A 57,321-nucleotide genomic window follows, 5' to 3' on the forward strand; every position below is an offset into this window, starting at 1 on the left:
GCGCAGGCCGGCGGCCAACCCGCCGGCGCAGGCCGGCGACCAACCCGCCGGCGCAGGCCGGCGACCAACCCGCCGGCGCAGGCCGGCGACCAGGCCGGCAACGCCGGCGGGACCGCACCGGCGCAGGCCGGCCGACCGAAAGGCGGCGTACACAACACACCCGACCGAGGCGTTCGGCGGGCCCCCGGCGCCGCTGGCCCGGTGGGTCACGCGCAGCGCCACCCTCATCACAAGACGAGGTCGCCGATGCGCCATTTCCAGCAGTTGCCCGATTCGCAGGCAGCGATGCTGTTCCATCGGATCCCCGCTGAGTTCACCCGGAACAGTCCGCCGGACCAGCTCGCCGTCGCGCTGGGCGCCACCCTGTACGCGCCCGCCATCCGGCCGAACCTCGCCGACGATCTCGCCCGCTGCCACCGGGACGGCCTGATGAGCCTGGTGTGCTGCCTCGAGGACGCGATCCGTGACGACGAGGTCGACGCGGCCGAGGTGAACCTCGCCTACCAGCTGCGTAGGTTCGCCGATGCTGGCAGCAGCCGATTTGTCGCCGAGGGAGGCGACGAGCCCGACGGCCCGCTGCTCTTCATCCGGGTACGACACCACGACCAGATCTACCGCATGGCCGAACGCCTCGGCGACGCGATGCGCGTCGTCAGCGGGTTCGTCCTGCCCAAGTTCCGGCCCGACGAGTCGGGGCGGGCAGGGGTGCAGGCGGTGCACGACATCGCGGCGGCCACGGCCCTGCCCGTCTACGCGATGCCGGTACTGGAGACGCCGGAGATCGCACATGCCGAGTCGCGACTGGAGACGTTGATCCAGATCCGTCAGCTGCTCGACCGGTTCCGGGACCGGGTGCTCGCCACGCGGGTCGGCGTCACCGATCTCTGTGGCTGGTACGGCCTGCGCCGGCCGGCCGAGCTCACGGCCTGGGACCTCGGCCTGATCTCGACCACGCTCACCGACATCATCAACGTGATGGCCCGCCGCGACCGCACCGGCGACGGCTACGTGATCTCGGGCCCGGTGTGGGAGTACTTCACCGGTGGCGAGCGCGTGCTCAAGCCGTTGCTGCGCGAGAGCCCGTTCACCGAGCACGACCCGAACGGCCGCGTCCTGCGTCGCAAGCTGGTGCGCGACGCGCTCGACGGGCTGATCCGGGAGATCCTGCTGGACCGTGCGAACGGGCTCACCGGCAAGACGATCATCCATCCGAGCCACGCCTCCGCCGTCCACGCGCTGAGCGTGGTGAGCCACGAGGAGTACAGCGACGCGGTGGTGATCGCGGCCGACGCCAACGGCGCCGGCGGCGTGCTGCGCAGCGCCTACGCGAACAAGATGAACGAGGTCCGGCCGCACTACGCGTGGGCGCAGCTCACGCTGCTCCGGGCGCGGATGTTCGGGGTCGCCGCCGAGGGCGTCAGCTTCGTCGACTTCCTCGACGCATCCGTCGATCGGGAACTGGTGGCATGAGCGCCGTAGCGAAGCGGAGGCGTTCATGCCGCGCGCATTTCCGTTGTTCATCTCCGGGAAGCAGAGCATGACAGAACATTTGACGCGGTGGGTCGGCGAGCACCTCGACGTCACGCTCGTCGACCCGCCCGGTGCCGACGGCATCAGGCTCGGTGATCTCGCCGGCCTCGCCGTGCGACGCAATCCCAAGCGGGCCCACCTCGTGGTCTCGAAGGTGCTCGGCAAGCACATCCCCACCGACCCGCGCCTGGTCTACGCGTCGGCCCGCCTGCTCGGCGACAGGGCCGCCGAGGCTCTCGGTGGTCACCCCGGGCGCGCGGCGTGGGGGCCGTTCGTGGCGGCACTGCGGGGTGACCGGGAGGAGCTGGCGAAGTGCGTCGGGCCGGCCGATCCGGGGACGCCGGTGCCGGTGCCGCCGCTGGTGTTCGGGTTCGCGGAGACGGCCACCGCGCTCGGCCACGCCGTCTCCGACTCCTTCGCCGGTGCCCGCTACCTGCACTCCACCCGGCGGGCGGTGCCCGGGTTCACGCCCGCCGGCACGTTCGACGAGTCGCACAGCCACGCCACCGAGCACCTGCTGCTGCCGGCCGACCCGGGCTGGCTCAGCGACCCGGCGCCGGTGGTGCTGGTCGACGACGAGCTGACCACGGGCCGCACGGCCGCCGCGACGATCCGGGCCCTGCACCGCCTCCGGCCGCGCGACCGGTACGTGGTGGCCGCGCTGCTCGACCTGCGCACCGAGGCCGACCGCCCGGTCCTCGCCGACCTGGCGGCGGAACTGGGCACCAGGATCGACGTGGTGTCCCTGGCGAACGGCGAGGTTGACCTGCCGGCCGACGTCCTCGAACGCGGCACCGCCCTGGTTTCCCGGCTCGCTCCGGCGCACCCCACGGCGTCGGCTCCGAACGGGACCGCACCGAAAAGGATCGACGCGGACTGGCCGGCCGGCCTGCCCGAGGGCGGGCGGCACGGGTTCGCGGCCGAGCACCGCACCGGGCTCGGCGCCGCCGTCGACACCCTCGCCGCCGAGGTCGCGGGCGGGCTGCCCGACGGGAGGATCCTCGTCCTCGGCTCCGAGGAACTGATGTACACGCCGTTGCGGCTCGCGCTGGCGTTGACCGGGTACCGCGAACACGTGCGGTACACGTCGACCACCCGGTCGCCGGTGCTGCCCGTCGACGACCCGGGCTACGCGGTGCGCACCAGCCTGCGGTTCGCCTCGCCGGAGCCCGACCCCGACGGCAAGCCCCGCTTCGTCAACAACGTCGAGGGCGCCGGGTTCGACGGCATCGTGCTGGTGCTGGACCGGGCCGCCGACACGCCTTCGCTGTGGGGGGCCGGTGGCCTCGTCGAGGCGCTGCGGCCGGTCACCGGATCCCTGAACGTGGTGGTGTTGTGAAGCCGCTGCACGGGCCGGAGTTCGGGAGCTACCCGGCCGACGACGTCACCTGGCTGCTCAAGGACCTGTCCGACGTGTCGCTGGAGGCGCCGGTCGAGGAGCGGGAGGCGGCCGTGCAGGCCGGCACCGCCCACTACGCCGAGTCGCTGCCGATCGAGTACCAGCCGTCGGCCGAGTACCAGGCGCTGTTCCAGGCCGCGCTGGCCGACTCCGCCGAGCGGGTCGCGCACGCCGTCGGCACGGTCACCGAGCTGGTGCTGGCCGGCAAGCCGACGCCGGTGCTCGCGTCGCTGGCCCGGGCCGGCACGCCGGTCGGCGTCCTGATGCGCCGCTGGGCGCGCTTCGCCCACGACCTCGACGTGCCGCACTACACGCTGTCGATCGTGCGCGGGCGGGGCATCGACCGGGTGGCCCTGCGTCACCTCGCGACCCGACACGACCCGGCCGACGTGGCGTTCGTCGACGGCTGGACCGGCAAGGGCGCGATCACCCGGGAGCTCGCGGCCGCGCTCGCGGAGGTCGAGGCGGAGGACGGCGTGCGCTTCGACCCGGCGCTGGCCGTGCTCGCCGACCCGGGCGGGTGCGTCCCGCTGTTCGGCACCCGCGACGACTTCCTCATCCCGTCGGCCTGCCTCAACTCGACCGTGTCCGGGCTGGTGTCGCGCACCGTGCTGAACGACGCGTACATCGGGCCGGGCGACTTCCACGGGGCGAAGTACTACCGCGAGCTCACCGCGTCCGATGTCTCCATGCATTTCATCGACGCGATCACCGCGCGCTTCCCCGCGGTGGCCGACCGGGTCGCGGCCGACTGGCCGCGGCTGGCCGAGAGCGACCGCAGCCCGGACTGGCGCGGCTGGCGGACCACCGACGAGGTCGCCGCCCGGTACGGCATCACCAACGTCAACCTCGTCAAGCCCGGCGTGGGCGAGACGACGCGGGTGCTGCTTCGCCGGGTGCCCTGGCGGGTGCTGGTCCGCCCGAACGCCGAGGGTGACCTCCGGCATGTGCTCCTGCTCGCCGAACAGCGCGGCGTGCCGGTGGAAGAGGTGCCGGGCCTGCCCTACTCCTGTGTCGGCCTGATCCGGCCCGGCTTCACCACGACAACCACGCACGAAGAGGAAGCCTTGGCGATTCAGTGATTCCCGTCCTCGCGGCGACCGACCTCGACGGCACCGTTCTCTTCTCCGAACGGGCGATGGGCTCGGCGCGGCCCTCTCAAGATCGCCTTACCCCGATCGACGTGGTCGACGACCACGTCTACGCCTACATGACCGACGCGGTGATCGACGGCTGGACCCGGCTCGCCGCCGACGGCGTGGTGCTGCCGGCGACGACGCGGTCGGTGCCGCAGTACACCCGGCTGCGGTTGCCCGGACGGGCACCGAAATACGCCGTCGTGTGCAACGGCGCCCGCATCCTGGTCGACGGCTCGTCGGACCCCGACTGGGAGCGTCGGGTGCGCGCCGCGCTCGTCGAGGCGGCGCCGTTCGCCGAGGTCGAGCGGCAGGCCGTCGGTTGGCGCGGCGAGCACGACGTCGCGGCGTTGCGGTCCGTGGAGGACTTCTTCCTCTACTTCACCGTTACCGTGCGTGAGGACTGGTTCGCTCTGTTCGCCGGCGAGGTGGCCGACTGGTGCCGGCAGCGGGGCTGGCGGGCGTCGCTGCAGGGCCGCAAGCTCTACCTCCTCCCCGAGGTGCTCGACAAGGCCGCGGCGGTGGCCGAGGTGGCCGAACGGCTCGGCGCACAGCGCGTCGTCGCAGGTGGAGACTCCCTTCTCGACCAGCAGATGTTGAGCACCGCCGATGCCTCGATCCGGCCGGCGCACGGCGAACTCCACCTCACCGGATACTCGGCGCCGAACTGCCGGACAACCACCGGACACGGCGCGGCGGCCGGAGACGAGATCATGGAGTGGTACGTCGCCGAAGTCGGTACACACAGGGTTGCGCGTATCGCCTAGGCTGCACATCCGCATCGGTAGGTGGGGGCGTTAGGGTTTGGCGCACCGACCCGTCCGATGACTCGAGGGGGACACATTGAGCACGGCGCTGGTCAAGGGCCAGAACATGTCGCTGGCGGTGCGGCAACTCAGGGTGACGGTTCAGGTCGCCCATGCCGCCGACCTCTCCGCGCTGCTCGTCACCACGAGCGGCAAGGTCCGTTCCGATGCCGACTTCATCTTCTTCAACCAGCCGAACGGGCCGGGGGTGACGTGCCAGCAGCCGGCCGGTGGCCAGCCGTGGCGCGTCGACCTCGACCTTGACCGCGTCCCCGCCGACATCGACAAGGTGCGCGTCGTCTCCAGCCTCGACGGCAACAACGTCCGGTTCGGTCAGTTCGCCCCGCCGATCGTGCAGGTCACCGACCTCAGCGGCACCCCGATCGCCAGCTACACGATGACCGGGCTCGACCGGGAGAGCATCGTGGTCGCGGTCGAGGCCTACCGCCGCCAGGGCCAGTGGAAGCTGCGGGCGGTCGGGCAGGGCTACGCCGGCGGGCTCGCCGACCTGGTCACCGACCACGGCGTCAGCGTCGACGACGCGGGGTCGCAGCAGGCGGCAGCCCCGCCCCAGCGTCCCGCGCCGCACCAGCCGGCCCCGGCGCCCCAGCAGCCGGCACCCCAGCAACCGGCCTACCAGGCACCGGCCGCCTACCAGGCACCGCCGACGCCACCGACGCCACCCGGCTACCAGCAGCCGTACCAACAGCCGCACCAGCAGCAGCCACCGGCCTACCAGCAGCCGGCGTACCAGGCACCGCCGGCCCCACCCACCGGCCCGATGCCGACCGTTCCCCCGCAGTACCCGAACCAGCCGCCCGCCTACCAGGCGCCGCCGACCGGCCAGTTCCCGCCGCAGGTGCCGCCCACCGGCCAGTTCCCGTCGCAGCCGCCCACGGGCCAGTTCCCGCCGACCGGGCAATACCCGCCGCAGCCGCCCACCGGGCAGTTCCCCCAGCCGCCCGCCCAGGCACCGGGCGGGGAGGCCGTTGCCCAGCCCGGGCGGCCGGTCAGCCTGCAGAAGGGCCAGCGGATCTCGCTGCAGAAGCAGGACGGCTCGCAGCTCACCCTGGTGCGCATGGGCCTCGGCTGGGACCCGATCAAGAAGCGGGGCCTGTTCGGGAGCCGCGAGATCGAGATCGACCTCGACGCGTCGGCGGTGCTGTTCGCCGACCACCAGCCGGTCGACATCGCCTTCTACAACCACCTGCGCAGCAACGACGGCTCGGTCATGCACACCGGCGACAACCGCACGGGTGCCGGCGACGGTGACGACGAGTCGATCATGGTGGAGTTGACCCGGGTGCCGGCCCACGTCAACGTCATCTTCTTCGTGGTCACCTCGTACGAGGGCCACTCGTTCCAGCAGATCGAGAACGCGTTCTGCCGCCTCGTCGACGAGACCAGCCGCGGTGAACTCGCCCGCTACACGCTGTCGGGCGGAGTGCCCTACACGGCGATGATCATGGCCAAGGTCTACCGCGACGGCACGGCGTGGAAGATGCAGGCCATCGGGGAAGGCGCTCAGGGCAAAACCCCGCTCGACCTGGTACCCCATCTCACCCGCCTGACGTACTAGCGATCAGGCGTCCATCAACAAGGCCGTTCGTTCAAGAACAGAAGGAGTACGTACGGATGTCTGTTTCGCTGCAAAAGGGTCAGGGCGTCTCGCTGCAGAAGCGCGACGGCGGGCAGCTGACCCTGGTCCGCATGGGCCTGGGGTGGGACCCGATCAAGAAGCGCGGCCTCTTCGGCAGCCGCGAGCTGGAGGTCGACCTCGACGCGTCGGCAGTGATGTTCGCCGACCAGCAGCCGGTCGACGTGGCGTTCTTCAACCACCTGCGCAGCAACGACGGCTCGGTGACCCACACCGGTGACAACCGCACGGGTCACGGCGACGGCGACGACGAGTCGATCATGGTCGACCTGCCCCGGGTGCCGGCGCACGTCAACACGATCTTCCTGACCGTCACCTCGTACGAGGGCCACACGTTCGAGCAGGTCGAGAACGCGTTCTGCCGCCTGGTCGACGAGACCAACGGCCAGGAACTGGCCCGCTACACGCTCAGCGGTGGCTACCCGGCGCAGGCCATGGTCATGGCCAAGCTGGTGCGCCACGGCAACGGCTGGGGCATGCAGGCGATCGGCGAGGCGGCGGCCGGCCGTACCGCGCTCGACCTGGTCCCCACCCTGCAGCGCCTGGTCTGACCCTCTCCCACCCCTCCACCGAAAGGACCCCTCCGATGGTGGCGCTGGTCAAGGGGCAGAACGCCCCGCTGGCCGCCGAACGGATCCGGATCACGATCGAGGTCGACGCTCCGGCCGAAGTCTCCGCACTGCTGGTCACGCCGGCCGGCCGGGTCCGCGGCGACGGCGATTTCGCGTACCACGGTCGTCCCCGTACCGACGGGGTGGCCTGGGTACAGGCGGGGCCGCGGCAGGAACTCGCCATCGACCTGACGGCGGTTCCGGCCGACGTGGAGCGGGTGCTCACCGTGGTCAGTCTCGACGACCGGGCGTTCGGTGCCGTTCCGGCACCGTCCGCCCGCGTCTTCGACCCCAACGGCGACGAGGTCGGTTCGTTCCTGATCGACGGGCTCCGGGACGAGCGTGCGCTGGTCGCGTTCGAGGTGTACCGCCGCGGCGGCGTATGGAAGTTCCGCGCGGTCGGCCAGGGCTACTCGGGCGGCCTGGCCCAGCTCGTCACGGCGCACGGCGTCGTCTCGGCGCCGGCACCGCGCTTCGCCGCATCGGCCGCGCAACCGGCTCCGGCGCAACGCGTCCAGCCGCCGGCGCAGGCCGCACCGGCCGCACCCGCGCCCGGCCAGGCGTGGCCGTCGTCGGTGCCGCCGGCGACGATCACGCCGATGACGATCCGGCCGCCGTCGGTCCCGATCGAGGAGACGCCCGTCGGCCCGGCCGGCGGCTTCGGCATGAGCGCCGAGGAGCGCATGTACGACGTCCTCTGGAAGATCTTCGAGGACGCGGCGCGCGCGACCGCCTCGCTCCGCTCGGCCACCGAGTACGCCGAGAAGCGCCGCGACACCGAGATGTCGGCGCTGCTCGACGACCCCCGGATGCGCAACTCGCCGCACACCGACCAGGCCCGGGCCGAGGCCCAGCGCAAGCACGACCAGCTGGTCGCCCAGGCGACGGCCGACTACAAGCGCGACGTCGGCTCGCTGGTCACCGAGCTGAACCAGCTCGCCCACCAGCTTCCGGCGCCGATGGCCGGCTGGGACAGCCCGTCCTGGAACTCGTGGGCGCCGCCCGCCGAGGAGCCGGCGGTGGCGATCCGCATCGGTGAGCTCACGGTGGCCGAGGCGCCCGAGCTCAAGGTGCCGATGGTGTTCCGGCTGCCGATGCGCACCCCGCTGTGGATCGACTCGTCGGAGGGCCGGCGCACCGAGGCCGCCGCGCTCGCCCGCACGCTCGTCGTGCGGCTGCTCGCGGCGCACCCGCCCGGCCAGCTCAAGGTCCACGTGGCCGACCTCGTCGGCGGCGGTGCCGCCGCGCAGGCGCTGCAGCCGCTGAACCCGGGCGTGCTGTTCCCGGCGGCCACCACGCCGCAGCAGCTGTCGGAGACGCTCAACAAGCTCACCGAGCGGGTCGACCTCATCCAGATGGCCGCGCAGGCAGACGCGCTGGAGACGCTGGAGGGCAGCGTCGACAGCGCCCGGCAGCTGCTGGTGCTGCACGACTTCCCGTACGGCTTCGACGACCGGGCGGTCGCCCAACTGCGGTACCTGATCGAGGAGGGGCCGGCGTACGGCGTCAACATCCTCTTCGTCGCCGACCCCGGCGACGCCTCGACGCTGGGCCCGCTGGTGTCGTCGCTGTGGCGCTCGATGCTGCGGCTCTCGGCCGTGCCCGACGACCACATCGGCGACCCGTGGGTCGGCATCAACTGGACCTACACCCCCGACGGCGCGAGCTCACTCCCCGCGGTCAACTCCGTACTGGCGAGGCTCGCGTCCCGCATCTGAGGTAGTTGCCTGATCATGGACTTCACTCTCCGGTGGAGTCCATGATTTCTTTTTGGCATGTCTGGTTTGGGGAACCTTAGGCGCCCCTGAAGGTTGGCGGTGTCGGCTCGCACCGATGTGCCCGAGTCCGGTACGAACGGTATTGGTGACAGGATATGGACGGGACACGACGCCGCGACGCGGGCCGTACGTTCCCACACAGGAGCAGCGGTCTGGTTGGGGAGCCGAGTCCCCCGACCATCGACCGCGGCATGGTCAAACTGACGACGAGTCGGTGAATCCGGGCTATCCGGGCTACCCACCGCGAGCCGGCGACGACCCGGGGCAGCGCCCCGGACGCGGCCGGCGCCGGGCGCCGGAGGTGCCCCAGCAGCGGCCGGCGCTGGAATCGGGCTACGGCGGCGGTGCCGCCGGGTACGGCCAGCAACCGGACTACGGCGGCCGGGGACAGTATCCGGACCGGCCCCGCCAGAGCGAGGCCGGCGGCTACGAGCGCGGCTACCCGCGGCCCGACCAGACCGGCGGCTTCCCCCGCCCCGACACGACGGGCGGCTTCCCGCGCCCGGACACGGCGGGGGGCTTCCCGCGCCCGGACACGGCGGGGGGTTATGTCCGGCCCGACCAGGCGGCCGGCTACCCGCGTCCGGATCAGACCGGCGGGTTCCCCCGCCCGGACGTGACCGGCGGCTTCCCGCGTCCGGACACGACCGGTGGGTTCCCGCGGCCCGGCGCCGGCTCCACCGGCCAGTTCCGCCGCCCCGACCCGGGCGACCACCGGGCCACCGGCGAGTTCCGCCGGCCCGACCAGACCGGCCAGTTCACCCGGCCGGACGCGGGCTACCCGGCGGCCGGCGGCTACCCCGCCACTCCCGGCTATCCGACGTCCGGCGGCAACGCCGGCTACCCGACGTCAGGCGGCAACGCCGGCTACCCCACCTCCGGTGGCAGTGCCGGTTACCCCGCCGCCGGCGGCGGTGCCGGCTATCCCACCTCCGGCGGGAATGCCGGCTACCCGACCTCCGGCCATCCCGCCTCCGGCGGTGGTGCCGGATACCCGCGGCCCGACCAGACCGGCGGCTTCCCCCGCCCCGACACGACCGGCGGCTTCCCGCGGCCCGGCGCCGGCTCCACCGGCCAGTTCCGCCGCCCCGACCCGGGCGACCATCGGGCCACCGGCGAGTTCCGCCGCCCCGACCAGACCGGCCAGTTCACCCGGCCGGACGCGGGTTACCCCCGGCCCGACCAGACCGGCGAGTTCCGCCGGCCCGGCGGCCGGTCGCCGGACGGCCTGCCGACCGCGCCCGTCTACCAGGACCCGGCCGGCTACCAGGGCCAGACCGGCTACGGCACGCCACCGGTGTCACCCGCGCCCGCGGGCGGTCGCGGCGGCCGGCGACGCGCCGACACCCGCACCGGCTGGGGTCGGGACACCACGGGTCAGCAGATCCCCGTGTCACCGGCGCCGGCGGGCGAGAGCGCTCCGGCGTGGGCACCCACCGGAGCCGGCGCGCCGGCCTGGGCGGGATCCGCCCGTCCCACCGGTTCCGCCTCGGTGACCGACACCAACGGCGGCCAGCGCTGGACGGGTAGCGGCACGACCACCGTCCCCGCCGCCCGCACCGCCACGCGGACCGAGGCCCGGCCCGACTCCCGGACGGACAGCCGCACCGAGGGCCGCCCGGTACCGGCGAGCGAGCCGCCGCCGTCGCAGGCCGCACGCAACACCGCGCGCCGGGTGATCCTGACGCTCTGGTTCGCCGGCCTGTCGTTCCCGGCCCTGCTCTGGTGGCAGCACACCACCGCCCTCGACGGCACCGGGGCGATCCTCGTCGCCGCCGGCCGGCTGACCGGCCTGGTGGCCGGCTACACGCTGCTCACCCAGATCGCGCTCATGGCCCGCCTCCCCGGGCTGCAGCGGGCCGCCGGCGCGGAACGGATGCTGAAGTGGCACCGCGACATCGGTGCCCTGGTCGTGGTCGCCACGATCGCCCACGCTCTGCTCCTCATCGAGGGATACGCGATCTTCAGCGGCGACGGCCCCGTCAAGGAGGGCCTGCGGCTGTTCAACGACCAGGCCGACATGGTCGGCGCGTTCTCCGCGGCCGCCATCCTGACCGGGCTCGCGCTGCTGAGCATCCGGCAGCTGCGCAAGATGATGCCGTACGAGGCGTGGATCTGGATCCACCGCAGCGCCTACGTGGTGCTGTACCTCGGCTACGCCCACCAGTTCAGCGCCGGTGAGGACATCGGACAGGGCGCCGGCAAGATCTACTGGATCGGCCTGCACGTCCTGGTGATCGGCACCGTGGTCTGGGGACGCATCGGCGTGCCGCTGCTGATCAACATGTACCACCGCGTGCGGGTCGCCGAAGTGGTCGACGAGGGCGGCGACACCGTCTCGATCTACCTCAGCGGCAACCGGCTCGACCAGCTCGGCGCCCGCTCCGGCCAGTACCTTCGGTGGCGGTTCCTGCAGGCCGGGTTCATCTCCCAGTCGCACCCGTTCTCGCTGTCGGCGCCGCCGAACTCGCACTGGCTGCGGATCACCGCGAAGGCGGTCGGCCGGTTCACGTCCAAGCTGCCCGAACTGCAGCCGGAGACGCGCGTCTGGGTGTCGGCGCCGGAGGGCGAGCACACGCCGGCGTCCCGCACGATGACGAAGGCCGTGCTGATCTCGGCCGGAAGCGGCATCGCGCCGGCCCGGGCCCTGCTGCCCGAGCTGCCCGGCGACACCGTGGTCGTCTACCGGGCGAGCACGCCGGAGCAGTTGGTGCTGCGCGCCGAACTGGAGGAGATCACGCGGGCGCGCGGCGGCAAGGTGCACGTCGTCACCGGCCGGCGCGACGAGTCCGCTCCGAAGAAGCTGCTCACCTCGTGGGGGCTCGCCGACCTGGTACCCGACATCACGATGCGGGACATCTACCTGTGCGGCCCGCCGGAGTTCGCGAAGGCCATCGTCACGGCACTGCGGCCGTTGAACGTCCCGAAGCGCCAGATCCACGTCAGCGCGTTCGAACTGTAAGCCGGAGGGCTCGATCCACCATGCGTCGTGCAGCAATCGCGATCCTCGGCACCGCCGCGGCCACCTCCCTGCTGGTCGGCATCAAGGCGCAGGCCGGTTCGGACACGCCCGACCCGGTCGCCCAGGAGGAGCCGGCCGGGTCCGGACCGGCGTCGCCACCGGCGTCGGGTGCCGCGCCGGCGACCGGCAAGTCGAGCGCGCCGCCGGTGAACGCGGGCGGCGCGCCGAAGAAGATCGTCGGCAAGACCGTGAACACGCCGTACGGCGCGGTCACGGTGACGGTGACGGTCACCGGCAACCAGATCACCGACGTCACGGCCAAGCTGCCGAACACCGGTGAGAGCGCCGGCGCCGGTCCCAAACTCAAGGAGCAGGCCCTGCAGAAGCAGAGCGCCGACCTCGACGCGGTCAGCGGCGCGACCTACACCAGCGACGCCTACGCGGAGTCATTGCAGTCGGCGCTCGACAAGCGGTAGTCCATGCTCCGGAGCGCGACCGGCCTGCGCCGGGTCGAACAGATCATGGGGACGGCGATCAGCCTGGAGATCGCCGGCACCGTTCCCGCCGACGAGGCCGGCCGCCTCGCCGACGAGGTGTACGCCTGGATGCGGCTCGTCGACGACACGTTCAGCACGTACAAGGACGACAGCGAGGTCACCCGCCTGCACACCGGTGACCTGGCCGCCGACGACGCCTGCGCCGACCTCCGGGACGTGTTGGCGGTCTGCGCCGACCTGTGGCGCGACACCGACGGCTACTTCGACGTGTACGCCACCGGCCGGCTCGACCCGTCGGGGTACGTCAAGGGCTGGGCGGCGCAGGTCGCCTCGGACCGTCTGATGGCCGCCGGTGCCACCGACCACAGCGTGAACGCCGGCGGCGACGTGCGTGTCCGCGGCTGGTCGTCGACCGGTGAGCCGTGGCGGGTGGGTGTGCGTCACCCCTGGGACCCGGCGGCCGTCTGCTTCGTGCTCGCCGGCACCGACCTCGGCATCGCCACGTCCGGCACGTACGAACGCGGCCTGCACGTGGTGGACCCGCGTCGCGGCGGCCCGGCGACCGGCCTGCGCTCGGTCACCGTCACCGGACCGGACCTCGGCCGAGCCGACGCGCTCGCGACCGCCGCGGTCGCGATGGGCCCCGCCGGCCTGGAGTGGTTGGCCGGGCTACCGGCGGGGTACGAGTCGGCGGTCGTCACCGATGACGGCCGGTTCTTCCGGTCCGACGGCCTGCCCGAGCAGGTCGTTTAGTACCGTTGCGAACCCGTGCCCTGATCAAATGTGGGCAAATTACAGTCGTCAATGGGAAGATGACCGGGGCTGGTCACCCCGTGCCACCATGTGCGGGGTGCGGCGCATGGGGGTGAGGCCGTGATCGCGCTCGACGTACCGCTTGCCTGGACGCCCGGCGAGCAGACCGAGGTGCCGGTGACGATCGTGTACGCGATCATCACGGGCAGCGGTCTGGTCGTCGTGCTCGGTACCGGTCTGGTCGCCTGGTGGCTCAACCGCCGGGCCCGGCGCCGCGAGGCGGGCCTCCTCCGCGTCCCGAAGCCCCGGCGGGCCCGGCGGGTGAAGGCGGCCGCGGCGGCACCGGCCGAGCGCCCCGACATCGAGGGCGCGGCCATTCCCGGTCCCGTCGAGGTGGCGGCGGCGCCCTCGGTGCCCCTCCCCCGCCAGCCCCTGGCGTTCGACCTCGACCGCCCGTCGGTCCGGCGGACGCCCGACCCGCGCTGGGTCAACGAGGCCAGCGGCGAGTACGTGCAGATGCGGGCCGCAACCGCCCGCGCGCACACGGTCGCCCGGCAGGCCCGCAACCACAGCCAGGAGGCCAGCAGCGTGCTCGACACCGCCGAGCGCGTCTACGAGGAGGCGCGCCAGGCGCACGCCGAGTCGCTCGCCGCCACGCCCGAGCCCGTCGCGTCCCATGGCTCCGACGCCGACCGCGACGTGGCGCGGGCGGCGCTCGACGCCTATCGTCGCGGTGAGCTCTCGGCCGAGGACCTGCGCAAGGTCTGGTACGGCACCAGCGGGTGGGACACCCGGCACGACGAGGCCGAGCGGCGCATCCGCGAGCACCGCGCGGCCGAGATCCACGCCCGGCAGGAGTACCACATCGCGCTGGCCCGGGCCCGCTCCGCCCGCCAGGCCGAGTACGTGGCCGAGGTCGCGGTCCGCGCGCTGGGCGCGGAGACGGCCGCGGCGGCGAACGAGCTGGCCTCGGCCCACGACACCTCCCGCACCAAGCGCAAGTGGCTCCGCAACCGGCCCGAGCCCACGGCGGCCGCGAACAACGGCGCGAACAACGGCGCGGCGAGCAACGCCGCCAGCAACGGCGCGGCGAGCAACGCCGCCAGCAACGCCGCCAGCAACGCCGCCAGCAACGCCGCCAGCAACGCCGCCAGCAACGCCGCCAGCAACGCCGCCGCACCCGCAACCGCCCGGCCCGGCACCGCCGGATCCGCCGCCACCGCGAGGCCCGGCACCGCCGGGGCCACCGCGGTTTGAGCTCCCGCCGTTACGATTCGGTGGTGCTGCGTGAATCGACGGCCGAGATCTTCGTCACGGCCGGTGCCCACCTCGCCGAAGGCCCGGCGTGGAACTCGTCCGCGGGCTGTCTCGGCTGGGTCGACATCCTCGCCGGGAAGGTGCACCTCACCGAGGCCGACGGCACCGCCCGCGCCGAGTTCACCCTCGACCGGCACGTCGGTGCGGCGCTGCCGGCGGAGGACGGCACGTACCTGGTGGTCGTCCGCGACGGGTTCGTCCGGCTCGATCCGGCCACCGGCGCCGTCTCGCCGCTGCTCGAGGTGCTCGGCGACCGCCCCGACCTCAGGTTCAACGATGCCAAGGCGGATCCGCGGGGACGCGCGTTCGCCGGCACGATGAGCTACACCGACGGCGTCCGGGGTCAGGGGACGCTGTTCCGCCTCGACCCCGGCCCCGCCGCGACGCCGGTGCACGGGCCGACCTCGTTGTCGAACGGCCTGGGCTGGAGTCCCGACGGAAAGACCATGTACTTCATCGACACGTCCGCCGGCACGGTCACCGCGTTCGACTACGACGTCGACACCGGAACGCCGCACGACCCGCGGGTGCTGATCGAGGTCCACCATCCCGACGGCATGTGCGTCGACGACGACGGCGGCCTGTGGGTGGCGCTCTACGGCGGCTGGGCGGTGCACCGCTACACCCCCGCCGGCGGGCTCGACACGGTGATCAAGCTGCCCGTCGCCAACGTCACGTGCTGCGCGTTCGGCCCGGGCGGGCGGCTGTACATCACCACCGCCGACAACGGCCTCTCCCCCGCCGACCAGGAGCGGCAGCCGTTGGCGGGATCGTTGTTCGTGGCCGAACCGGGTGTGAGCGGCCCGGCCGCCGTCCCCTGGCACTCGGTGTAGCCGATGCGCGTGCTGCTGGTGGAGGACGACGTGCGGGTCGCCGCCGCGGTGGCGTCCGGGCTGCGCAAGCGCGGCTACGAGGTCGACTGCGCCGGCTCGATCGCCGAGGCGTTGGAGGCCGCGCCCGTCGACATCGTGCTGCTCGACCTCGGCCTGCCCGACGGTGACGGCATGGACCTGTGCCGCATGCTCCGCGCCCGGCAGCCCGAGGTGGGCATCATCGCCGTCACCGCCCGGGGCGAGGAGCGCGACCGGGTCACCGGCCTGCTCACCGGCGCCGACGACTACGTCGTCAAGCCGTTCTCGATGGCCGAGCTGCACGCGCGGATGGCGGCGGTGCTGCGCCGGGCGTCCCGGTCGGCCCCGGCGACCCAGCAGGTCGACATCGGCGGGCTCACCATCGACTTCACCGCCCGCCGGGTGCTCAAGGGCGGCACCGAGGTGACGCTCACCCGCAAGGAGTTCGACATCCTCGCGGCGCTGGCCCGCCGGCCCGGCATGGCCGTGGGCCGCGACCGCATCATCATCGAGGTCTGGCAGACGTCGTACGTCGGCCCGCACGTGCTCGACGTCCACATGGCCGCGTTGCGCGGCAAGCTCGGCGACCCCGGGCTGGTGCAGACGGTTCGCGGAGTGGGATACCGCCTGAGCACTGAGCCTGCCTGATGGGACCTGCCTGATGGGACCCGCCTGATGCGTCGCCGGCTCGCGGCCAGCTACGTCCTGCTGCTGGTGCTCGTGCTGGCGGCGCTGGAGGTTCCGCTGGCGATCGCCACGGCCAGCAGCAACAGCCAGCGGATCGCGCTCGACCGGCTCGCCGACGCCGTGCAGTTCGCGTCGACCGCCGAGACGGCGATGACCAGCGAGGCCCGCAGTTCCGACGACCCGGCCGACCCGTCGCTGGAGGGCAGGCCCTCCAACGACGACGACTCGACCGACCCGTCGCTGGAGGGCCTGCGCACGGAACTCGAACGCTACGAGCAGATGTACGGGATCGCCGCGCTCGTCGTCGACCGCGACCGCAAGACGCTCATCAGCTCGCGTCCCGGCCTGACGCTCGTCTCCGCCGACGCCCGCCGCCAGCGCGACCACGCGCTGGCCGGCGACCAACCCGACGCCTCCCGGACGTTCTGGCCGTGGGAGGACCGGCCCATGGTCATCGCCGCGCCGATCGGCAGCGGCGGCGAGACGCTCGGCGCGGTCATCACGATCTCGCCCACCGACCGGCTCCGCGACCGCACCGGCCAGGTCTGGCTGCTGCTCACCGGCGGCGGGCTGCTCGCCCTGGTGGTGTTCATCCTGATGGCGCTGGCGCTGGCCCGGTGGACGCTCCGACCGATCGCCGACCTCGACTCGGCCGTGCACCACATCGCCGACGGCGACTACGACGCGCGGGTGCCGGCCGCCGGCGGGCCGCCCGAGTTGCGCCGGCTCGCCACCGCGTTCAACGAGATGGTCAGCACGGTGTCCGACGTGCTGGAACGGCAGCGGGCGTTCGTCTCGCACGCCAGCCACCAGTTGCGCAACCCGCTCACCGCGCTGCGCCTGCGGGTCGAGGACCTGAGCGAGGCGGTGCCGGGCGAGGAGGGGCGCACCGCCCTGCAGGAGAGACCGACCGCCTGTCCGAGATGCTCGACGGGCTGCTCGCGCTGGCCAGCGCCGAGAAGGGCAACTTCAGCCTGGAGACGGTCGACGCCGACAACGTGGCGGCCGAGCGGATCACCGCCTGGCAGCCGATGGCCGCCCAGCACGGGGCCACCCTGCGCCGGGTGCCGGCGTTGCGGCCGTTGCAGGTCCGGACCGTCACGACCGCGGTCGGTCAGGCGTTGGACGTGCTCATCGACAACGCGTTGAAGTACGGCGCGACGTCGGTGTCGGTGTGGGTGCGACCGCTCGACGACGGGGTCGCCGTGCACGTGGTCGACAACGGGCCGGGGCTGAGCGACGAGCAGCGGCAGAAGGCGACGGAACGGTTCTGGCGGGCGCCGACGTCGCAGAACACCGTCGGCAGCGGGCTGGGCCTGCCGATCGTGGCGGTGCTGGTGGAGTCGTCGGGCGGGCGGCTCGACCTGCGCGCGGCCGACCCGCACGGCCTCGAGGCCGTGCTCTGGTTCCCTATGGTTTGATCTCTTTGAAGTACCGCGCGGCGCCCGGATGCAGGGCGAGCGGATGGGTGTAGATGGCGCTGCGTGAGTTGAGGCGGGCGGCCACCGGGTGTGCCCGTTGCAGGATTCCCTGGTCCTCGAAGAGCATGCGGGTCAACGCGTACGCCGTCTCCGCCGGCATTCCCGCGGAGACCACGAGGAAGTTCGGTATCCCGATCGTGCTCACCGACTGCAGCCCGTACGTCGACGCCGGAACCGTGTGCTCGGTGTAGTACTGCCCGCCGCTGGCGCGCATGTCGCTGGCGTACTGGCCGATCGGCACCATCTCGATGGGTACCTTCTTCGCCAACTCGGCGACGCGGGCCACCGGCAGGCCGCCGGAGAAGAAGAACGCGTCGATCTGGTCGGCCTCCAACGCCGCCGCGCTCGCGTCGAGGCCGAGCGTGACGGCTTGGATTTCGCGGTCCGGATCGATCTTCTGGGTGACGAGCAACCGCCGGGCCGTGCCGATCGTGCCGCTCTCCTGCGCGCCGACCGACACCCGCCTGGTCTTCAGGTCGTCCAGCGTCTTGATCTTCTTGTCGACCCGCACCACCAGGTGCAGATAGTCGTCGTAGACCCGGGCCAGCGCCACCACCTTGCCGTCCGCGGCGAAGTCGGCCGACGTGTCGGCCTGGGCGAACCCGATCTCCGCCGCGCCGGTGGAGACCAGCCGCAGGTTCTCCTTCGACGCGGCCGTCTCCAGCACGCTCGGCTTCAGTTCGGGCAGGTGCCGGCGGACGGAGTCGGCGATCGCCCCGCCGTACAGGAAGTACACGCCGCCGGAGCTGCCGGTCGCTATCCGCAACTGCCCGCTGGGCACCGCGCCGTCGCTGGACGGGCACCCGGAGAGAAAGGCGGCCATAACCACCATGCACACCACGAACCGGGCCGCCCTCACGGCCCCGAATGTTACGCCTGTCACCCCAGCGCAAGTTTCCCTCAAGCGGTGCCCCGCTTCGCGTTCCGACGCCGTGTCAACCGGCACCGTATGTACCACGCGAGTCAGGAGAGTGGTGGAACGGATGCTGGTCGACACGGTCCTTCACAGCACCGCCGTTACGGCCGGTTTCGAGATCGGAATGCTCTTGCGGTGTGCCCGTACCGGTTCGGGGCGGCACGGGCGCACCGTCATGGAGTTCAGCCGGCAGGGCGCCGCCACCCGGCTGACCGCCCTGCTCACCGGCCTCTCCCTCGACGCGCACCGCGACGAGTACGCCGCCGGCGGGTGGCACCGGTACGAGGTGCACCGGGTCATGTCCACCGGGTTGTCCGACTGGCCCCTCAGCCGGGCGTGGGCCGCCGCCTACGAGCGGCTGTGCGGCAGCACCGGGTACCAGTCGACGCGGCAGCGGCAGCACCGGGTCGAGCTGGCCGAGGCCGCCTGGCGGGCGGCGGTGCTGTGCGGCGGCACCCGTCGTCGCGGCGGTCCGCTGGCCGTGCGCGTGTCCGATCCCGACCTCGGGCTGATCCTGGTGCGGGCGGCCCGGGTGCTCGACGCGCCGGTGAGCCTGCGTTCGGTGGGTGGTCGGCACATCGTCGAGGTGACGACGGGACGCGCTGAGGTGACGCTGCGTCAGCTGGCCGCGGTCCCCGTCGCGTCCTAAAGCGTTGTACGACCTTGCCCACGACCGCGATCTAGTTTCCGGGCGGCCCTCGTGGGTACCCGCGAACTGTCGAAGTTTCCGGCGGGGGGGGTCGCGATGAAGCGGGGAAGGAGCCGGTGAACGTGCGCCTGTCACTCTCGCTCCCCCGGGACAACGCCAGCGTCCCGATGGCCCGCCGGATCCTCGCCACCACGCTCACCACTGCCGGGGTGACCGAGGAGTGCCGGTCCGACATCCTGCTCGCACTGGCCGAGGCCTGCGCCAACGCGGTCGCGCACGCGCAGCCGGCCGACGATTACAAGGTCACCGTCGACCTCGACGACGCCGAGTGCCGCATCGAGGTGATCGACGCGGGCAGTGGCTTCGATCCTCGCGCCGACCAGCCCGAACTGCCGCTCCTCGCCGAGCGCGGCCGCGGCCTCCACATCATCGAGGCCCTCTCCGACGGCTTCGACCTGCGCCCCAACACCCCGAGCGGCACACTCGTGCGGTTCGTGAAGCGCATCGCGTGATCGTCTTCACCCGTTCCGGGTGGGGCAGATGTTGCCAGTGGGACCCTCTAGGCGTATCTTCATGGTCACCACCATCGTCCGAACGGACGATGTTCGGGTAACCGAACGGTGAAGTCGATCGGTACGAGTGTCTAGGAAGGGCCTGGATCGATGACCACAATGGTCGGGCAGCAGAAGACGTCTCCTGCGACCTCGGACGTACGCACAGCCACGTCCACCCGGGCGCAGAACGACGCGGATGCCCTCGCTCTCCTTACCCTGCTCGCCGACCTCCCCGCCGGCAGCCCCGACCGCGCCCGCGCCCGCGAGCGCCTGGTCAAGATGTACCTCCCCCTCGCCGAGCACCTGGCCCGCAGGTTCCGGCACCGCGGCGAGCTCATGGACGACCTGGTGCAGGTCGCCAGCCTCGCGCTCCTGAAGTCGATCGACGGCTTCGACCCGAACCGCGGCGCCGCGTTCACCAGCTACGCCATCCCGATGATCGTCGGCGAGCTGAAGCGCCACTTCCGCGACAAGGGCTGGGACGTGCGGGTCCCCCGCCGTCTCCAGGAGCTCCGCCTGGAGATCAGCAAGATCTCCGGTGACCTGGCGCAGAAACTGGGCCGCTCCCCCACCGTCGCCGACCTGGCCGCGCAACTCGAGGTCAGCGACGAAGAGGTCATCGAGGCGCTGGACTGCTCGCAGGCCTACCGCGCCCTGTCCCTGCACGCCCCCGTCTCCGGCGACGACAGCGGCGGCGAGCTCATGGACCTCCTCGGCGGCACCGACCCCGAGATGGAGAGCGTCGAGAACCGCGCCGCCCTACGCCCCCTGCTCGCCCGCCTCCCCGAACGCGAGCAGAAGATCATCGCGATGCGCTTCTTCGGCAACATGACCCAGTCCCAGATCGCCACCGAGATCGGCATCTCCCAGATGCACGTCTCCCGGCTACTGGCCCACTCGTTGCAGGTCCTCCGCTCCGGCCTGACCCCGGCGTAGGTTCTTGTTCCGCTTCAAGGCGGCCCTCGCGCTCCGGCGCGCGGGCCGCTTCTCTTTGGAATCCCCGGGTTCCAGTTCGCACGTGACCATTCAGGTGGTGGGTCCACAATGGACCCACCGTGGCCGATCTTGCAGTTGTGCTCGCCGCAAAAAGGGGGCGAATTCCGGCGAAAGGGCGGACACAACTGCAAGATCGAGAACCGAGGGGCTGTTCTTCGGCGTCGATCTTGCAGTTGTGGTGCCTTGTCCGCCCGTATTTGCCACTGTTTGCGGCCCACCACAACTGCAAGATCGACTCGTGGGGACAGGCACGACAACCACCACCCGAACAGTTACGTTCGCACCCTTGGCCGGGGCCGCGCCCAGCCGCCCTGGAGACAGGTCGGCCGGACCGCCAAGATCGCTGTCCGCGGAAGAAAACCGAAGTCACGCTGCAGGTTTGTTCCTCAAATCGCGATCATGGCGGTCCGAGGCGGCTGGTACCGATGGACCGTGACATCTGCCGCCGGCCCGCTCACAGCGGCTGGGACTCGCACTGATCAGTTCCCAGAAGGCCGCCGCCCTCGCCAGCCGACCCCGGCCAGCCCAGCACGGCGCGACGCCAGGCCGACCGAGCCGCGACCCGACGTCCCCCGGCCAGCCCAGCACGGCCCTACGTCCCCCGACCGGCCGAACGGCGGCGCGGGACGCGGGCGCTCGCCGCTACAACGCGATCAGGCGGGCCTCGTCCGACGTCTTCGCCGGCTCCTCGGCCCGTGGCGCCGACGCGGCTACCGGGTCAGCGGCCGTATTCGGAGTGGTGGGGCCGGACAGCTTGCGGACGAACGGGAACATCGCCAGCGCGAGGGTCAGCGTCACCGCGCCGACGGCGACGAAACCCCACTCGGGGCCGGCGGCGTCGACGACCGCGCCGGCCAGTGGGGCGCCGATGGCCAGGCCCAGGGTCAGGGCGGAGTTGTACAGGCCCATCGCTTCGCCGCGGGCGCCGGAGGGGACCAGGCGGCTCACGGCGTCGGCCGAGGCGGCGAGGGACGGGGCGCACAGGGCGCCGGCCGGGATCAGCGCCAGTGCCAGCAGGAGTACGCCGTCGACCAGGCTGATGGGCATCGTGAACAGGCCGATCAGGGCGACAAGCACCACCGTGGGCACGGCCCTCTTCAGCGATCCGTAGACGAACCCGCCGATGATCGAGTAGAGCGCCCACACGGCCATGAGCAGGCCGATCCACGACGTGTCGCCGCTCGCGCGCAGTTCGGCCACGAGCGCGATGTCGGTGGCCGCCAGCACGGCGGTGGTGGCGGCGGTGAGCACCAGCAGGGCGAGGAAGCCGGGCTTGAGCCACTCGCGACGGGACACCTTGACGCCGGCGCTCGCCTCCTCTTCCTCGTCGGCGGTGCGTACGGGTGGGTTCTGGATGTACAGGCCGATGCCGGCCAGCACGATCGCGCCGCCCACCAGGTACATCGTGATCGTGGCGGACAGCTGGGTGACCAGCAGCACCGCAAGCGCCGGACCGACCATGAACGACAGCTCGACCGCCATCGAGTCGATCGCGTACGCGGGACGGCGGGACGCGACCGGCACCAGCGCCGCGATCGACTGCCGGACCACCGAGAACACCGGCATCGTGAGCAGGCCGAGCACGGCACCCGCCACCAGCAGCACCGGGTAGGGCAGCACCGGCGCGATCGACCAGAAGATCAGCTCGGCGATCGTGGTGACGAGCAGCGTCGTGCGTAACGACCGGCGGTCGATCAGCCGCCCGAGCAGCGGGGCGCCGACCGTGGAAGCGAGCGTGAGCACCGACGCGAGCAGGCCGGCGGCGGCGTAGCCCCGGTCGAGATCGAGGACGACGTGCAGCGTGAGCGTGATAGGAGCAGCGACGACCGGCACCCGGGCCACGATCGCCAACAGCATGAGCGAACGCATACCTGGCATGCCGAGCACCTGCCGGTAAGGACCGAGACGCATCTTCACCTCCTACAGAACCACGTGCGTCGACCATCCTGCCCGAGGGGTGTGACACTGTGCCGCTGATTAATGTGTGCGCATGACGAGCGTCACCCCGGTGAAGCGGCCCGGCACGGCCGGTCCCGCGCGGCGGGCCTACACCATCGTGGTGTTCGTGGTGCTCGCCTCGCTCGACAACGTCGCGATCGGCCTGGTACCGCCGTTGTACGACCCGATCGGCGAGGCCCTCGCCGTGCCCGAGGGTGCGATCGCCGTGGTGACGGGCGTCACCTACCTCGTCACCGCGGTGGCCGCCGTCGCCTGGGCCTACGCCGGCGACCGGTTCCGGCGCCGGCCGTTGCTGGTGGTGGGCACGCTGGTCTGGGCCGCCGGCACGTTCGGCAGCGGCTACTCGACCACGTTCGGCATGTTCCTGGTCGCGCAGGTCGTCGGCGCGGTCGGGCTCGGCGCCGTCGGATCCGTGGGCTTCTCCGTGGTCAGCGACCTGATCTCACCGCGCCGGCGCGGCCTGGTGATGAGCTTCTTCGGACTGTCGCAGGGCGTCGGGACGCTCGCGGGCACGCTGGTGGGCGGCCTTCTCGGTGCGGGTGACTGGCAGCGCCCCTTCCGGGTGGTGGCGGTAGCCGGGGTCGTGGCGGCGCTCGCTTACCTCGTCACATATGACATTCGACGTGGCGAGAACGAGCCCGAACTGGCTGCCCTGTACGAGCAGGGTGGTGAGTACGAGGGCCGGATCTCGTCGGGCGACCTGCCGAAGATCCTCGCGCGGCGCACCAACATGTGGTTGATCATGCAAGGGCTCACCGCACAGGTGACGTTCGGATCGCTGGTGTGGCTGCCGCGGTTGTTCCAGGCCAGGGCCGAAGAGCAGGGCTTTGAGACGCCCACCGCGGTGGCCGTCGGTGCGACGTTCGCGACGTTGTTCCAGCTCGGCGGGGTCCTTTCGATCATCGGTGGACTGGTGGGCGACCGCCTGCAGCAGCGCGTTCCCGGCGGCCGGGCGCTGGTGGCGGCGGTCGGGATCCTGGGCGGCATTCCGTTCTTCGTGGTGCTTTTCTTCGTCCCCATGCACATTGACCTGGCGCCCGACGCCGGCTCGGGCGCAGTTGCGAAAGCGGTGCTGCGCAGCGTGATCACCGAGCCCACCGTGGCGCTCAGCCTCGTGGCCGCGCTGGCCGGACTCGCGCTGATCAGCGCGAACTCACCCAACTGGTTCGCGTTGATCGCGGACGTCAACCCACCCGAGCACCGCGGCACCGTGTACAGCCTGGGCAATCTCGTCAACAGCGTCGGCCGTGCGGCCGGCAACGCTCTCGTCGGCGCGGTATTTTCGGGACTGGCGCGCAGCTTGCCGCCGCCGCTAAATTACGCCACCGGGCTGGCGCTGTTCCAGATATTTTTCGTGCCCACCGGAATCATGTACCTGAAGGCGGCGAAGACCAGCCCGGCCGACACTGCGGCGGTCCGCGCCCAACTCGCCGACGCTCAGCCGACCTTCGACGGGTCGGGCCGGAAACTGTCGTAGATGAGTTGCAGAATGGGTGCGGCGGCGGCCCAGTCGTTGCCCGACGTCTGCCACCAGAAGCCGTAAGCCCTGCTCGGCCCCACGATCACGCCCCGGTTGCTCACGTGCGTGCTGCCGTTGTTGTACGTGAACTCCCAGTCGGCGGCCTTCTTGAAGTAAGGAACCTCCGCGATGCGAATTTCGTTGTAGTTCGGAAAGTCGCCGGCGGCCAGCCGCTGGTTCCGCTGGGCCTTCCAGTCGGCAACCGGGTCAGACTTGGGCTGATCGGTCTGGTCGATTCCGAGCGTGCGGCCGTCGCCCCGGAAATAGACCATCGTGCCCTCGCGCGATTCCTTCCAGTGCGCCGGCACATACACGGAGAATCCGGTGCGGTCGACGTGTTCGCGCCACCCCGCCGGCAGTTGCGGCCGCCCGTCCGCGGGCGAATTCGAGGTGACGGCGCTGGGCGGCGGCGCCGCGGGCTCGCTCGTCGCCGCGGCGGTCGGGGTGGCGGCTGTCGAGGCGGGCCCGGTCGCGGCCGGGCTGCCGCCCTGGCTCTGCGGCGCGCCGCCGTCGTCCTCGGCCCCCCGCGTCACCATGAACACCACCGCGGCAACCACGATGACCACCGCAACGGCGATGACGATGAAGCGCTTGCGCCGCTGATCGAGGTCGGCACCCGCCTCCGGCCGCACCACCCTGGCGAGCCCCCGCACCGGCCGGGCGCTGCCGCCGTCGCCAAGGATCGGCATCGGCGCGACGAGGGTCGCGTCATCCTCGGACCACGGATCCCCGGTCGAGGAATCCTGGACCCGGAACTCCTCGGAACGAACCCCATCGGCCGCGGCGCCGTAGGAGGCGATGCCCCGGGATGTGATGCCGGGGGGTTCCTCGGATTCCGGATCCGAGGTTCCGGTCTGTGCGGAATCCGCTTCGGTGTCTTCGTCGGCTGTGTCGGTGGTCGTTGCCTTGGCCGAGGTGTCGGTCGGGTCCTCAGGGGCCGGGTCGCCGGTGGGCCTGTCTTTCGCGGCGAGGCTCTCTGCCGCGGGGCTTTCTGCTGCGGGGCTCGCTGCTGCGGGGCTCGCTGCTGCGGGGCTCTCTGCTGCGGACACCTCTTCTGCGGAAGCGTCCTTCGCGGAACTTTCCGTGGACGTTTCCGTGGACGTCTCGGCGGATGTCTCTGCGGACATCTCGGCCGCGGACGACTCGGTCGCGGAGGACTTGGCGGCGGTGGCCTCGGCCTCGGTTGTGGCCTCGGTTGTGGCCTCGGCTGCTGCCGCGGCTGCGGTCGCCTTCGCGGATTTCGCTGTCGCCGCTGACTTGCTGGGCTGGGGCTCAGCCGGCTCGGACTTCGCGTCCTTGGTTCCGGGATCCTTGGTTCCGGAATCCTCGGCTGCGCGGTCCTCGGCCGGGCGGGCCTGCTCCCGGGTCGAAGACTCGACAACCGCCACGGCCGACGGCTCGGTGTCCGGTTCGTCGGTCTCGGTGTGCTCGGTGTCGTGGGACGCGGGGCGCTGGGCGGGAATCGCCGGAGCGGTCGATTCCGGGTCCGATGGGCCGACCGGCCGTCCCAGGATCGGCTCGAACCGGGGCACCGGCCAGGCCGGCGGAGCGGTCCGTGGGCCGGGCACGACCGAGGTTTCGTCGGCGGCCGGCGACACCACCGTGGTCGGAGACTCGGCCGGGGGCGCCGTGACGGACCCGGCCCGGGCCGCGGGCGCGGAGACCGACGCGGGCGGAGCCGCCGAGGCGGCTGCGGCCGCGGGCGCGGAGACCGACGGGGGCGGAGCCGCCGAGGCGGCGGCCGAATCCGGCGGGGGCGCCGCCGGAGTCGGGGCTTCTGACGGGGTTCGGCGACCGCGGGCCGGTGCGATCGGCGCGGTCGCGTCGGCGGGTGGTGGGACCGGGGCCGAACCGCGTGGACGCGTACCCGAGCGGGCACCGTCGGAGCGGTGGCCGGAACGGGCGCCGTCGGAACGGGTGCTGTCGACCCGGGTGGTGTCGGCCCGGGTGGTATCGGCCTTGTTCCGGCCTGGACGCGCGGTACCTGAACGGGCGCCGTTGGAACGGGCGCCCTCGGAGCGTTCGGGGTCGGGACGGCCGACGGATGCGCTCCCGGTTGCGGGGCCTCCGGGGACGGAACCGCCGGTGGTCGAGCCCGCGGACGCTCGGCCCCGGGCAATCGGACCCGATCCACCACCGGACCGGCCAGCGGCACCAGAACCGGCAACACCAGAGCCGCCGGGCACAGGACCGCCGGGCACAGGACCGCCGGGCACAGGACCACCGGCACCAGGAACAGGACCACCGGCAACGGGCGGCTGACCGGAACCGGGCCGCCCACCGGCCACGGGCCCACCGGCCACGGGCCGACCCGAGACAGGAGCGCCCGAACGACCCGCGACAGGACCGCCCGAACGGCCCGCACCAGGTCCGCCCGAAACGGGACGACCGACAACAGGCCCGCCGGACACCGGCCGGCCGGCGACGGGACCGCCGGGGACGGGGTCGCCGGGGGCAAGGCCGTCCGGGCCGGCCTGCCGTGGTGGGCGGAACCCCGCCTTCGTCCACGGCCAGCGGAACTTGCGGGCGACCGACGCCGGGCCGCTGGTGGCTGCCCGGCGCAGACGGCGTTCGGCCTCGGCGGCGTCGATGCGGGCCTCGGGGTCCTTGCGGAGCAGACCGTTCAGGACCCAGCGGAGCGCACCGGCGTTGCGCGGGGGCTCGACCTCCTCGGACGCCAGGGCGGTGAGGGTCGCGATCGCGGAGTTGCGTTCGAACGGGGCCTTGCCCTCCACGGCGGCGTAAAGGGTGGCGCCCAGCGACCAGAGGTCCGACTCGGGGCCGGCTGTGCCGTCTCGGGCGCGTTCGGGGGAAATGTAGGCCGGGGATCCGAGGACCAGGCCGGGACGGGTGACGCCGGGGTCGCCCTCGAGGGTGGCGATGCCGAAGTCGGTGAGGACGACGCGGCCGTCGTCGCTGAGGAGGACGTTGCTGGGCTTGACGTCGCGGTGCATGACGCCGGCACGGTGGGCCGCGCGCAGGGCTCCGAGCACGCCGAGGCCGATCGCCGCGGCACGGGACGCGTCGACCGGACCGTCGGACGCCAGCACGTCGTGCAGCGACCTCGCCTGCACGAACTCCATGACGATCCACGGGCGGCCGTTGGTTTCGAACACGTCGTAGACACGCACCACGTTGGGGTGGTTCAGCCGGGCGGCGGCTCGCGCCTCGCGCAGGGTCCGGCGACGCAGTTCGTCACGTTCGGTGGCCAGAAGGGCCTGCGGCGGGACGATCTCCTTGATGGCGACATCGCGACCGAGCGTCTGATCCCACGCATGCCAGACTCGCCCCATGCCGCCAACGCCCAATGTTTCCATCAGGCGGTAGCGGCCGGCGACAAGAGTCGGCGATGCGGTCATCGGAGACGAGGTTACCCATCCGCGCTCGAAGTAAAGCGGCTACCGTGGATGTCCCATACTACGGACCGCCACCGGTCGATATACCGGACCCCCGCAGAAAACGATCGAGTTCCATCGCCGTGATGTATCCCATCAATGCCAACGTGTGCAACAGATACAGCCACAGTGCGACCGCCACCACGGCACCGACCACGTCGAAGCCGCCGAACGGCAGGCCCAGGTCGACCGGGAGGGACCAGAACAGCACGAAGCCGTGCAGGAACCCGGAGACGTTCGCGGCGGTGAATACCGCGACCAGCGTCACAATCCGCCAGCGGGGAGCGGTGGGTCCCACCACCCGGTAGACCCACACCAGCATCGCGCTGAGCACGACCCACACGACGAGAAACGACACCACGATCCCGCCGAACGAGGCCCAGCCGCCGCGCCGCAGCAACCCGGCCGCCGCGGGCAACACGAGGAGCAACCCCAGCAGCAGCGCCGGGCCGGCGGCCAGCAACGGCAGGACGAGCAGCCGCCCGCGCCAGGCGCGCACCGGTCCCTCGACGGAGCCCAGCGAACTGAACGCCCGCCGCAGCCCTTCGCCGTAGAGCGTCGCCGGGATCAGGGCCGCGACCGCCTCGACCCCGCTCAACTCGGTGCCGGCCCGGATCAGGGACGCCGTGACCCGACCGGCGCCGAGTTCGTCGGGCACGGCCCCGACCGGCGACGCGGTGAGGTCGAGCAGCCGCTCGGGGCCGGCGACCAGCGCCGCGAGCCGGATCGCCAGGACGACGGCCGGCACCACCGCGATGCCGCCGTAGAACGTCACGGCAGCCGCGTGCAAGGGCAGGTCGCGCCCGCGAAGAGCACGGGCGACACGAAGGACGGGCGCGCGCAGGACCGGCGCGCGAAGGACGAATCGTGTCACGCCGGGCGTCATACCCCGGCGCCGGGAAAAGACGCACGGCCGGCGAAACGAAGGAAGCGGGACCGAAAACCGGGAAAGCGCTTCCCAGCGCCGAAGCACCGGTTCCGAGCGCCGAACGCCCCGTTCCCAGCGCCGAGCGTACGGGTGCCCAAAAGCACAGCGCGTCATATTACGGGGCATCCCAGCCAACGAGGCGTATCTGGCACGCAACGGGTGGTTATTCACTGCTAGCGTCGGGCGCCATGACGGATGAGACGGGCGCTACCCCCGCGCTGCCAGCGTGGCCGGTCTTCATCGGGGTCACGGTCGACACCACCGATCCCGAGCGGCTGGCCGGCTTCTGGTCCGCTCTTCTCGAGGTGCCGGTCGAACACCGGTCGGACATCGAGATCCACCTGGCCCGCCAACCCAACCGCGGCGTCGCGGTCGCGTTCCAGCGGGTCGCCGAACCGACCGCCGGCAAGAACCGCCTGCATCTCGATCTCCTGGTGAAGGACCTGCCGGCCGCCCGCCGGCGGGCCATCGAGCTGGGTGCGAACGAGGTCGAGGAGCACAAGCGGGACGGATTCCACTGGCTGGTGGCCGCCGACCCCGACGGCAACCGGTTCTGCCTCATCGAACCCCCGCCCACCACCGACGACTGACCCCACACGAGAGGCGGTGTCCACCGACCGGTGGACACCGCCGTCAACGCGTCGGTCGTCCCGCGAACGGACCGGAGCGGGCGACGATCCCAGCATGGATGACGTCGTGCGGGTCCGCGGACTCCGCAAGCGGTACGGGGGTGCGACGGCGGTCGACGGTCTCGACCTCTCAGTCCACCGTGGCGAGGTGTTCGCCGTGCTGGGGCCGAACGGCGCCGGCAAGACGACCACCATGGAGATCCTGGAGGGGTACCGGCGGCGCGACGCCGGCGAGGTCAGCGTGCTCGGGGCGGATCCCCACACGGCCGGCCGGGAATGGCGGTACCGCATCGGCGTGGTGCTGCAGGACGTCGACGACGGCCGGGAACTGACCGTCGCCGAGATCGTCGGGCATTTCGCCCGCTACTACCCGAACTCCCGCCCGCCCGGCGAGGTCATCGACCTGGTCGGCCTCACCGCCAAGGCGCGGGCGCGGGTGCGCACCCTCTCCGGTGGGCAGCGGCGCCGCCTCGACGTCGCGGTCGGCCTGGTCGGCCGACCCGAACTGCTGTTCCTGGACGAGCCCACAACCGGCTTCGACCCGCAGGCGCGGCGGCAGTTCTGGGACCTCGTCCGGCAACTCGCCGCCGAAGGCACCACGATCCTGCTCACCACCCACCACCTCGAGGAGGCGGAGGCGCTGGCGAGCCGGGTGGCGGTGCTGGCGAACGGTCGGATCGTCGCCTGCGGCGACGTCGCCACGCTCGGCGGCCGCGCCGGCGCCGACGCGACCGTCCGCTGGCTCGACGGCGACCGCCGGTGCGACGAGCGCACCGCCGACCCCGCCGCCGTCGTCGCCCGGCTCACCCGCTTCTACGCCGGCCCGGTGCCCGGCCTGACGGTGACCCGCCCGTCGCTGGAGGACGTCTACCTGGAGCTGATCGCATGATCATGCTGGGTCTCGCCCGCGCGGACATCGAGCTTCGTATCTTCTTCCGGCAATGGGACGCCGTGATCTTCACGTTCTCGCTGCCCGTCATCCTGCTCGTGATGCTCGGGTCGATCTTCACCGGCGTCTACGAAGGCTCCCCGGTGACCGCCTCGCAGTACTTCGTTCCCGGCATGCTCGCCGGCGGCGTCGCGTCGACCACGTTCGTCAACCTCGGCGCCGGCATCGCCGCCGACCGGGACGACGGCACGCTGCGCCGCCTGCGCGGGGCGCCGGTGCCGCCGAGCGCCTACTTCGTCGGCAAGGTGCTGATGGCCCTCGTGGTCACCGCCATCGAGATCGTGCTGGTGCTCGCGGTGGGCGTCGTCCTGTTCGACCTGAGCCTGCCGTCGTCGCCGCAGCGCTGGTTCACGGCCGCCTGGGTGCTGGTTCTCGGTACGGCCGCCTGCGGCCTGCTCGGCATCGCGGCGAGCGGGCTGGCCCGCAGCGCCCGCTCGGCCGGCGCCGTGTTCAACCTGCCGTACCTGGTGCTCGCCTTCTGCTCGGGCGTGTTCTTCACCCCGATCAGCGCGCTGCCCGCCCCGATTCTGCAGGCCGGCGCGCTGTTTCCGCTGCGGTGGATGGCGCAGGGCTTCCGCGCGGCGTTCCTACCCGACAGCATCCTCAGTCAGGAGGTTGTGCACTCGTGGGAGCTCGGGAAGGTGGCGCTGATCCTGGCGGCGTGGACGGTCGGCGCGATGCTGCTCGCCCTGCGGACGTTCTCGTGGCACAACCACCGCGACCGGTGACGCACGCGTGGCAGGTCACGCGATCGTGGGACGTCTACGTCGCCGTGGTCACGGTGGCGGTCGCCGCGCTGGTGGTGGTGAGCGAGACGTCCCGCCCGCTCGAATTGCGGCTGGCGTCGTCGGCGGCGGTTCTCGCCTTCGGCGCCTGGTACGCGCTGCTGGGCCGGCCGCTGCTCGCCCGGTACGGAGCAACAAAAGTGTGGACGTTCATCGCCGGCACGGCGGTGCTCTACGCGATCGCCACCCTGTGCGCGCCGACGGCCACGTTCCTCTCGTTCGTGCTCCTTCCGTTGGTGTTCAACCTCGTCGACTTCCTGCCGGGGACGCTGGCCGTGGCCGGCCTCAACCTGATCCCGCCGGCCGCCCACCTCGTGCGGACCGGCGACCTGTTCGAGACGGTCGTCGTGCTCGTGCCGATCGCGGCGCTGATCACGGTGTTCTCGACGGCGTTCGCGTACTGGGTGCACCAGATCGCGCGGCAGAGCGCCGAGCGCGCCGACCTGATCGAGCAGTTGAACGCGTCGCGGGCGGAGGTGGCCCGGCTCTCCCGCGACGCGGGCGTCGCCGCCGAACGGCAGCGGCTCTCCGGCGAGATCCACGACACGATCGCGCAGGGCCTGTCGAGCGTGGTGATGCTGGTGCAGGCCGCCGAGGCCGACCTCGATCGCGACACCGGCCGCGACACCGACAGGGCCCGGCACCACCTGCGGATGGCGGGCCGCTCGGCCCGGGAGAGTCTCGCCGAGGCCCGGGCGCTGGTCGCCGGCCTGTCGCCCGCCCAGCTCTCCGGCGCCTCGCTCGCCGCGGTGCTGGCCCGGTTGGCAGAACGTTTCCGGGAGGAGACAGGAATTCCGGTGGACGCGCGCACAGCGGCCCGATCGACCCAACTGCCCATGGCGACGGAGGTGGTGCTGTTGCGCGCCGCTCAGGAAGGGCTGGCCAACGTCCGCAAGCACGCCCGCGCGACCGCGGTGACGCTGGAACTCGCGTACCCGCCCGGGTCGGCGGTGCTGACCGTCACCGACAACGGCGTCGGTGCGGACAGCCCGGAGAACGGCGGGTTCGGGCTGGCCGGCATGCGGGCCCGGGCCGCCGACATCGGCGGGACGCTGCGGCTCGAGCCCGCACCGGGCGGTGGCACGAAACTCACGGTGCTGGTGCCGGCATGAGCATCACTGTCCTGCTCGTCGACGATCATCCGGTGGTGCGGGCCGGCGTCCGCGGAATGCTCGCCGGCGAGCCCGACCTGATCGTGGTCGGCGAGGCCGGCTCGGGCACCGAGGCGCTGGCCGCCGTCCGGGCGCTCGCGCCGCACGTCGTCCTCATGGACCTGCGGATGCCCGGCATGGACGGAGCGACGGCGACCAGCGGGATCCTGGCCGCCGCGCCCGGGACGCGGGTGGTCGTGCTCACGACGTACGACACCGACCGCGACATCCTGCGCGCGGTCGAGGCCGGCGCGGCCGGCTACCTGCTGAAGGACGCGTCGCTGGCCGACCTGCTGGCGGCGGTGCGCGGTGCCGCCCGGGGCGAGACCGTGCTGGCACCGGAGATCGCGACCCGCCTGGTCACCCGGCTGCGGCGGCCGGCCGGCCCCGGCCTGTCGCCGCGCGAGGTGGAGGTGCTCCGGTTGGTGGCCCGCGGCCTGTCCAACGTCGAGATCGGCCAGCGCCTGCACATCACCGAGGCGACGGTGAAGACCCACCTGCTCCGCGCGTTCGCCAAGCTCGGCGTCAACGACCGGACCGCCGCCGTGACCACGGCGCTGGCGAGCGGTGCCCTAGATCCGTAGACCGCGTGGTTGATGGCGGGAGGCCCAGAGGCCGTACAGGGTGACGACGGCCGCGATCACGATCGGCACGCCGTCCCGGAGCAGGCCGTCGATCCCCAGCAGCACCCAGCACAGCAGCGGGCCGACCGGCAGCACCACGGTCGCGATCAGGGCGAAGACCACCCGCGCCCAGCGCTTGCCCAGGATGACGAAGATCATGATCCACGGACCGACGAAGCCCAGGCCCAGCGTCACCAGCAGCCAGCCGACCACCACCGGCACGGCAACCGGGTACGGGATCCGGGGCTCGTCGAACAGCGTTCCGATAGCGACCAGGCACGGCACCAGCAGCAGCGCGCCCATCGACAGCCCGGCCACCCGTGCGGTGAGCACCCACACCGGCACCTCCCGGAACCGGGACTTGCGGGTGAGGTGCGCGGCGATCGCCGGCGACCGGAACAGCAGCCAGATGACCGCACCGCACAGCAGCGACAGCAGCGCGAACCCGGCCAGCGCCGGCCACGGCGGCACCAGCCCGCCGTTGCGCGGCACCACCAGCCGGCCCACCGCGAACACCGTCGTCGCGGCCAGGATCAGGCCGAACGGGCGGGAGATCACGCGGCCGTAGCGGATCGTCCGCATCAGGAACAGGAAGCCGAGGGCGCGCATCATCGCCCAGATCGTGCGGACGGCGAGACCGAAACCGCCCTCCGGTGCGTACTCCAGGTTGACCAGGTCGACGAGCACCGTCGCCGCCGCCGTGAGCAGCACCAGCATGCGCAACCGGCGGACGGCCGACGGTTGCGGCGGCGGCCGCTCGATGGTGAACAGGTCACGCAGCAACGACCCCTGAGGTGGAGGCGGATCGGCAGCAACGTGGGGAGCAACCATGCGCGGGATGTTCCCCCTTACCGACGGTCGCTAACCACCCCGCACCCCGCCCGCCCTGGAGGCAGCGGGGCACCGGTGCCTGCCCAGCTAAGCAAGATCTAAGGATCCGCTGATAGAGCGCCTAAGAATCATCGGACTACGTTCGCACCGGGCATCGGGGCGAGGGCGGTTCACAAAACATGGGCAAACGGCGGGCAGGGGGTTCCGAGGCGAAAGTCGTTCTCGGAGCAGGTGCCCATGGCGTCTCCTCAAAAGAACGCCAGGCCGGGACTCTCCCGGCGTGGCTGGCCGCGGGGCGGCCGAGCCTGCACCGCCTCATGCGCAACCGCCGCGGCGCCCTGGCCGCGTTCGGAGCCGGGGCCGTCGGGCTGGCGGCGGCGTCCTCGACGATGGCGGTGCTGCTCGCCGACGAGGCCAGCGGCCGACCCGACGACACCACCGGCGCCCAGCAGGTGCCGCAGAAGGCCGGCTCCTTCACCAACCGCGACGCCAGCTACACGGCCGGCACCGGCGACGCCAACGACCTCGGCGCCGGCGGCCTCGCCGCCACACCGACCGCCGCGGCGCAGGCGGCGCTCGCCGCGACCCCGCGCTACCCGACGCCGCTCACCCGCGACCCGGTGCTGCACCTGCTGCGGCGCGCGACGTTCGGACCGACACCAGACAGCGTGTCCGAGGTGAAGCAGCTCGGCATCGACGCCTGGCTCGACCGGCAGCTCGCACCGGACACCGTGTCTGATCCCGGTGGCGACGCGGTGAACAAGCTGTATCCGTACCTCACGATGAGCATCGAGCAGCTGCGCCGGTCGGTGCCCGACGACAAGCGCAACGACCCGAGTTTCCAGCTCGGCCGCGCGACGATCGGCCGGCAGATCTGGACCAGCCGGCAACTGCAGGAGGTGATGGTCGACTTCTGGGCCAACCACCTCAACATCCAGAACCCATTCGACGGCGGCTGGGACAACCGCACCGACTGGGACCGCACGGTGATCCGCGCGCACGCGCTCGGCAGGTTCTCAGACATGCTGTCTGCCTCCGCGCGGCACCCGGCGATGCTGCGGTACCTCGACAACGCCGCGTCCGACAAGCGCTCGGTGAACGAGAACTACGGCCGTGAGCTGCTGGAACTGCACACGGTCGGCATCGACGGCGGCTACTCCGAGACCGACGTGCGCAACTGCGCATACGTCATGACCGGACGCACCGTCGACCGGAACGGCGCGTTCGTGTTCGACTCCAAGCGCCACTGGACCGGCGCCGTCACCGTGATGGGCTTCAGCCACCCGAACAAGAAGGCGTCGGAGGGGCTGGCGGTCGGCGACCAGTTGCTGGCCTACCTGGCCACGCACCCGTCGACGGCGAAGTACATCGCGCGCAAGCTCGCCGTCCGGTTCGTCTGTGACAACCCGCCGGCCGCGCTGGTGGAGCGGCTCGCTGCCGCCTACCTGGAAAGCGGTACCGACACGAAGGCCGTGCTCGGTGTCCTGTTCCGCTCGGTGGAGTTCTGGATCGCGACCGGGCTCAAGACCCGCCGTCCGCTGGAGAACATCGTGGCGACCGCCCGGGTGGTCGGGCTTTCGCCGGGCGCCGGCACCGACCCGGCGCTGGAGAACCTGTACAACACGGCCGACCGGCTCGGCCACGCGCCGCTGGCCTGGAGCCCGCCCGACGGCTACCCCGACGTCGCCGCCGCTTGGCAGTCGGCGCACGGGATGCTCGGCGTCTGGAACTGCCACCGGGTGATGGTGCAGGGCAAGATGCGCGGTCTGACCTATGTCCCGGCCGCCCAGCTGATGGCGGCGAACGCGTCCGGGACGGCCGGCGGATACATCGACGCGATGTCGCAGCGGCTGGTGTTCCAGCCGCTGTCGGCCGAGCAGAAGGCCGTCGTGCTCAAGTTTCTCGATCTGGCGGAGGGCGCGCGCGTCACGGACCCGAAAACCGGGGGACGCGCGGAGCAGCTCGCGCCGCTACTTCTCGACTCCGTCTACCACGGACTGCGGTGAGCTCCGATGTCCTTACCTGAACCCCGCTCGCGGGACGAGCTGCTGCGGTACGGCCCGTCGGTCTCCGCGGCCGCCATCCGGTTCCAGTCCGAGGCCGTGGCCGCGGACCTGGCCGCGCAGAAGGACCGCTGGCGGTTCGGCTTCACGCGGCGGCGGGTGGTCGCCGGCGCCGGTGCGGTCGGCGTGGCGGCGCTGGGCTCGCAGTTGTTGACCACGAAGGTGGCGTTCGGGGCACCGGGCGACGACCGCACGTTGATCGTCATCATGATGCGCGGCGGCATGGACTTCCTGTCGGTGATCGTCCCGCGCGGCGACGGCAACTACCTGTCGGCCCGGCCGAACATCGGCATCCAGCCCGCCGCCCTGCTCGACGGTGGCGCGGAGACCCGGTTCGGCCTGAATCCCGCGCTGGCGGCGGTGCACCCGCTGTGGGCGTCGGGACAGATGGCGGCCGTGGCCGCGGTCGCCTCGCCCGACGCGAGCCGCAGTCACTTCCAGGCACAGGACTGCTACGAGCGCGGTGCCGCGTCGACCGCCGTGCGCACCGGCTGGATGGACCGCGTCCTGGCGCAGTGGGGCGCTCCGGGGACGACGTTCCGGGCGATCGCCGAGGGTTCGTCGCTCCCCCGGTCGCTGGTGGGGACGCAGAACAAGCTCGTGTTGCGCGGGATCCAGGACTTCCGCCTCGAAGGCGCCAACGACAAGACCCTGGAAGCGCTCGCCGGCCTGTACACCGGGCTCGACCATCCCGCCGCCGCGCAGGCCGGCGCCACGTTGCAGGCGTTGAAGTCGGCGCGGCAGGTGGCGAACACGGCGTCGAACCCCGCGGCGAAGTACCCCGGCGGTGGGCTGGCCGGCGGCCTGCGCGACGTGGCCAAGCTGGTGAAGGCCAAGGTCGGGCTGCGGATGGCGGCGCTCGACCTGGGCGGCTGGGACATGCACACCGGGCTGGGCAACGTCGACGGCGGCGACATGAAGAACAATCTGACCCAGCTGTCGGAGTGCCTGGCCGCGTTCGTCACCGACATCGGTCCGGAGGCGCTGTCGCGCGTCACGATCGTGACCATGAGCGAGTTCGGCCGCCGTGTGCAGCAGAACGCCAACGCCGGCACCGACCACGGTCACGGCGGCGGGATGCTGCTGCTCGGCGGCGGCCTCAACGGCGGCCGGGTGCACGGACGCTGGCCCGGGCTGTCGTCGGGCGCCCTCGACCACGGCGACGTGGCCGGCGCCAACGACTACCGCGACGTGCTCGCCGAGATGCTCAAGACCCGGTTCGGGGTGGCGAACGCGCCGGCGATCTTCCCGGACCACCAGCCGAAGCGGATCGGGGCGTTCGCGGGGTCCTGATCCTGCCATTGTTGCGTGCCGGTTTCCCGGCCGGCCTGAAGTGCTCATATAGTGGGGTCCGTTATGCACCTGTCAGTCACGGTCAACGTCGCGCCCGACGGCGCCGTTGTCCTGTCTGTCCGCGGCGAGGTCGACCACGCGAACGCCGGCGAACTCCGCACGGCCATCGAGTCGGTACTCACCACCCAGCGCCCGCACACGATCCGCGTCGACCTCGGGCTGGTCACGTTCATCGACTCGGGTGCCATCGGCTCCCTGGTGGGAGCGCACCGGGTCGCGCAGGCGGGCGGCGCCGGCCTGGTGGTGTCGAACGCGAGCCCGTTCGTCAGCCGCCAGTTGACGGTCTCCGGCGTGGCCGACCTCCTGGGTGTCCCGCAGAGCGGCGAACCCCTCCCGCGCCTCTGATCTAGCCGGCGACCATGACGCCGATGGCGGCCAGGGCGATCCCGGCCAGAACGGCCAGCACCATCAGGATCACCGCGGCGATGCGCACGCCGTTGCCGCTCTTGCGGCGTGGCTCGGGCCGCTGCGCCGGCGTGGCGACCGGGTCGACGACCACGTGCTGGACCACGGTCTCCTGGGCGGCCAGCGCGGCCAGCCGGGCCGAGGACAGCGGCTCGCCGTACGTGCTGTGACCGGGTGGCGCGCTGTGCGGGGAGTTCGGCCGCGACGTGCGGCGTCCCCCGTAGCCCTGGTCGGTCTCGACGACGCGGCGGCGCTGCGCCGGAACCGCGCGTGCGCCGTACGTGCCGGGCGGCGCTGCCGGTGCGGCGGCGGGCCCGGCCGGTGGCGGAGCCGCGGCATAGGTTTCGCGTCCGCGGGGTGGGGCGGCCACCGACGCACGCGGTGACGCGGTGAACGGTCCGCGCTGCGGTTGCCCCTGTGCGGCCCGCTCGTTCGACATGGGCGGCACGGCGCCGGCGCGGCCGGACGGCGGGCCGGAGATCGGCGCGGCGGGTCCGCGACCAGGAGAGCCGGGGATCGGACCGGTCACGTGGCCGGGCGCGCCGGAGATCGGCGCTGCGGGCCCGCGGCCGCCCATCGGCGCGGCGGGTCCGCGACCGGGCGGGGCGGGGATCGGACCGGTCACGTGGCCGGGCGCGCCGGAGATCGGCGCTGCGGGCCCGCGGCCGCCCATCGGCGCGGCGAATCCGCGATCGGGAGCGGCCGGAATCGGACCGGTCACGTGTCCCGGCGGCGCGGGAAGCGGGCCGGTCGGGATCGGACCCGTGGTGTGGCCGGGCGTCGGGATCGGGCCGGTCGTGTACCCCGGCACCGTCGGGAGCGGGCCGGTCGTGTATCCCGGCGGCGTGGGGAGCGGGCCGGTGGTGTGGCCGGACGTCGGGATCGGGCCGGTGGTGGTCGCGCGGCCCGCGCCCTTCTTCGAGTGGCGGCGCTTGATGCCGCGGGTCGACTGGGTGTCTTCGGGGAGGTCGACCGGTGCCGACGGCATCGGGGCCTCCAGCGCCTCCAGGTCGGTCTCCAGGCGCCGGGTCAGTTCGTGCCCCTCGCCCAGGGACGAGCACGACGCCACGTACGCGACCGTGAGGACCCGGCGGGCGGTGGCACTGTCGCCAGCGTCGCGGTGGAGTTCGGCCAACTGGGCGGCGATGTGGACGGTGTCGGGGTCTTCGGTGCCGAACGCGTCCCGGTGCTTCTGGTAGGCCTCGCCGAGCTGCTCGCGGGCGGCGGCCAGGTTGCCGCGGTCGCGCTGGACCAGGGCCAACCGGACCCGTACCAGGGAACCGGCGCGGCTCTCGCGGTCGCCGATGCGTTCGCCGACGTCGTGGTAGAGGCGCTCGGCCTCGTCGAAGTCGCCGAGTTCGTGGACGACGGCGGCGAGCACGGCCAGTGACCGCACGCTCGCCGGGTGGCGCGGACCGAACGTCTGTGTGGCGACCGGGACCAGCGTGGTGAGCACGTGGTACGCCGCTTGGGGGTCGCCCATCTCGCACATGATCTCGGCGAGCATGCGGCGCGCCGCGCAGAGCTCCAGTTGGTCGACGCCGGGCGCCGCCAGTGCGAGCTCGACCGCCTGCCCGAGAACCTGCCGGGCCTGCGGCAATGCGCCATCGCGCCGGAGCCGCTCGGCTTCGGCGATGCTGCCACCGATGTCGACCGCCGGACTGAGTGCGACCCGCCCGGGATAGCGGCTACGCCCCCCGACCCGGGTCTCGGCAATGCGAGTGTTCACGATGCCTTTCGCTCCCATCCACCCCCAGCGATTGAGAGTAAGGCCCACTCGTGAACTCGCCAAGCGCCGTTGTGCGACCTTCTGTGACGTCCGTGTAAATACGCAGGTAGTTGTCCACCATCCGGTCCGCAGAAAATTTCCGCCGGGCGCTCGCAAAAACCTCATTCCGGTCCAGCCTAGCCGCCGCGACGACCGCCTCGGCCGCCTCGCCGACCCCGTCGACCAGGAACCCGGTTACTCCGTGTGACACCGTCTCCGGCAATGCGCCACGAGGATAGGCGATGACGGGCGTGCCGCACGCCATCGCCTCCACCACCGACAGCCCGAACGGCTCGTCGAACCCGAGCGGGTGCAGCAGCGCCACCGCACCGCCAAGAATGTCGGCCCGTTCGGCTGGCCCGACATTCCCGAGATAACGGACAGAAACCCCATCCACGAAGGGCGCCACGCACTCCTCGAAGTACGAGACGTCGTGGACCGGCCCGCAGATCACCAGCGGACGACCCGCCCGGTGGGCGATCTCGATCGCGTCGGCGGTGGCCTTGTCGGGGTGGATGCGCCCGAACGCCACCAGCGTGCCCGCGGACCCGTCGCCGAGCGGGAACTGGCTCAGGTCCAGGCCGTGGTGCACGGTGGCCAGGTACGGAAGCCCGGGAGCGCGGTCGGCGTCGGAGATGGAGACGAAGTGCGACCTCGACCGCCGGTACGCGGGCAGGATGTTCGGCCCGCTGAAGCCGTGCACCGTCGTGATCATGGGAGCGGCGCACAGCGGACTCATCGCCAGCGGCAGCCAGTCGAGGTGGTTGTGGACGAGGTCGAACTCACCGCTCCGCGACAGGCAGTGGGCGACGTGCAGGGCCTCCCACACCCGGCCGTCGAGGTCGTCGCGCTCGTTGTACGGCTCCGGGCACACCCCGTCCAGCGACGCCTTGGTCAGGGAGTCGAGCGTCGCGAACAGCGTCACGTCGATCCCCCGGGCAACGAGGCCCTCCGCCAGCAACGACACGACCTGTTCCCACGGCCCGTAGGCGCGCGGCGGGGTGCGCCAGGCGATGGGACCCAGCAGCGCAATCTTCATCTCCCGGTTATACCGGCGCAGGATGGGTAATCCGCCCGTTATGCGCTCAGTTCAACGAGGAGACAACTACCCCCACGCCGTTTCGGACCCCGAGGCGGAGGGCCTGCCCGGCTACGCCGACGACGACTCCGTCGCCGACGAGCGACGCGAGTCGGGCCGGATCGCCGACGGTCCCGACCCGGCCGCGCTGCCGTCCGACACGCCGCTGGCCGTCGACCGCTACGGCACGACGGCCGAGGAGGCGCGGCTGGGCGAGCCGTTGGACTACAAGCTCGCCCAGGAGCAGCCCGAGCACCACCGGACCGGGCCGAACACCGACGAGGGCGACGCGCTCACCGACGACGTCGACAACCTCCGGGACGCGTCGATCGCCCCGATCCAGCCCAACCCGGACTCGCCGGTGAGCATGTACGACGTCCCCGGCGAGCTGGACGCCGACCGCGGCGCGCCCGTGGGCCGCCTGATGGAGAACGGCGACGACCTGGCCGCGTTCGACGCCGGCGCGGCGGGCGGCGGCCCCACCGCGGAGGAGGCCGCCATCCACGAGGTCAGAGAACGCTAGAGGACCACGACCGAGCGCAGCACCTCGCCGCGGTGCATCTTCTCGAACGCCGCCTCCACGTCGTCGATGCCGATCTCCTCGGTGACGAACTTGTCCAACGGGAACCGGCCCTGCCGGTACAGCGCGATCAGCGTCGGGAAGTCGCGGGTGGGCAGGCAGTCGCCGTACCACGACGACTTCAGCGCTCCGCCGCGGCCGAACACCTCCAGGAACGGCAGCGTCAGTTCCATGTCGGGGCGGGGCACGCCGACCAGCACCACGGTGCCGGCCAGGTCACGGGCGTAGAAGGCCTGCTCGTAGACCTGCGGCAGGCCGATCGCCTCGATCGCCACGTCGACGCCGAAGCCCCCGGTGAGCTCGCGGATCTTCTCGACCACGTCGCCCGACGACCCGTTGATGACGTGGGTGGCGCCGAAGTCCTTGGCCCACTCCAGCTTCCGGTCGTCGATGTCGACGCCGATGATCGTGGTGGCGCCGGCAAGCGCCGCGCCCGCGATCGCCGCGTCACCGACGCCGCCGCAGCCGAAGACCGCCACCGAGTCGCCGCGGGTGACCCCGCCGGTGTTGATCGCGGCGCCGACGCCGGCCATCACCCCGCAGCCGAGCAGGCCGGCAACGGTGGCGGGCGCCTCCGCGTCGACCGGGGTGCACTGGCCGGCGGCCACCAGGGTCAGCTCCGCGAACGCGCCGATACCGAGGGCCGGTGACAGCGGCGTGCCGTCGGCGAGCGTCATCTTCTGGCTGGCGTTGAAGGTGGCGAAGCAGTACCACGGGCGGCCGCGCCGACAGGCCCGGCAGTCGCCGCAGACGGCGCGCCAGTTCAGGATCACGAAGTCGCCCGGCGCGACGCCGAGCACGCCCTCGCCGACCGCCTCGACCACGCCGGCCGCCTCGTGACCGAGCAGGTAGGGGTACTCGTCGCCGATGCCGCCCTCGCGGTAGTGCAGGTCGGTATGGCACACCCCGCAGGCCTGGACGCGCACCAGCGCCTCACCCGGCCCGGGATCGGGAACGACGATCTCCTCGACGGTGACGGGTGCGTCCTTCGCGCGGGCGACGACAGCGCGGACCCGGTGCGACATGGGTTCCTCCTGAGATGAGCGGCTGTAGACCATCCAACCGCAAGACACGCCTCAGGTCATGGAGTCCGCGACGGCGAGCGCCGAGGCGAGGTCGGCCAGCCCCTCCAGCCGGTAGGTAGCCGTGTCGGAGGCCCAGATCAGGGTCGGTCCGGCGAGCCGGGCGGCCTCGGTCCGCTCCACCCCGTACCGGTCGATGTAGACCACCGGGTGCGGCTGGGCCACCCAGACCGCGAAGTCGCCCTGTACCTGCACGAACTCGGCCGCCGCCTTCTTCATGAACGTTCCGTCGATCCGGCCGTCGAACTGGTCGATCCGCACGGTGCCGCCCCTGTAGAGCAGGGTCACCACGCGTGGCGCGCCGTCGGGCGCCGGGTCGGCGAGTTGAACGTCCTCCGGGACGCCCAGCGCGGTCGGCGCCAGCACCGGGAACTTCGCCAGCCGGCGCGCCTCGTCCAGCGCCACCGAACGCACCCGCGGCAGCGGGCTGGGTGACGACGGGAGCGGCACCGGCAGGGTCCCCGCGTCACCCTCACGGATCTCGACGCCGGCGAAGCGCAGCACGCGTCCCACCGCATCGGTGACCGCGGCCCGGGCCGGCGGAACCACACCGACCACGACGGCGGCCGCCACCGCGGCCGCCACGGCCGCGAGCCAGCGCCGGGAGAGGAAGAACCGCGGCCGCCGCGGTGGTGCGGCTTCGAGGCGCGTGCGGACGGCCGCGCGCTGATCAAGAGCCTCGGGGACGTCGAGGAAGCGCGCCAGTTCGCGAAGCTCCTCAGCCAGGGGATCCTGCACCGCGCACCTCCCCCTCCATCAGTGCCCGCAGTTTCACCAGCGCGCGGGCGGTACGGGACTTGACCGTTCCCTTCGGCAGGTCGAGCGCGGCGGCGGTCTCCGCCTCGCTGAGGTCGAGGAGGTAGCGGCAGACCACGACGTCGCGGTCGCGGACGTCGAGCGTCTCGATCGTGTCGACCAGCCGCTGCCGCCGGTCGGCCGCGACCGCCTCCTCCACCGGATCGGCCGGTTCCGGGCCGCGCGCGTCGCGGGCCGCCGCGCGCAGGGCCAGGCCGTCGCGGCGTTTGCGGGACCGGTGCAGGTTGCGGGTCTCGTTGCCGACGATGGCGAGCAACCAGGTGCGGAAGCCCGCGTCGCCGCGGAACCTACCCAACCGGTTGAACGCCTTCACGAAGGACTCCTGAACCACGTCGTCGGCGTCGTCGCCGGCACCGAGCAGCACGGCGGTGCGATGTGCGGACACGGTGTGGCGGGCGACCAGGAACTCGTACGCGTCCAGGTCGCCCCGGCGCGCCCGCGCGAGCGCCGTGGCTTCGTCCTCCATCACCACCGAGTAGACACCGCCGGAACGGTTGAGGTTCCGGGTGCCGGGGTATCCCGCGCGGCGATGACCGTCGCCGATACTCTCCGCCGGGCCGCCCGCGGCCTGATGGCGCCCCGCCAGCTCCGCAAGGTGGCGCGCGACCAATTCGGTTACACCTCGCTGCGGCCGAACCAGCTCGACGCGATGCGCGCGGTGCTCGCCGGGCGCGACGCGCTCGTGGTGCTGCCGACGGGTGCCGGCAAGTCCGCCCTGTACCAGGTTCCGGGCGTGCTGTTCCCGGGGCCGACGCTGGTGGTCTCGCCGCTACTGGCACTGCAGCAGGACCAGATGGCGTCGCTGACCGACCGCGGGGTCGGTGCGGTGCGGCTCAGCTCCGCGGAGTCGGCGGCCGAGCGGCGCGACGCCGTCGCCGCGATCCGGGACGGTTCGGCGCGCTTCCTGTTCGTGACGCCGGAGCAGCTCGCCGATCCGGACCGCCTGACGGAGATCGCGGCGCTGAATCCGTGCCTGGTGGCCGTCGACGAGGCGCACTGCATCTCGTCGTGGGGCCACGACTTCCGGCCCGACTACCTCCAGCTGGGCCGGGTGATCAGGGCGCTGAACCGGCCGCCGGTGGTGGCCCTGACGGCCACCGCGTCGCAGCCGGTGCGGGAGGACATCGCCGCCCGGCTCGGCCTGACGGACCCGTACGTGATCGTCGCCGGCCTGGACCGGCCGAACCTGTTCCTGGAGGCGGCCCACTGCGTCGACGAGGACCAGCGCTGGAGCCGGCTGGTGCAGCGGCTGGCGGACAGTCGGCCGCCCGGAATCGTGTACGCGGCCACCCGCAAGGCGACCGAGGACCTCGCCGCGGGGCTGACGAAGAAGGGCTTCGACGCGGTGGCCTACCACGCCGGCCTGTCGTCGACCGAGCGGGAACGGCGGCACGAGGCGTTCCTCGCCGACGAGGTGCCGGTGATGGTCGCGACCACCGCGTTCGGGATGGGCATCGACAAGCCGAACATCCGCTGGGTCAACCACGTCACGCTGCCCGACTCCCCCGACGCCTACCTGCAGGAGGTGGGCCGGGCCGGGCGCGACGGGGAACCGGCGCAGGCATTGCTGCTGTTCCGCACCGAGGACACCGGGCTGCGGAAGTTCTTCTCCACCAGCACCGTCGACCCGGCCGAGGTCTCCCGGTTGGTGACCCTGCTCGAGACGGCTCCGCGCCCGATCTCCCGGGACGAACTGCGGGAGACCACCGGCATCGGCCCGCGCAAGATCAGCCAGCTGCTGTCGGTGCTCGAACAGATCGGTGCGGTCGTGGCGCACCGGGACGGCTTCACGCTCGCCCGCTACGCGCCGACGCCGTCGGACGCGGCCGCGCTCGCGGTGGCGCACATGGAGCGGTTCCAGACCGTGCAGCGGTCCCGCATCGACATGATGCGCTACCTCGCCGAGACCACGAACTGCCGCGGCCAGGCCCTGCTGTCGTACTTCGGTGAGCACCTGGAGGAGCGGTGCGGCCACTGTGACAACTGCGCCGACGGCTCGGTGGAGACGGTGGCACCCACGTCGGCCGAGCCGTACCCGGTGCACGCGACCGTCCGGCACGGGGAGTGGGGGTCCGGAATGGTGCTGCGGTACGAGGGCGACCGGATGACCGTGCTGTTCGACGACGTGGGTTACAAGACCCTTTCCGTGCCCGTGGTGGTTGAGCAGCAACTTCTCGCCTACGTACGGTGATGTTTGAAAAGTCGCCAGCCGGATACGTCCCTTCTGCGCGTGTGACGGGCTTAGGGAGGCACCGGTGGCGGACTTCGGGTACACGCTCCTCTGCGAGCAGGCCGGGCCACGGCAGTTGATCGCGGACGCGGTCCAGGCCGAGCGGGCAGGATTCGACTTCGCGGTCATCTCCGACCACTTCAACCCGTGGCTGGAGGCGCAGGGACACGCGCCGTTCGCGTGGTCGGTGCTGGGCGCGGTGGCGCACGTGACCGAGCGGATGGGGCTGATGTCGTTCGTCACCTGTCCGGTGCGGCGCTACCACCCGGCGGTCGTGGCGCAGATGGCCGCGACGGTGGGCGTCATCTCGCAGGGGCGGTTCACGCTCGGCGTCGGCGCCGGCGAGAACCTCAACGAGCACGTCGTCGGCGCGTGGCCGCACGTGAACGTCCGGCACGACATGCTGTGCGAGGCGCTGGAGATCATCCGGCCGCTGCTCAGCGGTGCCACGGTGAGCTTCAACGGGTCGTACTTCGACGTGCCCGAGGCGCGGTTGTACGACCGTCCGCCCGAGGGGGTACCGGTCGCGGTGGCCGCGTCGGGCGCGGCGTCCGCCGATCTGGCGGCCGAGTTCGGCGACGCGATCGTCGCCGTCGAACCGGACGCCGACCTGATCGGGCGGTTCGTGGCCGGCCGGTCGAAGGGCAAACCGCGGTACGGGCAGGTGGTGATCTGCTACGGCCCCGACGAGCAGGAGTGCCGCAAGACGGCCCTGGAGCAGTGGCGCTGGAGCGGCCTCGGATGGCCGGTGATGGCCGAGTTGCCGGGGCCGTCGGCGTTCGAGGCGGCCAGCCAGTACGTCCGGGAAGAGGACGTCGCGGAGAGGGTGACGTGCGGCCCCGACCTCGACCGCCACGTGGCCGCCGTGCGCCGGTTCCTGGACGCCGGTTTCACCCACGTGGCGGTCGTGCAGGTCGGCGCCGAACGCCAGGGCGACTTCCTGCGGTGGGCCGAGTCGGAGTTCCTCCCGGCGCTGCGCGCGCTCTAGGTACGCCGTGCCTCGTTGTGGTGGCCGAGCGCGGCCCAGATCTCGTTGACCGTCTGGAACCGCTCCTCCGCGGGCAGGCTCGCCAGCTGGTCGATGACGTCGTCGGGCGCTTCCAGCGTCTTGGCGCCCAGCACCAGGGCCTCCCGATCGCCGGGAAGGCTGCTGCGCGGGACGTACCGGCCGAGCCGGCTGCGCTGCTCGACCTCTTCGTAGGTCATCCCGGGTGGCGCGCCGCCCGCGACACCGGGGACACCGACCTCGGGCAGGTCCTCGTTGCTTCCGCGTTCCATGAAGCGGGACGTACCCGGCCCAGCCCGGCACAAACCGGTGTGGCAATCCGCGCCGATGGGTATTCCGGCCAGAGACGCAGGAGGTGACATCCGTGGCAAGGATCGGATTGTTCAACCGGCATACCGAGGAGCAGGACCGACCCACCGGGGTCGGCAGCACCTCGACCGACCGGACCGTGATGGTCGACCGCGATCATGACGGCGTGGACGACCGGGCGGAAAGGGTGGACCAGCGGGACACCAACGGGGACGGCATCGTCACGCCCGACGAGGCCCGCGCGGCGCACGAACGCACGGAGGCCCGGCTCGCGAACCGGGAACGGCTCGCCGCGGAGAAGGCCGATCGCTCTGAGCCGGCCGAAAATCTGGCGAGCACCACGGCGGTCATCGACCGTCCGGCGGTCGCCGACCGGGACCGCGACGGCGTCGACGACCGGGTGCAGACCCGGCCCACGCCGGCGCCCCAGCCGAAGATCCGGGCCCGGGCGAGCCTCTTCGCCACGCTCGCCCTGATCGTCGGCCTGACCTCGGTGTACGCGGCGCTCTCCGGCCGGCTGGCGCCGGTCGCGGTGGCGCTGGGTGTGCTCGGGTTGCTGCTGTCGTTCGCCGGGCTGTCGGCGAGTGGCCGGCCGCGGGTCGCCGGTGGCGGCCTGTCGGTGTTCGCGCTGCTGCTCAGCGTCGGTGGCGCGGTGCTCGGCGTGCTCGCGATGACCGGAACGGTGACGTGGCTCGACTCCGACGTCGACCAGGTGTCGCGGCTGCGCGACTGGCTCGACGCCCAGTTCCCGTTCATGAGCGACTGGTAGTACCCCCCATTCGAACGGGCGGCCCGTGGGGCCGCCCGTTCGCGTGTCCGGGCACAGTAACCTCCTGACGCATGACGGATGAGCATCGGCGGCCAGGACTCATGAACCGCGTGTCCGACCGGTTCGCCCGGATGCTCAACCCGCCCCGGAAGGCACCCGCCCCGAAGGTCGCGCCGCCGCACCCGATGCTCAACAGTTCCGTGGTCGACTGCGCGCTGTACGTCGACGGGGTGCGCGACCGGAGCGGCCTGCCGTTCCCGGAGGCGTACGCCATGGCGGCCCGGAACCCGCGGGCGTTCGTGTGGCTGGGCCTGCACGAGCCGACGCCGGAGGAGTTCGGGTGGGTGGCCGAGGTGTTCGGGCTGCACGAACTCGCGGTCGAGGACGCAACGGCGCGGGTGAACCGGCCCAAGATGGACCGGTACGGCGACCACACCCGGATCGTGGTGCGCACGGCCCGGTACGTGGAGCACGCCGAGTTGAACGAGTGGTCGGAGGTCGTCGAGACCGGCCACATCCTCGTGTTCCTCGGTGCCCGGTTCGTGGTGACCGTGCGGCACGGCGCACCCGGCGCGCTGGCCGAGGTGCGCGCCGACCTGGAGCGGCGGCGGGCGTTCCTGGCGCTGGGCCCGTGGTCGGTGGCCCACGCGATCATGGACCGGCTGGTCGACACGTACATGGACGTCGCCGACGCGGTCGACGACGACGTGAACAAGCTGGAGGAGGCGGTGTTCGCCCGGCAGCGGTCCGAGCACATCGCGCACATCTACCAGCTCAAGCGGGAGATCGTGGAGTTCCGCCGGGCGGTGGTGCCGCTGCAGCGGCCGATGCAGCGCCTGCTGGAGGACCGCGCCGAACTGCCGGCCGGGCTGCGGCGGTACTTCAAGTCGGTGTCCGACCACCTGAACCGGGTGGTGGAACAGATCAACTCCTACGACGAACTGCTCAACACCGTGCTGCAGGCCCGGTTGGCGCAGCTCAGCGTCGACCAGAACAACGACATGCGGAAGATCGCGGCCTACGCCGCCATGGCCGCCGCGCAGACGGCGATCGCCGGCATCTACGGGATGAACTTCGTTCACATGCCCGAGCTGCAGTGGCGCTACGGATACTTCGGGGTGCTCGTCGTGATGGCCCTGTCGATCTTCGTCATCTACCGGCTGTTCCGACGTTCGGGCTGGCTGTAATCACACCCGGGGTGCGCCCACGGGGTCGCCGCGGCCTTGTAGATTACCGATCACCAATCACCGCCGCATCTACGACCATCGTCGGGGCCTGGTGATCTATAGGCGGCGGCGAACCTGCGGCCGGCGTTTGGAAGGGGCGCGTTGGACGGCGTTCGGGTCGCGGTGGCGCAGTTCGCCGTCGGTTCATCGGTGGCCGAGAATCTGGCCTCCTGCGTGCACGCGGTCGAGTCGGCCGCCGCCGAGGACGCCCAGCTCGTGGTGCTGCCCGGCTACGGCAATCACCCCGCCGGGTACGACGACCGGGCCCACGCCGAACGGGTCGCCTGTCGCATCGGCGGCGAGTTCCTCACCACGGTCGCCGCGTCGGCGGCCGCCGCCGGCATCTACGTGAAACTGCACGTGACGCTCGAGGAGGACGGCCGGCTCACGGCCAGCAACTTCCTGATCGACCCGATGGGCGATCCGGTCGGGCGGGCCGACGACCGCACCGTGGTCCGCTGGCTCGACTCCGTGGTCGTCCCCTCGCGGGTGGTCGACACGCCGCTCGGCCGCTACGGCATGTACGGCGGCGCCGACGGCCGCCAGGCCGACATCCCCCGTGCCCTCGCGCTCGGCGGGGCACAGGTGCTACTCGCGTCGCTGCACTCGACCGACCCCGACGACGCGCGCCTGCACGTTCCGGTCCGCGCCGCCGAGAGCAAGGTTTGGGTTCTTGCAGCGAACGTTGTCGGGGACGCCCATGGCGTAATAAATGCTTTTTCCGGGGAAAGCGGCCTGTACGGCCCCGATGGCGCCGCCGTGACGACCGCGCCGCGGGCCGGTGAGGGCATTGCGGTGGCGCGGATCGAGCCCCGCTGGGCCGACGACAAGACCAGGCCCGACGGTGGTGATCTCTTTCTCGCGCGGCGGCCCCGCCTGTACGGCGCCGGGCGTCCGCCGCGGTCGCGGCCGACGGCGGCCGCGAACACCCGCGTGGCGGTGGTCCGGCCGCGCGGACACGGGATGTCCGCGATCGAGGACGCGGGACGCCTGGTGCGCGCGGCCGCTGCCGACGGCGTCGACCTGGTGGTGCTGCCCGAGCTGTTCCACTACGCCGACGGCCGGGCCGACGGCTCGTTCCTCGACGGCATCGCGGTCGACGTGGTGTCCCAGGCCCTTGACTCGTCGTCGTGTCACGTCGTGACCAGCCTGCCCGACGACGCTGCCCATGTGGGCGTGCTCATCGGGGCGTCCGGCGTACTGGGCAGGCAGGTGCAGATGCACCCGTGCGGGCGGCACGTGAGCTGGCAGGCCGCCTTCGGCGACCGGCTGACGCCGTTCGACCTGCCGTGGGGCCGGCTGGTGATCGTGGTGGGCGACGACGCGCTGTACCCCGAGGTGTTCGGGATCTGTTCCCGGCTCGGCGCCGACCTGGTGGCCGTGCCGTGCGCGCCGGCGGAACGCTGGGAGCTGACCGTGGGCCTGCCGGCCCGCTCGGTCGAACAGCAGTTGAACATCGTGGCGTCGGCGCATCCCGGCCCCGGCGGCGGTGGCGCCGTTTTGTCTGTTGGTGCCGCTCCCGTGGCCGTGCCCGCCGACGCGGTGACGGTTGTCGGGGAGATCCGTCGTGTTACCGAGTCGACACGATCCACCCCCTGATGTGGCGGCAGAGCGGATAGACGGGGAGCATATCGAGGTGCCCCTAGGTGACAGCCTCGCGGCCGCGGCCGCGCACGCGGCCGCCGCTGCCGATCCCCGCCCGGCCGCCGCCGGCCTGGCCGAAACCCTTGAGCAGGCGCGCTACCAGCTGGGCAAGGACGATCCCGCGGTGCTCGAGGCCACCCGGGTCCTCGCTCTGCTGCGCCGCAGGCTGGGAGAGTTGCCGGAAGCCCGATCGCTGCTGGAGAACGCGCTGGCCGCCGGCCAGTTCACCCGCGGCGAGAACGACGTGCAGATCCTAGGATTGTCGTATGACCTGGGTATGATCGCGCACGAGCTGGAAAATCGTCACGAGGCCCGGCGAAACTTCGACCGAATCCGCCGGTACGGGCCGGCTCTGCTGGGTCCGAACCACGAGTATGTGGTGGCGGCGTACAGGTATCTGGGGACGCCGGTACCTCCGGTCGCGCAGGCGCCACAGGGTCCGCAGGTGGCTCCCGGGTATTACGGACCGCCACAATATGCGGCGGGGGGTTATGCCCAGCCTGCTGCGCCTCAGGCCCAGCCTGCTGCGCCTCAGGCCCAGCCTGCTGGGCCTTATGTTCAGCCTCCTGCGCCTCATGCGCAGCCTGCTGCGCCTTTGGTTCAGCCTCCTGCGCCTTATGCGCAGCCGGGTCTGGTTCAGCCACCGTCTACTGTGGACAGGCCGGTTCCGGCGCCGCCTGTGGGTCGGGCGCAGGTCCCGGCCAAGCCTGGAGCGGTCCGCGCAACGGCCCAGGTCCCGACCGTGCGGGCGACGGCCCCGGTTCCGCTGGCCCCGGTTCAGCCGGTTTCCGCCCCGCCGGTTTCCGCCCCGCCGGTTTCTGCCCCGCCGGGTGCTGGCCTGCCCGCTTCGGGGCCGCCGGTTTTGGCTTCGCCGGTTTCCGCCCCGCCTCCTTCCGCCCCGCCGGCCGCCCTCCGGGAAGCGCCGGCCGCTTCTCCGCCGCCGGCCGAAGCCGCACACCCGATCTCCGCCCTTCGCCAGGACGAACCCGAAACGCCCCCGAGCCGCCAGGTGGAACTGACCCTGACCGTCCCACCCACGGCCGTGCCCGCTGTGGAGCCTGAGCCCCCACAGCAACCCAGACCCACACCGCCTTCGGCGGAGCCCGAGCTAGCGGAGGAGCCCGGGCCGACCGAGGAGCCCGAGCCGGCGGAAGTCCCCGAACTGGCGGAGCAACCCCCGCTGGCGAAACTCCCCGAGCCGGCGGAGCAACCCCAGCCGGCGGAAGTCCCCGAGCCTGCGGAGGAGCCCGAGCCCGCGCAGGAGCCCGAGCCCGCGCAGGAGGCCGTGTCCACGCACGAGCCCGCGCAAGAGGCCGAGCTCCAACGGGAGCCCGAGCCCACATGCGAGCCCGGGGCCACAAGCGAGCCCGAGGCCATGCAGGAGCCCGAGCCGGCGGAGGAGCCCGGGCCTGTGCAGGAGCCCGAGCCCGCGATACAACCCGATCAGGTGGCCCGGACCGCAGCGGAAACGATTCTCGCGCCAACAGCCGAGCCCACCACCGAACCGGTTCCCACGGACACCGGCCGAGAGGTCCACGACCCCGAGCCCACCGGCGTCACCCCGTCCGAGCCGCAAGCGGTCGAAGCGCCACCGGACGCCGGCCCATCCGCCGGACTCCTACCTACCGACGCACCGACACCCTCGCCCGTGTCTCGGCCCGTCGACGGGCCCGAAGAACCCGGGGCAGCCCAAGCATCTGACATTCCGGCCGAAGCCGTCGCTGCGGAGGCCCCTCCCGCTCCATCCGGGCCGGACACACCGGCCTCCGCCGAGACGATGGCCCTGCCGCCGGCCGAGGCCCCAACGGAACCGGCAGAGGCCACACCACCGGTCGCCCCGACGGAACCGGCTGAAGCCACACCACCGGCAGCGCCGGCCGCGCTCGCACTGCCGACCGAAGCCACTCGGCCGACCGATGACGTACCGCCTCTCGAAGCGGCCGAGCCGGAGACGGTGGCGCTGCGGGCGCAGCCCACGGTCGACGCGCCGGTAGTGGAGAACGGGGCGCCGGACACGCCGGCACCGTCGGGCCGGGTGGGCGACACGCCGGAACCGCCGGTGGCCGATGAGCGTGGTGACGGGTCCGACGAGCAGCAGCCGGGCGCCGATGATCCGGACTCGGAGTCGACGCTGCGGATCGGCCAGGATCGGCAAGGTCCGTCGGCCGTCGCGCCGGCGGTGGTGGCTCCGGCGGGACCGGTTGCACCCGTGGAGGACTCGTCGGGCGATCACATGCCGGCGGGTGCGGGATCGGGGAACCGGGACCCCTGGTTCACCCGCAATTCTGCGGCGGCGGGGGCTGTCGAGACTCCGCATTCGGCGCCGGCCGGTGTGCCGCCCTACGTGCCCGCGTCGGCAGCGGCGGTTGGTGCGCCCTCGGACTCGCCGACCTCGGGGCCGGTGGTTGATGCGCAGCACGGGCCGGTCCACGCCGCGCAGGTCAGCGCACCGCCGGTGTCGGGCCCGCCCGTCAGCGCGCCGCCCATGTCGGCACCGCCTGTCAGCGCACCACCCATGTCCGCACCACCCGTGTCGGCACCGCCAGTCAGCGCACCACCCACGTCAGGCCCGCCCATCAGCGCGCCACCCATGTCAGGCCCACCCGTCAGCGCACCGCCCATGTCAGGCCCGCCCATTAGCGCGCCGCCCATGTCGGCACCACCCGTCAGCGCACCACCCATCTCGGCGCCGCCCATTAGCGCACCGCCGGTCAACTGGTCGCCCGTGTCGGCGCCGCCCAGCAACGGGGTGCCGGTCGGTGGGGCTCCCGTTTCGGGGGCGCCGGTGGGGAGTGAACCGGCCGCGCCGCTGCGTCCGGTGCCGGCGCATCGGCAGGCGCCGCCGGCGGTGACGCGGCATCGGTCGCGGCGGCCGGTTCTGGTTGTCCTGTCGGTCATTCTGGCCCTGATTTTGCTCGGCGGGGCCGGTGCCCTTGTCGCCGTCTTCTTGGCCAGCGACCCGGACAAGGGGAACGGGCCGACCACGGCCGAGTCGAAGCCGGGGACGATCAGCCTCACGCTCGACGACAAGGGGAACGCGGTCGCGCTCACGTGGACGGATCCCAGTTCCGGGCAGGCGTCGTTCGTGGTGTCGTACGGGCGGGCCGACGGGCCGGCGGACAAGACGCAGCGGGTGGGTGCCGGCACCACCACGGTGACGATCGGCCAGCTCGACCCGTCGCAGGATTACTGTTTCACGATCGCGGGTGAGCCGGGATCGGGCGTCGGGCCGTCGCCGGCCATCTGCACCAAGCGTCCCGCCCCCGGCGCCGGCAGCACCTCGCCCCGCCCGTCTGGCACCTAGCGCCCGCGCGATCTTGGACTCCCGGAGGTGCCGTAGCACCGCACGGAGTCCAAGATCGCGGTCAGGTGCGGGTCAGGATCTCGTCGGCGTTGGCGCGAGTGGATTCGATCAGTTTGGCGTTCGCGGCGTCGCTGCCGCCGGCCCAGGCCTGGGCGGCGGCTTTGGTCAGGCCGCGGGACAGTTGACGCCGCACCAGGGCCGAATGCCTGGTCGAGTGCGGGGCGTCCAGGTACAGCGCCAGGTCGAGCAGCGGGCGGATCTCGTGCCACGGTGGCGTGTCGAGGAGCAGGTAGTTGCCTTCGGTCACCACGACCCGCACCTCGGGGGCGACCGGGATGGCGCTGCCGATCGACTCGTTGATCTGGCGGCTGAACGTCGGCGCGTAGACGGGCGTCGGCTCGGCGGCCCGCAGGCGCCGCAGCAGGTTGATGAAGCCGGTGGCGTCGAAGGTTTCGGGCGCGCCCTTGCGGTCGGCCAGGCCCAGGCGCGCGAGTTCGGCGTTCGCGAGATGAAAACCATCCATGGGGACGGCCACCGCGGCGTCGCCTCCGTCGGTGAGCGCCGACGCGAGGGCGGTCGCCAGCGTCGACTTGCCGGCTGCGGGCGGGCCGGCCAACCCGACGATCACCCGGCCCGGCCGGTCGGCGAGCAGCGTATGCACGGCCGCGAGCGCGGATGGCAACGCCTGCGGACGGATCACCTCGCCTCAGCACCACCCGCGGAGCCCGAGGCCCCGCCCGCGGAACCGGCGGCACCGTCCGCGGAACCGGCACCGTCCGCGGAACCGGCACCGCCCGCGGAAGCGCCCAGCTTGCGCATCGCGCCCAGCCACCGGTCGCGATCCTGCGCGCGCCGCAGTTCGTACGTCGCCACCTCCGGGTGCGGCAGGATGAGGAACCGCTCCGCCGCCAGCCCTTCGACCACGGCGTCGGCCACCTCCTCGGCCGACAGCACCCGGCCGGACGCCGCCGTCACCGTGGCTCCCCGATGCCCGGCCGCGAGGCCGGCGCGCAGCATGTCGGTGTCGACGCCCTGCGGGCACAGCGCGCTCACCCCGATGCCCTGGCCGCCGTAGGTGATCGACAGCCACTCGGCGAACGCCACCGCCGCGTGCTTGGTGACGGCGTACGGCGCGTCGCTCATCGCCGTGAGCAGGCCGGCCGCGGAGCACGTCTGCAACAGGTACCCGGACCCGCGCGCGAGCATCGCCGGCACCACGGCCCGCGCCGCGTGGATGTGCGCGAGCACGTTGATGCCCCACGCCCGCTCCCACACCGCCACGTCGCCGTCGAGACCGACGCCGGTGGTGATGCCGGCGTTGGAGCAGAACAGGTCGATGTGCCCGAAGCGGTCGAGCACGTCGGCCACCAGCGCCACGACCTCGGCCTCCGCCGACACGTCGACCCGGTACGGCGTCGCCACCGCGCCGATCTCCGCCGCGACGGCCTCCGCACCGGAAAGATCAAGATCGGCGACGACCACAGCCGCCGCGCCCTCCGCCGCGAACCGCCGCGCGAGCGCCGCGCCGATGCCCCGCGCCGAGCCGGTGACCACGACGATCCTGCCGGTCAGCTCCATGAGTCGCCCCCGGCCGGAGAGAGCGCGCGGACCGCGGCCAACGGCTCGGTTCCCGGCGCCGGCACGAGTGCGATGACCGGCGTCTGCACGCCGTTGGCCACGTACTCGGTCAGCTTGGCCCGCACCTCGGCCGGAGTGCCGTGCAGTACCAGGGCATCGACAAGATCATCCGGGACGGCCGCCAGCGCGCCCTTGCGATCGCCGGCCGCCCAGGCGTCCCACACCGGACCCAGTTCCGCCTCGCGGCCGAGCCAGCGGTGGAACTCGGCGTACGCGCCCACGGTGAGGTACGCCGTGATCATCCGCTTGCCCGCGGTACGCGCGTACGCGACGTCGGTGGTGGGGCAGACGAAGATGCGCGCGGCGACGTCGAACCCGTCGGGCGCACCGGCCAGTTCGGCGGTGACCTTCGGGACGTCGCTCGCGGCCAGCCAGTTGAGGATCGCCCCGTCGGCCTCGGCGGCGGCGAGCCGTAGCATGCCCGGCCGCAGCGCGGCGAGATGCAGCAGCGGCGGTTGCTCCGGCGGCCGCTCCAGCTTGAAGCGCTGGACGCGGAACGACGGGAACTCCTCGTCGACCAGTTCACCCGCCAGCGCCTTGCGCAGGAACCGCAGCATGTCGCGGGTGTGGCCGAACGGATCGGTGAAGTCGAGCCCGTTCCACTGGTTGACGATCGCCGGCGAGGAGGCGCCGATGCCGATCACCGCCCGCCCGGGCGCCACCTCGGCCAGCGCCGCCGCGCTCATCGCCAGCAGGGCCGGCCCGCGCGTGAACGCCGGCACGATCGCGGTTCCCAACCGCGCCGACGGCGTCCAGCCCGCCGCCAGCACCAGCGGCGTGAACGCGTCGAACCCGTTCACCTCGGACGTCCACAGGTCGGTGTAACCGGCGTCGACAGCTGTCGCCGTCACCCGCTCGTGGTCGGGCAGCGACATCCCGGTCAACGGGATCGTAAGTCCCCAACGGCGCACCCGCCGATCATCGCGGCCGGCCACCCTACTCAGCAACCCGGTAGCGCGAACGCGGCCCAATGTGAGACGCGATCATCCCAACCACCCCGGGCGCACCAGCCCGGCCTCGTACGCGTACACCACGAGCTGGGCCCGGTCGCGCGCGCCGAGCTTGCTCATCGACCGGCTCACGTGCGTCTTCGCGGTGGCCGGGCTGACCATGAGCTTCACCGCGATCTCGTCGTTGGACAGGCCGGCGCCGACCAGCGCCACCACCTCGCGTTCGCGTTCGGTGAGCCCGTCGAGCGCCTCCGGCGGCCGGGGTGACCGGCTGCGCATCGCGAACTCCTCGATGAGCCGACGGGTGACGCTCGGCGAGAGCAGCCCCTCCCCGGCCGCGACGGCGCGCACCCCGCGCAGCAGGTCGACCGGCTCGGTGTCCTTCACCAGGAACCCGCTGGCGCCCGCCCGCAGCGCCTCGAACACGTACTCGTCGAGGTCGAACGTCGTCAGGATGACGATCCGCACCTCGGCGCAGCCCGGATCGGCGACGATCTGGCGGGTCGCCTCCAGCCCGTCCATGCCGGGCATGCGGATGTCCATGAGGACGACGTCGGGATGCTCCTGGGTGGCGAGGCGCACCGCGTGCGCACCGTCGGACGCCTCGCCGACCACCGTGAGGTCGGACTGCACGTCGATGAGCGCCCGGAACCCGGCCCGGACAAGAGCCTGGTCGTCGGCCAGCAGGACGCGGATCATGGAGAAGACCCTCTCACGGGTAGGTCGGCCACCACTTCGAAGCCTCCCTCCGCGCGCGGACCCGCGCGCAACGTGCCGCCCAGCGCCGTGGCCCGCTCGCGCATTCCGGCGATGCCGTTGCCCTTGTCGGGACGGGCCTGCGGGTCGACCGTGCCCACGTTGACCACCCGCACCCGCAGCCTCTCGGACGAGTAGACGATCGTCAGCTCCGCCTTCGCCGCCGGACCCGCGTGCCGGCGCACGTTGGTGAGCGCCTCCTGCACGATGCGGTACGCGGCCCGGTCGAGCTCGGGCGGCAACGGCTCGCGCTCGCCCTCCACCGTGAACGCCACCGGCAGGCCGGCCGCCGCCGCGAGCTCCTCGACCTCGGCCAGCCCCGGCGCGGGCGCCTTCGGCGCCGCCTCCCCCTCCGGACGCAGCGCCGCGAGGACGCCGCGCACCTCGCCGAGCGCCTCGGAACTCGCCTGCTTGATCGCGGCCAGCGCCGTCTTGGCCTGCTCGGGATGCTCGTCGAGCAGGTGCAGGCCGACGCCCGCCTGCACGTTGATGAGCGACAGGTGATGCCCGAGGACGTCGTGCAGCTCGCGGGCGATGCGCAGCCGCTCGTCGGCGGCCTGCCGCCGCTTCTGCTCCTCGGCGGCCCGCTCGCGCTCGGCGGCGGCCCGTTCCTCCTCGGCCTGCGCCTTGGCGATCGCGACCATCTGCGCCACCCGGGCCCGGTTCGCCTCGGCGAACCCGTACGCGACCAGCGTCCAGGCGCCCGTGACGGCGGCGCGACGCCAGGAGACCTCGCCGGTGAGCCAGCCGGCGGCGACGAACGCGACGAACCCCGCCATGAGGATCCTGCGCGCCTCCGAGCGCTTGCCGGCGCGCACCGCCCGCACCAGCGCGATCAGCGCCGCGACGAACGTGGGCGCCCCGGGGAACGCGGCCACCTCGTACGCCACGGTGGACGCCACCGCCAGCAACAGCACGATCGACTGGTGCCGCCGCCCCACCAGCAGGGCCAGCGGACCGAGGAGCAGCAACGCGTACCCGACGGGCGGCACCGG

General features: G+C 72.4%; 52 protein-coding genes and 1 pseudogene (1 of these 53 only partly in view). 34 read left to right on the plus strand and 19 right to left on the minus strand.

From position 1 onward, the window contains the following. Positions 1-246: 246 nt before the first annotated feature. The 15 genes from Vau01_RS40380 (at position 247) to Vau01_RS63880 (ending at position 17,405) form a co-directional block, all read left to right on the plus strand. Positions 247-1,470: an HpcH/HpaI aldolase/citrate lyase family protein gene (locus Vau01_RS40380; RefSeq protein WP_204005074.1), complete on the plus strand. Its 1,224-nt coding sequence runs from the start codon at positions 247-249 to the stop codon at positions 1,468-1,470. A 67-nt stretch (positions 1,471-1,537) separates the two neighbouring features. After that, on the plus strand, positions 1,538-2,869 hold the full coding sequence (locus Vau01_RS40385) for a phosphoribosyltransferase family protein (RefSeq protein ID WP_204005075.1): 1,332 nt from the start codon (positions 1,538-1,540) through the stop codon (positions 2,867-2,869). Next, on the plus strand, positions 2,866-4,011 hold the full coding sequence (locus tag Vau01_RS40390; protein ID WP_204005076.1) for a cysteine protease StiP family protein: 1,146 nt from the start codon (positions 2,866-2,868) through the stop codon (positions 4,009-4,011). Before Vau01_RS40385 ends, Vau01_RS40390 begins: the two co-directional genes overlap by 4 nt. Then, positions 4,008-4,832 carry an HAD family hydrolase gene (locus Vau01_RS40395; protein ID WP_204005077.1) on the plus strand — a complete coding sequence of 275 codons (825 nt, stop codon included), beginning with the start codon at positions 4,008-4,010 and terminating at the stop codon, positions 4,830-4,832. The genes Vau01_RS40390 and Vau01_RS40395 overlap by 4 nt, the downstream gene beginning before the upstream one ends. Positions 4,833-4,908: 76 nt before the next feature. Next, the gene (locus Vau01_RS40400) at positions 4,909-6,450 is read left to right on the plus strand and encodes a TerD family protein (RefSeq protein ID WP_204005078.1); all 1,542 of its coding nucleotides are present in this window, start codon (positions 4,909-4,911) and stop codon (positions 6,448-6,450) included. Positions 6,451-6,506: 56 nt separating this feature from the next. Beyond that, positions 6,507-7,079: a TerD family protein gene (locus Vau01_RS40405; protein ID WP_204005079.1), complete on the plus strand. Its 573-nt coding sequence runs from the start codon at positions 6,507-6,509 to the stop codon at positions 7,077-7,079. 35 nt (positions 7,080-7,114) lie between these two features. Continuing rightward, entirely contained in the window at positions 7,115-8,857 is a 1,743-nt protein-coding gene (locus tag Vau01_RS40410) for a TerD family protein (protein WP_204005080.1), read from the plus strand. Between the two features lie 274 nt (positions 8,858-9,131). Beyond that, positions 9,132-11,879 carry a ferric reductase-like transmembrane domain-containing protein gene (locus Vau01_RS40415; RefSeq protein ID WP_204005081.1) on the plus strand — a complete coding sequence of 916 codons (2,748 nt, stop codon included), beginning with the start codon at positions 9,132-9,134 and terminating at the stop codon, positions 11,877-11,879. A 20-nt stretch (positions 11,880-11,899) separates the two neighbouring features. Then, positions 11,900-12,355 carry an FMN-binding protein gene (locus Vau01_RS40420; RefSeq protein WP_204005082.1) on the plus strand — a complete coding sequence of 152 codons (456 nt, stop codon included), beginning with the start codon at positions 11,900-11,902 and terminating at the stop codon, positions 12,353-12,355. A gap of 45 nt (positions 12,356-12,400) precedes the next feature. Beyond that, entirely contained in the window at positions 12,401-13,129 is a 729-nt protein-coding gene (locus Vau01_RS40425; RefSeq protein ID WP_204005151.1) for an FAD:protein FMN transferase, read from the plus strand. Between the two features lie 120 nt (positions 13,130-13,249). Beyond that, positions 13,250-14,386, plus strand: coding sequence for a hypothetical protein (locus Vau01_RS40430; protein WP_204005083.1), 1,137 nt, complete (start codon positions 13,250-13,252; stop codon positions 14,384-14,386). Positions 14,387-14,409: 23 nt separating this feature from the next. Then, positions 14,410-15,279: an SMP-30/gluconolactonase/LRE family protein gene (locus tag Vau01_RS40435; RefSeq protein WP_204005084.1), complete on the plus strand. Its 870-nt coding sequence runs from the start codon at positions 14,410-14,412 to the stop codon at positions 15,277-15,279. A 3-nt stretch (positions 15,280-15,282) separates the two neighbouring features. After that, positions 15,283-15,945: a response regulator transcription factor gene (locus Vau01_RS40440; RefSeq protein ID WP_204005085.1), complete on the plus strand. Its 663-nt coding sequence runs from the start codon at positions 15,283-15,285 to the stop codon at positions 15,943-15,945. A gap of 27 nt (positions 15,946-15,972) precedes the next feature. After that, entirely contained in the window at positions 15,973-17,133 is a 1,161-nt protein-coding gene (locus Vau01_RS40445) for a HAMP domain-containing protein (RefSeq protein ID WP_239152243.1), read from the plus strand. Further along, positions 17,112-17,405: a sensor histidine kinase gene (locus tag Vau01_RS63880; protein ID WP_239152244.1), complete on the plus strand. Its 294-nt coding sequence runs from the start codon at positions 17,112-17,114 to the stop codon at positions 17,403-17,405. The genes Vau01_RS40445 and Vau01_RS63880 overlap by 22 nt, the downstream gene beginning before the upstream one ends. Here the strand turns inward: Vau01_RS63880 and Vau01_RS40450 are convergent. Beyond that, a complete protein-coding gene (locus tag Vau01_RS40450) occupies positions 17,395-18,324 on the minus strand; it encodes a TAXI family TRAP transporter solute-binding subunit (protein WP_204005086.1) in 930 nt (309 codons plus the stop codon). The genes Vau01_RS63880 and Vau01_RS40450 overlap by 11 nt on opposite strands. A gap of 124 nt (positions 18,325-18,448) precedes the next feature. Here Vau01_RS40450 and Vau01_RS40455 point away from each other — a divergent pair, with 124 nt between their 5' ends. From Vau01_RS40455 to Vau01_RS40465, 3 genes are all read left to right on the plus strand, one after another. Then, positions 18,449-19,030: an SRPBCC family protein gene (locus Vau01_RS40455; RefSeq protein WP_204005087.1), complete on the plus strand. Its 582-nt coding sequence runs from the start codon at positions 18,449-18,451 to the stop codon at positions 19,028-19,030. Between the two features lie 122 nt (positions 19,031-19,152). Further along, positions 19,153-19,542: an ATP-binding protein gene (locus Vau01_RS40460; protein ID WP_204005088.1), complete on the plus strand. Its 390-nt coding sequence runs from the start codon at positions 19,153-19,155 to the stop codon at positions 19,540-19,542. Positions 19,543-19,701: 159 nt separating this feature from the next. Beyond that, a complete protein-coding gene (locus tag Vau01_RS40465) occupies positions 19,702-20,520 on the plus strand; it encodes an RNA polymerase sigma factor SigF (protein WP_204005152.1) in 819 nt (272 codons plus the stop codon). Between the two features lie 702 nt (positions 20,521-21,222). Here the strand turns inward: Vau01_RS40465 and Vau01_RS40470 are convergent. After that, entirely contained in the window at positions 21,223-22,491 is a 1,269-nt protein-coding gene (locus Vau01_RS40470; RefSeq protein WP_204005089.1) for an MFS transporter, read from the minus strand. A gap of 79 nt (positions 22,492-22,570) precedes the next feature. On the opposite strand from Vau01_RS40470, the gene Vau01_RS40475 reads away from it, so the two are divergent. Then, entirely contained in the window at positions 22,571-24,016 is a 1,446-nt protein-coding gene (locus Vau01_RS40475) for an MFS transporter (protein WP_204005090.1), read from the plus strand. Here the strand turns inward: Vau01_RS40475 and Vau01_RS40480 are convergent. From Vau01_RS40480 to Vau01_RS40490, 3 genes and pseudogenes are all read right to left on the minus strand, one after another. After that, positions 23,977-25,659: a serine/threonine kinase C-terminal domain-containing protein gene (locus Vau01_RS40480; RefSeq protein ID WP_204005162.1), complete on the minus strand. Its 1,683-nt coding sequence runs from the start codon at positions 25,657-25,659 to the stop codon at positions 23,977-23,979. The two genes, Vau01_RS40475 and Vau01_RS40480, sit on opposite strands and share 40 nt — an antisense overlap. Before the next feature lie 1,032 nt (positions 25,660-26,691). After that, a pseudogene (locus Vau01_RS40485) lies at positions 26,692-27,417 on the minus strand (serine/threonine-protein kinase); the annotation flags it as partial. 58 nt (positions 27,418-27,475) lie between these two features. Further along, positions 27,476-28,327, minus strand: coding sequence for a YhjD/YihY/BrkB family envelope integrity protein (locus tag Vau01_RS40490; protein ID WP_239152246.1), 852 nt, complete (start codon positions 28,325-28,327; stop codon positions 27,476-27,478). A 242-nt stretch (positions 28,328-28,569) separates the two neighbouring features. Between Vau01_RS40490 and Vau01_RS40495 the strand changes: the two genes are divergently transcribed. From Vau01_RS40495 to Vau01_RS40515, 5 genes are all read left to right on the plus strand, one after another. Next, positions 28,570-28,971: a VOC family protein gene (locus Vau01_RS40495; protein WP_204005093.1), complete on the plus strand. Its 402-nt coding sequence runs from the start codon at positions 28,570-28,572 to the stop codon at positions 28,969-28,971. A gap of 94 nt (positions 28,972-29,065) precedes the next feature. Further along, the gene (locus Vau01_RS40500; protein WP_204005095.1) at positions 29,066-29,899 is read left to right on the plus strand and encodes an ABC transporter ATP-binding protein; all 834 of its coding nucleotides are present in this window, start codon (positions 29,066-29,068) and stop codon (positions 29,897-29,899) included. Then, entirely contained in the window at positions 29,896-30,687 is a 792-nt protein-coding gene (locus Vau01_RS40505) for an ABC transporter permease (protein WP_204005097.1), read from the plus strand. The genes Vau01_RS40500 and Vau01_RS40505 overlap by 4 nt, the downstream gene beginning before the upstream one ends. Beyond that, positions 30,663-31,856, plus strand: coding sequence for a sensor histidine kinase (locus Vau01_RS40510; RefSeq protein ID WP_204005099.1), 1,194 nt, complete (start codon positions 30,663-30,665; stop codon positions 31,854-31,856). Before Vau01_RS40505 ends, Vau01_RS40510 begins: the two co-directional genes overlap by 25 nt. Next, entirely contained in the window at positions 31,853-32,479 is a 627-nt protein-coding gene (locus Vau01_RS40515; protein ID WP_204005101.1) for a response regulator, read from the plus strand. The genes Vau01_RS40510 and Vau01_RS40515 overlap by 4 nt, the downstream gene beginning before the upstream one ends. Here the strand turns inward: Vau01_RS40515 and Vau01_RS40520 are convergent. Further along, a complete protein-coding gene (locus tag Vau01_RS40520) occupies positions 32,468-33,349 on the minus strand; it encodes a hypothetical protein (RefSeq protein WP_239152247.1) in 882 nt (293 codons plus the stop codon). The genes Vau01_RS40515 and Vau01_RS40520 overlap by 12 nt on opposite strands. Before the next feature lie 317 nt (positions 33,350-33,666). On the opposite strand from Vau01_RS40520, the gene Vau01_RS40525 reads away from it, so the two are divergent. From Vau01_RS40525 to Vau01_RS40535, 3 genes are all read left to right on the plus strand, one after another. Next, entirely contained in the window at positions 33,667-35,355 is a 1,689-nt protein-coding gene (locus tag Vau01_RS40525; RefSeq protein WP_204005103.1) for a DUF1800 domain-containing protein, read from the plus strand. Positions 35,356-35,361: 6 nt separating this feature from the next. Next, complete coding sequence (locus tag Vau01_RS40530; protein ID WP_204005105.1) at positions 35,362-36,705, plus strand: DUF1501 domain-containing protein; 1,344 nt, start codon at positions 35,362-35,364, stop codon at positions 36,703-36,705. 63 nt (positions 36,706-36,768) lie between these two features. Next, positions 36,769-37,110, plus strand: coding sequence for an STAS domain-containing protein (locus tag Vau01_RS40535; RefSeq protein WP_204005107.1), 342 nt, complete (start codon positions 36,769-36,771; stop codon positions 37,108-37,110). A gap of 1 nt (position 37,111) precedes the next feature. On the opposite strand, the gene Vau01_RS40540 is transcribed toward Vau01_RS40535, so the two are convergent. Further along, positions 37,112-38,899, minus strand: a complete 1,788-nt coding sequence (locus tag Vau01_RS40540) for a tetratricopeptide repeat protein (RefSeq protein ID WP_204005108.1) — start codon at positions 38,897-38,899, stop codon at positions 37,112-37,114. Beyond that, entirely contained in the window at positions 38,859-39,977 is a 1,119-nt protein-coding gene (locus tag Vau01_RS40545) for a glycosyltransferase family 4 protein (RefSeq protein WP_204005109.1), read from the minus strand. The genes Vau01_RS40540 and Vau01_RS40545 overlap by 41 nt, the downstream gene beginning before the upstream one ends. 40 nt (positions 39,978-40,017) lie before the next feature. Here Vau01_RS40545 and Vau01_RS40550 point away from each other — a divergent pair, with 40 nt between their 5' ends. Then, positions 40,018-40,539 carry a hypothetical protein gene (locus Vau01_RS40550; protein WP_204005110.1) on the plus strand — a complete coding sequence of 174 codons (522 nt, stop codon included), beginning with the start codon at positions 40,018-40,020 and terminating at the stop codon, positions 40,537-40,539. Here Vau01_RS40550 and Vau01_RS40555 read toward each other — a convergent pair. Genes Vau01_RS40555 through Vau01_RS40565 form a run of 3 tightly spaced genes read right to left on the minus strand, consistent with a single transcriptional unit; the run spans position 40,536 to position 42,960 of the window. Beyond that, positions 40,536-41,621 carry an S-(hydroxymethyl)mycothiol dehydrogenase gene (locus Vau01_RS40555; RefSeq protein ID WP_204005111.1) on the minus strand — a complete coding sequence of 362 codons (1,086 nt, stop codon included), beginning with the start codon at positions 41,619-41,621 and terminating at the stop codon, positions 40,536-40,538. The genes Vau01_RS40550 and Vau01_RS40555 overlap by 4 nt on opposite strands. A gap of 51 nt (positions 41,622-41,672) precedes the next feature. Further along, positions 41,673-42,416 carry a hypothetical protein gene (locus Vau01_RS40560; protein WP_204005112.1) on the minus strand — a complete coding sequence of 248 codons (744 nt, stop codon included), beginning with the start codon at positions 42,414-42,416 and terminating at the stop codon, positions 41,673-41,675. Further along, the gene (locus Vau01_RS40565) at positions 42,397-42,960 is read right to left on the minus strand and encodes an RNA polymerase sigma factor (RefSeq protein WP_204005113.1); all 564 of its coding nucleotides are present in this window, start codon (positions 42,958-42,960) and stop codon (positions 42,397-42,399) included. Before Vau01_RS40565 ends, Vau01_RS40560 begins: the two co-directional genes overlap by 20 nt. Positions 42,961-43,023: 63 nt before the next feature. On the opposite strand from Vau01_RS40565, the gene Vau01_RS40570 reads away from it, so the two are divergent. Both Vau01_RS40570 and Vau01_RS40575 read left to right on the plus strand, forming a co-directional pair. Beyond that, positions 43,024-44,685, plus strand: a complete 1,662-nt coding sequence (locus Vau01_RS40570; protein WP_239152248.1) for a RecQ family ATP-dependent DNA helicase — start codon at positions 43,024-43,026, stop codon at positions 44,683-44,685. Positions 44,686-44,749: 64 nt separating this feature from the next. Beyond that, positions 44,750-45,712 carry a TIGR03557 family F420-dependent LLM class oxidoreductase gene (locus Vau01_RS40575; protein ID WP_204005115.1) on the plus strand — a complete coding sequence of 321 codons (963 nt, stop codon included), beginning with the start codon at positions 44,750-44,752 and terminating at the stop codon, positions 45,710-45,712. Here the strand turns inward: Vau01_RS40575 and Vau01_RS40580 are convergent. Next, positions 45,709-46,002 carry a DUF2795 domain-containing protein gene (locus Vau01_RS40580; RefSeq protein ID WP_239152249.1) on the minus strand — a complete coding sequence of 98 codons (294 nt, stop codon included), beginning with the start codon at positions 46,000-46,002 and terminating at the stop codon, positions 45,709-45,711. The genes Vau01_RS40575 and Vau01_RS40580 overlap by 4 nt on opposite strands. Before the next feature lie 92 nt (positions 46,003-46,094). Here Vau01_RS40580 and Vau01_RS40585 point away from each other — a divergent pair, with 92 nt between their 5' ends. The 3 genes from Vau01_RS40585 (at position 46,095) to Vau01_RS40595 (ending at position 49,633) form a co-directional block, all read left to right on the plus strand. Then, positions 46,095-46,808, plus strand: coding sequence for a hypothetical protein (locus Vau01_RS40585; RefSeq protein WP_204005117.1), 714 nt, complete (start codon positions 46,095-46,097; stop codon positions 46,806-46,808). A 71-nt stretch (positions 46,809-46,879) separates the two neighbouring features. After that, on the plus strand, positions 46,880-47,995 hold the full coding sequence (corA, locus tag Vau01_RS40590) for a magnesium/cobalt transporter CorA (RefSeq protein WP_204005118.1): 1,116 nt from the start codon (positions 46,880-46,882) through the stop codon (positions 47,993-47,995). A 141-nt stretch (positions 47,996-48,136) separates the two neighbouring features. Next, positions 48,137-49,633 carry a carbon-nitrogen hydrolase family protein gene (locus Vau01_RS40595; RefSeq protein ID WP_204005119.1) on the plus strand — a complete coding sequence of 499 codons (1,497 nt, stop codon included), beginning with the start codon at positions 48,137-48,139 and terminating at the stop codon, positions 49,631-49,633. 1,153 nt (positions 49,634-50,786) lie between these two features. Here the strand turns inward: Vau01_RS40595 and Vau01_RS40600 are convergent. Then, the gene (locus Vau01_RS40600) at positions 50,787-50,987 is read right to left on the minus strand and encodes a hypothetical protein (protein ID WP_204005120.1); all 201 of its coding nucleotides are present in this window, start codon (positions 50,985-50,987) and stop codon (positions 50,787-50,789) included. Between the two features lie 1,031 nt (positions 50,988-52,018). Beyond that, the gene (locus Vau01_RS40605; protein WP_204005121.1) at positions 52,019-52,576 is read right to left on the minus strand and encodes a pentapeptide repeat-containing protein; all 558 of its coding nucleotides are present in this window, start codon (positions 52,574-52,576) and stop codon (positions 52,019-52,021) included. A gap of 49 nt (positions 52,577-52,625) precedes the next feature. On the opposite strand from Vau01_RS40605, the gene Vau01_RS40610 reads away from it, so the two are divergent. Continuing rightward, positions 52,626-52,982: a fibronectin type III domain-containing protein gene (locus Vau01_RS40610; RefSeq protein ID WP_204005122.1), complete on the plus strand. Its 357-nt coding sequence runs from the start codon at positions 52,626-52,628 to the stop codon at positions 52,980-52,982. A 61-nt stretch (positions 52,983-53,043) separates the two neighbouring features. Here Vau01_RS40610 and Vau01_RS40615 read toward each other — a convergent pair whose 3' ends face one another. The 5 genes from Vau01_RS40615 to Vau01_RS40635 all read right to left on the minus strand — a co-directional run. Beyond that, the gene (locus Vau01_RS40615) at positions 53,044-53,682 is read right to left on the minus strand and encodes a nucleoside/nucleotide kinase family protein (protein WP_373320374.1); all 639 of its coding nucleotides are present in this window, start codon (positions 53,680-53,682) and stop codon (positions 53,044-53,046) included. Next, a complete protein-coding gene (locus tag Vau01_RS40620; RefSeq protein ID WP_204005124.1) occupies positions 53,679-54,560 on the minus strand; it encodes an SDR family oxidoreductase in 882 nt (293 codons plus the stop codon). Before Vau01_RS40620 ends, Vau01_RS40615 begins: the two co-directional genes overlap by 4 nt. Next, a complete protein-coding gene (locus Vau01_RS40625) occupies positions 54,551-55,495 on the minus strand; it encodes an LLM class F420-dependent oxidoreductase (protein WP_204005157.1) in 945 nt (314 codons plus the stop codon). Before Vau01_RS40625 ends, Vau01_RS40620 begins: the two co-directional genes overlap by 10 nt. A gap of 108 nt (positions 55,496-55,603) precedes the next feature. Next, a complete protein-coding gene (locus tag Vau01_RS40630) occupies positions 55,604-56,269 on the minus strand; it encodes a response regulator (protein ID WP_204005126.1) in 666 nt (221 codons plus the stop codon). After that, positions 56,266-57,321, minus strand: partial view of a sensor histidine kinase gene (locus Vau01_RS40635; protein WP_239152250.1) — the 3' portion only. 420 nt of this gene lie beyond the right edge of the window; 1,056 of the gene's 1,476 nt are visible here — the last part of the coding sequence; its start codon lies beyond the right edge, outside the window; it ends in the stop codon at positions 56,266-56,268. Before Vau01_RS40635 ends, Vau01_RS40630 begins: the two co-directional genes overlap by 4 nt.

Origin of the sequence: Virgisporangium aurantiacum, from assembly GCF_016863635.1 — a bacterium.
In the GTDB taxonomy this organism is placed as follows: Bacteria; Actinomycetota; Actinomycetes; order Mycobacteriales; family Micromonosporaceae; genus Virgisporangium; species Virgisporangium aurantiacum.

Coding starts and splice junctions, on each gene's coding strand:
- Vau01_RS40620 (WP_204005124.1), bottom strand. CDS start 54,560: ATGGAGCTGACCGGCAGGATCGTCGTGGTCACCGGCTCGGCGCGGGGC.
- Vau01_RS40625 (WP_204005157.1), bottom strand. CDS start 55,495: ATGTCGCTGCCCGACCACGAGCGGGTGACGGCGACAGCTGTCGACGCC.
- Vau01_RS40440 (WP_204005085.1), top strand. CDS start 15,283: ATGCGCGTGCTGCTGGTGGAGGACGACGTGCGGGTCGCCGCCGCGGTG.
- Vau01_RS40405 (WP_204005079.1), top strand. CDS start 6,507: ATGTCTGTTTCGCTGCAAAAGGGTCAGGGCGTCTCGCTGCAGAAGCGC.
- Vau01_RS40535 (WP_204005107.1), top strand. CDS start 36,769: ATGCACCTGTCAGTCACGGTCAACGTCGCGCCCGACGGCGCCGTTGTC.
- Vau01_RS40530 (WP_204005105.1), top strand. CDS start 35,362: ATGTCCTTACCTGAACCCCGCTCGCGGGACGAGCTGCTGCGGTACGGC.
- Vau01_RS40420 (WP_204005082.1), top strand. CDS start 11,900: ATGCGTCGTGCAGCAATCGCGATCCTCGGCACCGCCGCGGCCACCTCC.
- Vau01_RS40555 (WP_204005111.1), bottom strand. CDS start 41,621: ATGTCGCACCGGGTCCGCGCTGTCGTCGCCCGCGCGAAGGACGCACCC.
- Vau01_RS40605 (WP_204005121.1), bottom strand. CDS start 52,576: ATGACCGACAGGACAACCAGAACCGGCCGCCGCGACCGATGCCGCGTC.
- Vau01_RS40470 (WP_204005089.1), bottom strand. CDS start 22,491: ATGCGTCTCGGTCCTTACCGGCAGGTGCTCGGCATGCCAGGTATGCGT.
- Vau01_RS40410 (WP_204005080.1), top strand. CDS start 7,115: ATGGTGGCGCTGGTCAAGGGGCAGAACGCCCCGCTGGCCGCCGAACGG.
- Vau01_RS40630 (WP_204005126.1), bottom strand. CDS start 56,269: ATGATCCGCGTCCTGCTGGCCGACGACCAGGCTCTTGTCCGGGCCGGG.
- Vau01_RS40570 (WP_239152248.1), top strand. CDS start 43,024: ATGACCGTCGCCGATACTCTCCGCCGGGCCGCCCGCGGCCTGATGGCG.
- Vau01_RS40500 (WP_204005095.1), top strand. CDS start 29,066: ATGGATGACGTCGTGCGGGTCCGCGGACTCCGCAAGCGGTACGGGGGT.
- Vau01_RS40515 (WP_204005101.1), top strand. CDS start 31,853: ATGAGCATCACTGTCCTGCTCGTCGACGATCATCCGGTGGTGCGGGCC.
- corA (WP_204005118.1), top strand. CDS start 46,880: ATGACGGATGAGCATCGGCGGCCAGGACTCATGAACCGCGTGTCCGAC.
- Vau01_RS40475 (WP_204005090.1), top strand. CDS start 22,571: ATGACGAGCGTCACCCCGGTGAAGCGGCCCGGCACGGCCGGTCCCGCG.
- Vau01_RS40565 (WP_204005113.1), bottom strand. CDS start 42,960: ATGGAGGACGAAGCCACGGCGCTCGCGCGGGCGCGCCGGGGCGACCTG.
- Vau01_RS40465 (WP_204005152.1), top strand. CDS start 19,702: ATGGTCGGGCAGCAGAAGACGTCTCCTGCGACCTCGGACGTACGCACA.
- Vau01_RS40505 (WP_204005097.1), top strand. CDS start 29,896: ATGATCATGCTGGGTCTCGCCCGCGCGGACATCGAGCTTCGTATCTTC.
- Vau01_RS40550 (WP_204005110.1), top strand. CDS start 40,018: ATGCGCTCAGTTCAACGAGGAGACAACTACCCCCACGCCGTTTCGGAC.
- Vau01_RS40525 (WP_204005103.1), top strand. CDS start 33,667: ATGCGCAACCGCCGCGGCGCCCTGGCCGCGTTCGGAGCCGGGGCCGTC.
- Vau01_RS40385 (WP_204005075.1), top strand. CDS start 1,538: ATGACAGAACATTTGACGCGGTGGGTCGGCGAGCACCTCGACGTCACG.
- Vau01_RS40380 (WP_204005074.1), top strand. CDS start 247: ATGCGCCATTTCCAGCAGTTGCCCGATTCGCAGGCAGCGATGCTGTTC.
- Vau01_RS40495 (WP_204005093.1), top strand. CDS start 28,570: ATGACGGATGAGACGGGCGCTACCCCCGCGCTGCCAGCGTGGCCGGTC.
- Vau01_RS40425 (WP_204005151.1), top strand. CDS start 12,401: ATGGGGACGGCGATCAGCCTGGAGATCGCCGGCACCGTTCCCGCCGAC.
- Vau01_RS40455 (WP_204005087.1), top strand. CDS start 18,449: ATGCTGGTCGACACGGTCCTTCACAGCACCGCCGTTACGGCCGGTTTC.
- Vau01_RS40545 (WP_204005109.1), bottom strand. CDS start 39,977: ATGAAGATTGCGCTGCTGGGTCCCATCGCCTGGCGCACCCCGCCGCGC.
- Vau01_RS40580 (WP_239152249.1), bottom strand. CDS start 46,002: ATGGAACGCGGAAGCAACGAGGACCTGCCCGAGGTCGGTGTCCCCGGT.
- Vau01_RS40520 (WP_239152247.1), bottom strand. CDS start 33,349: ATGGTTGCTCCCCACGTTGCTGCCGATCCGCCTCCACCTCAGGGGTCG.
- Vau01_RS40445 (WP_239152243.1), top strand. CDS start 15,973: ATGCGTCGCCGGCTCGCGGCCAGCTACGTCCTGCTGCTGGTGCTCGTG.